53 protein-coding genes (1 of these 53 running past the window's edge) are annotated in these 57,671 nt (G+C 47.5%); 13 read left to right on the top strand and 40 right to left on the bottom strand.

Annotated features, from left to right (window positions below):
• The 6 genes from clpB to DXB70_RS10700 form a co-directional block, all read right to left on the bottom strand.
• On the bottom strand, positions 1 to 950 hold the start of the coding sequence (clpB, locus tag DXB70_RS10725; protein ID WP_107001854.1) for an ATP-dependent chaperone ClpB. Its footprint begins 1,642 nt before the window's first position; only the first 950 of its 2,592 coding nucleotides appear in the window; it begins with the start codon at positions 948 to 950; its stop codon lies off the left edge, out of view.
• A gap of 201 nt (positions 951 to 1,151) precedes the next feature.
• On the bottom strand, positions 1,152 to 2,021 hold the full coding sequence (gene aroE / locus DXB70_RS10720) for a shikimate dehydrogenase (protein WP_118673299.1): 870 nt from the start codon (positions 2,019 to 2,021) through the stop codon (positions 1,152 to 1,154).
• A 47-nt stretch (positions 2,022 to 2,068) separates the two neighbouring features.
• A complete protein-coding gene (locus tag DXB70_RS10715; protein WP_107001851.1) occupies positions 2,069 to 2,848 on the bottom strand; it encodes a shikimate kinase in 780 nt (259 codons plus the stop codon).
• Positions 2,849 to 2,993: 145 nt separating this feature from the next.
• Positions 2,994 to 3,881: a shikimate dehydrogenase gene (locus DXB70_RS10710; protein ID WP_022358823.1), complete on the bottom strand. Its 888-nt coding sequence runs from the start codon at positions 3,879 to 3,881 to the stop codon at positions 2,994 to 2,996.
• A gap of 98 nt (positions 3,882 to 3,979) precedes the next feature.
• Positions 3,980 to 6,001 (bottom strand): FAD-dependent oxidoreductase, encoded by a 2,022-nt coding sequence (locus tag DXB70_RS10705; RefSeq protein ID WP_118673298.1) that lies wholly within the window; start codon positions 5,999 to 6,001, stop codon positions 3,980 to 3,982.
• Positions 6,002 to 6,073: 72 nt separating this feature from the next.
• A complete protein-coding gene (locus tag DXB70_RS10700) occupies positions 6,074 to 7,030 on the bottom strand; it encodes a LysR family transcriptional regulator (RefSeq protein ID WP_118673297.1) in 957 nt (318 codons plus the stop codon).
• A 458-nt stretch (positions 7,031 to 7,488) separates the two neighbouring features.
• On the opposite strand from DXB70_RS10700, the gene DXB70_RS10695 reads away from it, so the two are divergent.
• The 5 genes from DXB70_RS10695 to DXB70_RS10670 all read left to right on the top strand — a co-directional run bounded on the left by DXB70_RS10695 (position 7,489) and on the right by DXB70_RS10670 (position 12,922).
• Complete coding sequence (locus DXB70_RS10695; RefSeq protein WP_118673296.1) at positions 7,489 to 8,703, top strand: MFS transporter; 1,215 nt, start codon at positions 7,489 to 7,491, stop codon at positions 8,701 to 8,703.
• Between the two features lie 31 nt (positions 8,704 to 8,734).
• Positions 8,735 to 9,499 (top strand): type I 3-dehydroquinate dehydratase, encoded by a 765-nt coding sequence (gene aroD / locus DXB70_RS10690; RefSeq protein ID WP_347559616.1) that lies wholly within the window; start codon positions 8,735 to 8,737, stop codon positions 9,497 to 9,499.
• A 335-nt stretch (positions 9,500 to 9,834) separates the two neighbouring features.
• Entirely contained in the window at positions 9,835 to 10,455 is a 621-nt protein-coding gene (locus DXB70_RS10680; RefSeq protein ID WP_118673294.1) for a TRAP transporter small permease, read from the top strand.
• Positions 10,455 to 11,744, top strand: a complete 1,290-nt coding sequence (locus tag DXB70_RS10675) for a TRAP transporter large permease (protein ID WP_118673293.1) — start codon at positions 10,455 to 10,457, stop codon at positions 11,742 to 11,744. Before DXB70_RS10680 ends, DXB70_RS10675 begins: the two co-directional genes overlap by 1 nt.
• Positions 11,745 to 11,875: 131 nt before the next feature.
• Positions 11,876 to 12,922, top strand: coding sequence for a TRAP transporter substrate-binding protein (locus tag DXB70_RS10670; protein WP_107001903.1), 1,047 nt, complete (start codon positions 11,876 to 11,878; stop codon positions 12,920 to 12,922).
• A gap of 172 nt (positions 12,923 to 13,094) precedes the next feature.
• Here the strand turns inward: DXB70_RS10670 and DXB70_RS10665 are convergent, their stop codons facing one another.
• From DXB70_RS10665 to DXB70_RS10615, 11 genes are all read right to left on the bottom strand, one after another.
• Entirely contained in the window at positions 13,095 to 13,685 is a 591-nt protein-coding gene (locus tag DXB70_RS10665; RefSeq protein ID WP_118673292.1) for a 50S ribosomal protein L25, read from the bottom strand.
• 235 nt (positions 13,686 to 13,920) lie between these two features.
• Entirely contained in the window at positions 13,921 to 14,736 is an 816-nt protein-coding gene (locus DXB70_RS10660; RefSeq protein ID WP_118673291.1) for a histidinol-phosphatase, read from the bottom strand.
• 119 nt (positions 14,737 to 14,855) lie between these two features.
• Positions 14,856 to 15,599: a YkgJ family cysteine cluster protein gene (locus tag DXB70_RS10655; protein WP_118673290.1), complete on the bottom strand. Its 744-nt coding sequence runs from the start codon at positions 15,597 to 15,599 to the stop codon at positions 14,856 to 14,858.
• Between the two features lie 2 nt (positions 15,600 to 15,601).
• Positions 15,602 to 16,657, bottom strand: a complete 1,056-nt coding sequence (locus DXB70_RS10650) for an aminotransferase class I/II-fold pyridoxal phosphate-dependent enzyme (protein WP_117796721.1) — start codon at positions 16,655 to 16,657, stop codon at positions 15,602 to 15,604.
• Positions 16,658 to 16,732: 75 nt separating this feature from the next.
• On the bottom strand, positions 16,733 to 17,578 hold the full coding sequence (locus DXB70_RS10645; RefSeq protein ID WP_182448451.1) for a CPBP family intramembrane glutamic endopeptidase: 846 nt from the start codon (positions 17,576 to 17,578) through the stop codon (positions 16,733 to 16,735).
• A 61-nt stretch (positions 17,579 to 17,639) separates the two neighbouring features.
• Positions 17,640 to 18,278 (bottom strand): endonuclease III, encoded by a 639-nt coding sequence (gene nth, locus DXB70_RS10640; RefSeq protein WP_107001840.1) that lies wholly within the window; start codon positions 18,276 to 18,278, stop codon positions 17,640 to 17,642.
• 159 nt (positions 18,279 to 18,437) lie between these two features.
• Entirely contained in the window at positions 18,438 to 19,304 is an 867-nt protein-coding gene (locus DXB70_RS10635) for an NYN domain-containing protein (protein ID WP_022358838.1), read from the bottom strand.
• A gap of 288 nt (positions 19,305 to 19,592) precedes the next feature.
• Complete coding sequence (locus DXB70_RS14635; protein WP_182448450.1) at positions 19,593 to 19,847, bottom strand: hypothetical protein; 255 nt, start codon at positions 19,845 to 19,847, stop codon at positions 19,593 to 19,595.
• A 67-nt stretch (positions 19,848 to 19,914) separates the two neighbouring features.
• Positions 19,915 to 20,433 carry a ClbS/DfsB family four-helix bundle protein gene (locus DXB70_RS10625; RefSeq protein WP_118673288.1) on the bottom strand — a complete coding sequence of 173 codons (519 nt, stop codon included), beginning with the start codon at positions 20,431 to 20,433 and terminating at the stop codon, positions 19,915 to 19,917.
• A 302-nt stretch (positions 20,434 to 20,735) separates the two neighbouring features.
• Positions 20,736 to 21,134 carry a hypothetical protein gene (locus tag DXB70_RS10620; RefSeq protein ID WP_118673287.1) on the bottom strand — a complete coding sequence of 133 codons (399 nt, stop codon included), beginning with the start codon at positions 21,132 to 21,134 and terminating at the stop codon, positions 20,736 to 20,738.
• A 4-nt stretch (positions 21,135 to 21,138) separates the two neighbouring features.
• The gene (locus tag DXB70_RS10615; protein WP_118673286.1) at positions 21,139 to 21,621 is read right to left on the bottom strand and encodes a hypothetical protein; all 483 of its coding nucleotides are present in this window, start codon (positions 21,619 to 21,621) and stop codon (positions 21,139 to 21,141) included.
• Positions 21,622 to 22,002: 381 nt separating this feature from the next.
• Between DXB70_RS10615 and DXB70_RS10610 the strand changes: the two genes are divergently transcribed.
• On the top strand, positions 22,003 to 22,509 hold the full coding sequence (locus DXB70_RS10610; protein ID WP_118673285.1) for a helix-turn-helix transcriptional regulator: 507 nt from the start codon (positions 22,003 to 22,005) through the stop codon (positions 22,507 to 22,509).
• On the top strand, positions 22,506 to 23,756 hold the full coding sequence (locus tag DXB70_RS10605; RefSeq protein ID WP_118673284.1) for an MvaI/BcnI family restriction endonuclease: 1,251 nt from the start codon (positions 22,506 to 22,508) through the stop codon (positions 23,754 to 23,756). The genes DXB70_RS10610 and DXB70_RS10605 overlap by 4 nt, the downstream gene beginning before the upstream one ends.
• Before the next feature lie 70 nt (positions 23,757 to 23,826).
• Here DXB70_RS10605 and DXB70_RS10600 read toward each other — a convergent pair whose 3' ends face one another.
• The 7 genes from DXB70_RS10600 to DXB70_RS10570 form a co-directional block, all read right to left on the bottom strand.
• Entirely contained in the window at positions 23,827 to 25,185 is a 1,359-nt protein-coding gene (locus DXB70_RS10600) for a DNA cytosine methyltransferase (RefSeq protein ID WP_118673283.1), read from the bottom strand.
• Positions 25,186 to 25,304: 119 nt separating this feature from the next.
• Positions 25,305 to 25,553 carry a helix-turn-helix transcriptional regulator gene (locus DXB70_RS10595; RefSeq protein ID WP_118673282.1) on the bottom strand — a complete coding sequence of 83 codons (249 nt, stop codon included), beginning with the start codon at positions 25,551 to 25,553 and terminating at the stop codon, positions 25,305 to 25,307.
• Positions 25,554 to 25,668: 115 nt separating this feature from the next.
• Entirely contained in the window at positions 25,669 to 26,709 is a 1,041-nt protein-coding gene (locus tag DXB70_RS10590) for an SAP domain-containing protein (RefSeq protein ID WP_118673281.1), read from the bottom strand.
• A gap of 76 nt (positions 26,710 to 26,785) precedes the next feature.
• Positions 26,786 to 28,603 (bottom strand): 23S rRNA (uracil(1939)-C(5))-methyltransferase RlmD, encoded by a 1,818-nt coding sequence (gene rlmD, locus DXB70_RS10585; protein ID WP_243099949.1) that lies wholly within the window; start codon positions 28,601 to 28,603, stop codon positions 26,786 to 26,788.
• A 5-nt stretch (positions 28,604 to 28,608) separates the two neighbouring features.
• Positions 28,609 to 29,199: a TIGR01440 family protein gene (locus tag DXB70_RS10580; protein ID WP_022358840.1), complete on the bottom strand. Its 591-nt coding sequence runs from the start codon at positions 29,197 to 29,199 to the stop codon at positions 28,609 to 28,611.
• A gap of 91 nt (positions 29,200 to 29,290) precedes the next feature.
• Positions 29,291 to 30,394: a chorismate synthase gene (aroC, locus tag DXB70_RS10575; protein ID WP_118673280.1), complete on the bottom strand. Its 1,104-nt coding sequence runs from the start codon at positions 30,392 to 30,394 to the stop codon at positions 29,291 to 29,293.
• A 25-nt stretch (positions 30,395 to 30,419) separates the two neighbouring features.
• A complete protein-coding gene (locus DXB70_RS10570) occupies positions 30,420 to 31,496 on the bottom strand; it encodes a lactonase family protein (protein ID WP_118673279.1) in 1,077 nt (358 codons plus the stop codon).
• A 396-nt stretch (positions 31,497 to 31,892) separates the two neighbouring features.
• Here DXB70_RS10570 and DXB70_RS10565 point away from each other — a divergent pair, with 396 nt between their 5' ends.
• The 5 genes from DXB70_RS10565 (at position 31,893) to DXB70_RS10545 (ending at position 37,011) form a co-directional block, all read left to right on the top strand.
• Entirely contained in the window at positions 31,893 to 32,426 is a 534-nt protein-coding gene (locus DXB70_RS10565) for a helix-turn-helix domain-containing protein (protein ID WP_118673278.1), read from the top strand.
• A gap of 36 nt (positions 32,427 to 32,462) precedes the next feature.
• Entirely contained in the window at positions 32,463 to 33,539 is a 1,077-nt protein-coding gene (gene potA, locus DXB70_RS10560) for a spermidine/putrescine ABC transporter ATP-binding protein (RefSeq protein WP_118673277.1), read from the top strand.
• Positions 33,540 to 33,557: 18 nt separating this feature from the next.
• Positions 33,558 to 34,379 (top strand): ABC transporter permease, encoded by an 822-nt coding sequence (locus DXB70_RS10555; RefSeq protein ID WP_022358845.1) that lies wholly within the window; start codon positions 33,558 to 33,560, stop codon positions 34,377 to 34,379.
• On the top strand, positions 34,379 to 36,307 hold the full coding sequence (locus DXB70_RS10550; RefSeq protein ID WP_118673276.1) for an extracellular solute-binding protein: 1,929 nt from the start codon (positions 34,379 to 34,381) through the stop codon (positions 36,305 to 36,307). The genes DXB70_RS10555 and DXB70_RS10550 overlap by 1 nt, the downstream gene beginning before the upstream one ends.
• 272 nt (positions 36,308 to 36,579) lie before the next feature.
• Complete coding sequence (locus DXB70_RS10545) at positions 36,580 to 37,011, top strand: NifB/NifX family molybdenum-iron cluster-binding protein (RefSeq protein ID WP_118469322.1); 432 nt, start codon at positions 36,580 to 36,582, stop codon at positions 37,009 to 37,011.
• Positions 37,012 to 37,062: 51 nt separating this feature from the next.
• Here the strand turns inward: DXB70_RS10545 and trmL are convergent, their stop codons facing one another.
• The 16 genes from trmL to DXB70_RS10465 all read right to left on the bottom strand — a co-directional run bounded on the left by trmL (position 37,063) and on the right by DXB70_RS10465 (position 55,566).
• Positions 37,063 to 37,557 (bottom strand): tRNA (uridine(34)/cytosine(34)/5-carboxymethylaminomethyluridine(34)-2'-O)-methyltransferase TrmL, encoded by a 495-nt coding sequence (gene trmL / locus DXB70_RS10540; RefSeq protein WP_022358848.1) that lies wholly within the window; start codon positions 37,555 to 37,557, stop codon positions 37,063 to 37,065.
• 111 nt (positions 37,558 to 37,668) lie between these two features.
• Positions 37,669 to 38,844 (bottom strand): aminotransferase class I/II-fold pyridoxal phosphate-dependent enzyme, encoded by a 1,176-nt coding sequence (locus DXB70_RS10535; protein WP_118673275.1) that lies wholly within the window; start codon positions 38,842 to 38,844, stop codon positions 37,669 to 37,671.
• Positions 38,841 to 39,323 carry an Lrp/AsnC family transcriptional regulator gene (locus DXB70_RS10530; protein ID WP_022358850.1) on the bottom strand — a complete coding sequence of 161 codons (483 nt, stop codon included), beginning with the start codon at positions 39,321 to 39,323 and terminating at the stop codon, positions 38,841 to 38,843. The genes DXB70_RS10535 and DXB70_RS10530 overlap by 4 nt, the downstream gene beginning before the upstream one ends.
• A gap of 14 nt (positions 39,324 to 39,337) precedes the next feature.
• Positions 39,338 to 39,955 carry an AIR synthase-related protein gene (locus tag DXB70_RS10525; RefSeq protein ID WP_243015256.1) on the bottom strand — a complete coding sequence of 206 codons (618 nt, stop codon included), beginning with the start codon at positions 39,953 to 39,955 and terminating at the stop codon, positions 39,338 to 39,340.
• A 115-nt stretch (positions 39,956 to 40,070) separates the two neighbouring features.
• Positions 40,071 to 41,588 (bottom strand): VanW family protein, encoded by a 1,518-nt coding sequence (locus DXB70_RS10520; protein WP_243099948.1) that lies wholly within the window; start codon positions 41,586 to 41,588, stop codon positions 40,071 to 40,073.
• A 127-nt stretch (positions 41,589 to 41,715) separates the two neighbouring features.
• Positions 41,716 to 42,441, bottom strand: coding sequence for a 3'-5' exonuclease (locus DXB70_RS10515; RefSeq protein ID WP_118673274.1), 726 nt, complete (start codon positions 42,439 to 42,441; stop codon positions 41,716 to 41,718).
• A 263-nt stretch (positions 42,442 to 42,704) separates the two neighbouring features.
• A complete protein-coding gene (locus tag DXB70_RS10510; protein ID WP_118673273.1) occupies positions 42,705 to 44,507 on the bottom strand; it encodes a B12-binding domain-containing radical SAM protein in 1,803 nt (600 codons plus the stop codon).
• A 4-nt stretch (positions 44,508 to 44,511) separates the two neighbouring features.
• Complete coding sequence (locus DXB70_RS10505; RefSeq protein ID WP_181357271.1) at positions 44,512 to 45,564, bottom strand: L-threonylcarbamoyladenylate synthase; 1,053 nt, start codon at positions 45,562 to 45,564, stop codon at positions 44,512 to 44,514.
• Between the two features lie 204 nt (positions 45,565 to 45,768).
• Entirely contained in the window at positions 45,769 to 46,506 is a 738-nt protein-coding gene (locus DXB70_RS10500) for an N-acetylmuramoyl-L-alanine amidase (RefSeq protein WP_333489847.1), read from the bottom strand.
• 87 nt (positions 46,507 to 46,593) lie between these two features.
• Complete coding sequence (locus DXB70_RS10495; RefSeq protein ID WP_107001826.1) at positions 46,594 to 47,466, bottom strand: YitT family protein; 873 nt, start codon at positions 47,464 to 47,466, stop codon at positions 46,594 to 46,596.
• A 110-nt stretch (positions 47,467 to 47,576) separates the two neighbouring features.
• Positions 47,577 to 49,031 carry a sigma 54-interacting transcriptional regulator gene (locus DXB70_RS10490; RefSeq protein ID WP_118293786.1) on the bottom strand — a complete coding sequence of 485 codons (1,455 nt, stop codon included), beginning with the start codon at positions 49,029 to 49,031 and terminating at the stop codon, positions 47,577 to 47,579.
• Positions 49,032 to 49,180: 149 nt separating this feature from the next.
• Entirely contained in the window at positions 49,181 to 50,548 is a 1,368-nt protein-coding gene (locus tag DXB70_RS10485; RefSeq protein ID WP_022358860.1) for a sodium/glutamate symporter, read from the bottom strand.
• 152 nt (positions 50,549 to 50,700) lie between these two features.
• Positions 50,701 to 51,870 (bottom strand): alanine dehydrogenase, encoded by a 1,170-nt coding sequence (locus tag DXB70_RS10480; RefSeq protein WP_118673272.1) that lies wholly within the window; start codon positions 51,868 to 51,870, stop codon positions 50,701 to 50,703.
• 413 nt (positions 51,871 to 52,283) lie between these two features.
• A complete protein-coding gene (locus DXB70_RS10475) occupies positions 52,284 to 52,502 on the bottom strand; it encodes a hypothetical protein (protein ID WP_118673271.1) in 219 nt (72 codons plus the stop codon).
• A gap of 427 nt (positions 52,503 to 52,929) precedes the next feature.
• Positions 52,930 to 54,339, bottom strand: coding sequence for a sodium:solute symporter family protein (locus DXB70_RS10470; RefSeq protein ID WP_182448449.1), 1,410 nt, complete (start codon positions 54,337 to 54,339; stop codon positions 52,930 to 52,932).
• A 39-nt stretch (positions 54,340 to 54,378) separates the two neighbouring features.
• Positions 54,379 to 55,566, bottom strand: a complete 1,188-nt coding sequence (locus DXB70_RS10465; RefSeq protein WP_107001821.1) for an amidohydrolase family protein — start codon at positions 55,564 to 55,566, stop codon at positions 54,379 to 54,381.
• 204 nt (positions 55,567 to 55,770) lie between these two features.
• Here DXB70_RS10465 and DXB70_RS10460 point away from each other — a divergent pair, with 204 nt between their 5' ends.
• The gene (locus DXB70_RS10460; protein ID WP_118673269.1) at positions 55,771 to 57,324 is read left to right on the top strand and encodes a helix-turn-helix domain-containing protein; all 1,554 of its coding nucleotides are present in this window, start codon (positions 55,771 to 55,773) and stop codon (positions 57,322 to 57,324) included.
• Positions 57,325 to 57,671: the final 347 nt, after the last annotated feature.

Below are 57,671 nucleotides of genomic sequence, written 5' to 3'. Positions count from 1 at the left end.
TCATCCAGGGTCGTCGCACCGATACAGTGCAGTTCACCTCTCGCCAGCATAGGCTTCAGCATATTCCCGGCGTCCATCGCGCCCTCGGATTTGCCCGCGCCGACGATCGTATGCAGCTCATCGATAAACAGAATAATCTGTCCCTCGCTCTTCTTGACCTCGTCAAGCACCGCTTTCAGTCTCTCTTCGAACTCGCCGCGGTACTTCGCGCCCGCCATCAGAGCTCCCATATCCAGAGCAAACAATTTCTTGTCCTTCAAGCCCTCCGGGACATCGCCGCGCACGATACGCTGTGCCAGTCCTTCGACAACGGCTGTCTTACCGACGCCAGGTTCACCAATCAGAACCGGGTTGTTTTTCGTCTTTCTGGAGAGAATCATAACCACATTACGGATCTCACCGTCACGGCCGATGACCGGATCGAGCTTCTGATCTCTCGCACGTTCCACCAGATCGTAACCGTATTTATTTAAAGTGTCATACGTTGCCTCCGGATTATCGCTGACAACACGCTGGTTGCCGCGCACTGTCGAAAGCGCCTGCAAAAAGCTCTCTTTCGTAATGCCGTAGAGACGGAACAGTTCCTTGACCGCCTTATTCGGCTGTTTTAACATCGCCAGAAATAAGTGCTCGACGGAAACATACTCGTCCCCCATCGCCTTGGCTTCGTCCTCCGCGTTCACCAGCACCTTGTTGGCATCGTTGGAGAAATACACCTGACCGCCGGATACCTTCGGCAGCTTTCCAATCGCCTGCTGCACCTCATCACGGAACTGGTCGCCCGAGATTCCCATCTTTGTTATTAATTTAAAAATCAAGCTGTCTTCCACAGTCAAAAGACTGTACAGCAAATGTTCCTGATCAATCTGCTGGTTTCCATATTCATACGCCAGCTTTTCCGTATTTTGAACGGCTTCCAGAGACTTCTGGGTAAATTTACTGATATTCATAAACCTGCCTCCTTTCGAACAATCTGTGAAAACCTTTTGGTCTCCTTTTGTTCTAGCAGTAATATAACACTTGTTATTAGCACTGTCAAGAGTTGAGTGCTAATAATTTTGTGAATAATTTGTGAAAACATTTTTTTGAAAAACGGCACACCGCATTCTCATCACTAAGTAGCGAGAATGCGGTGTGCCGCTTTTCAAATCCTATTTTGTAAAATATTTCTCTTTAATGATCTCCACCGGCATCTGCTGTCCTGTCCAGAGTTCAAAGGATGCAGCTCCCTGATAGAGAAGCATGTACATACCGTTGCTGGTCTTGCAGCCTGCCGCTCTTGCTTCGCGCAGTAAACGGGTCTCCTGAGGATTGTAGATGACATCGAATACGAACAGGTCTTTGTGGAACATCGTTGTATCAGTAATGATCGTATTGTCCGTCTTCGGAGCCATGCCGACGGAAGTACCATTTACCAGAATCGCGCTGTCTGCGATGGACTGGCGCAGGATCTCCGGATCGGAGTAATCATGCAGGGTTACCTTGCATCCTGTGCGCTCGTTCAGTTTCTTTACAATCTCCTCGGCTCTCGGATAGAACGCGTCCTTGACGTTAAATACGTTAATTTCTGCCACGCCGTCTAAAGCTGCCTGTACAAGAATCGCGGTTGCGGCGCCGCCAGCGCCTAAAAGCGTCATTTTCTTGCCAATGATGTCTACACCATTTTCTGCAACTGCACGCATAAATCCGACGCCATCGGTCGTATAAGCAGTCAGAATACCGTCGTCGTTGACAACCGTATTGCAGGCGCCGGAAATCTCGGAAGCCGGTGAAACCTTGTCTGCCAGCTTGCACATGATATTTTTGCCCGGCATCGTGATATTCCAGCCGCGCGCGCCCATCGTCCGCAGTCCCTCAACCGCCTGCGGCATCTTCTCTTCCGGCACATCAAACGCCAGATATGTATAATCCAGACCCAACTGGCTGCACGCCTCGTTGTGCATCTCCGGCGAAACACTGTGTGCGACCGGGCTTCCCAGTAAACAAAGTAAACCTGTGTGTCCTGTGATATGATTCGACATCTTTTTCCCCTTTCGTTTTCTCTGTCAGAACTTTCTGAGCAGTCACATTATTTAAACTTCTTCACCTGTGCAATGATCTCCTCGCAGATCTCATTCGCTGATTTTCCATCGGTCGCGATCACAATATCCGCTGCCGCTTCATACGCCGGTCTGCGCTTCTCCATCAGCTCGGAAACATATTCCACTGTCTTATTATTTTCCAGAAGAGGACGGTCATGGTTCTCTTTGACACGCTCCAGAATCGTCTCCGGCTTCGCGGTCAGAAGTATAATCTTGCCGCTCTTTCGCATCTCCTGTACATTGATCTCGCGCATCGCTACGCCGCCGCCGCAGGATACAATCTTGTTCTTCTCGTTTCCTACCTCCTTGAGCAGGTTTGTCTCCTCGTTGCGGAAATATGCCTCGCCGTGCAGATCGAAGATCTCGGAAATGCTCATGTTGTTCTTTTTCGCGATCATTTCATCCATTTCCAATACATCCATCGCAAAGGTATTCTGCAGTGCATTCGAAACGGTGCTCTTTCCGACTCCCATAAATCCGATCAGGAAAATATTGAATCCAAACAACTCATGGGACTGGATCCGTTTGCTCCGGTAGAGGACGCTGTCGTAAACTGCCATGATTGACTTTTTGTATTCATAATCATCCAGCTTCGCAAGCATCTTGCTCTTCTTGCGCTCTTCCTCTTCTGCCTGATAAATCGGAAGTCCGTTTTTCTGTTTATAATTTGTGATCTCCTGGATAATCTGGCAGCGCATCCGCAGGGCATCGATCAGAATCTCGTCGCACATGTCCAGATCATTTCGCAGCTTCTTTAATTCATCCATCTGTCTCATCCTTCTTCACTTGTATTCATTCAAATCACTTTTGCACTTTACATTGAAAGTGTGTTTTATTATTATACCCGAATCAGGATATGAACGCAAGTGCTAATGCGGAATAGCAGGTATAACTGCAGGGGATATAGTTTAATTAGATTCCCAGCTTCTCCTTCATGTAATCCACCGGTGTTGATTTTCCTGTATACAGTTCAATCGCGATCAGCGCCTGGAACAGCATCATGCTCATGCCGTTGTATACGCGGGTGCAGCCAGCTTCTTTGGCCTGCTTCATCATCACGGTCTCACGCGGTGCATATACTGTATCAGTTACGATCAGATCCTTGCGGAAATAGGACGGATCCGGGATATTGGACAGATCCTCCAGCGGGTGCATACCAACGCCGGTTGCATCACAGAAAATGTCTGCTTCGTGCATTTTCTCTTTTAAGAGTGCCAGATCGCCCAGGTCATGCATCTCGGCCTTGCAGTTAGAGTTCTTGTTGATGATGTCAACGATCTCCTCTCCGCGTGCATAGAACTTATCTTTAATATTGAAGATATGCAGCTCTGCAATGCCGTCCAGTGCGCCGCGTACTGCAATGGCGGTTGCTGCGCCGCCGGTACCGATGAGAACCATCTTCATTCCCTTGAAATCAATACCTTCTTCCTTGATTCCCTGCCAGTAGCCCATACCGTCGGTGTTGTAACCCTTCAGGTATCCGGTTACATTGCCGTCTTTGTCACGGGTGTTGACTACAGTGTTGATCGCGCCGCACAGCTTTGCAGCCTCGTCTACCTCATCCAGATATTTGTGAACGACGGTCTTGTTCGGCATGGAGATGTTGGAGCCCAGCATCTTCAGCGCACGGATACTCTCAACCGCTGCTTCCAGGGTATCGTTGTCTACCTCGAACGCAAGCTGGATAACATCGTCTCCATTTTTGTCATAGGCAAGGTTGTGGGTGGTCGGAGACTGTGTATGACGGATCGGGTAAGCCATTAATCCTACTAATTCGGTATGTCCTGTAATGTTTGGCATGATAATTTCCTCTTTTCTTCTCTATTTTTATAATCAAATAAAACGATATCATTCGTTCAGCGAACAGTCAGAATCTTTCAAATGCAATATTCAATTTCTTACTCCAACGGTGCCAGCTCTAAAAATCCTCTCGCTTCCAGCACGTTCAGAATCGCACGTCCTTCCATCGTTCCCTCCATGATACGACGAGCGCGGACGGAATCTCCGATCGGGTAAATGAAAGTATCTGTGTTGTCAAATGCCTCTTCGAGCTGTGCCAGAATCGGATTGTTGGCGCGCATTCCCAGACAGTTGAAACCGAGGTCAAAGTTCAGATCCTCGATCGTGCCATCCGACAGCTTCACGGTAAATGCATTTTCTTTGACTTCCTGCAGCGCAGTATTCACATACTCTTTCACACCATATTTGTCGTGTGTCTCACGCATGGAACATTTCGTGATCGGATCTGCCAGCATACCAATCTGCGGGAGCATATCCACGATGGTACACTCCGCGCCGCGCGGTGCGAAATACTCCACAACATCCAGACCAACGGAGCCGCCGCCGACTACAACCACTTTTTTGCCCTTGCAGAAATCATCCGGGTATTCTCCGGCTTTTACTTTCTGAATCATCTCGAAAATGGTATCGACATGACCGGCTGCGATGTTTTCCTTGAGTCCCTTGATCGGCGGAACGACTGGAACGGAACCGGTTGCGTTGACAATGATATCCGGCTTGAACTGTTTGATCTTGTCCACGGTTGCCTCGCAGTTCAGGAAAACATACAGGTTTTTCAGTCTCTTCGCACGTGCTTCCAGATATTTCGGGAAGTCTTTCATACGGTTCTTGCTTGGCAGGTCGGAGATAAAGGTGGAAAGTCCGCCTAATTTACCACTCTTTTCTAATAAGAATACGTTGCATCCAACCTCGGCTGCCGTGCAGGCTGCTTCCAGACCGGCTGTACCGCCACCGACTACAACTACGTTGCAGTTTTTATTGACTTTCAGCTTCTTATAGATATCACCCTCCGGAACAGCCGGGTTGACGGTACAGCGGATCGGACGGTTGACGCCGATTCGGTTGCCCGCACAGCCAACGTTACAGGAGATACATTTACGGAGAATCTCCTCCTCGCCGTTCTGCACCTTGCTGACCCAGTTCGGCTCTGCAATGAGTCCGCGTCCCATGCCGACAATATCGACATCGCCGCTCTCCAATACTTTCTCAACGACCTCCGGATCGCGGTAGTTGCCCGCATTGATAACCGGTTTACCAAATTTATCCTTCACGGCTCTTGCCATGTAGGAACGCCAGCCATCCGGCAGGAAGTTCGAGTCAATCTGATACTGTAAGGACGGGTTCAGACCGCAGGATACATCGTACATATCTACGTACTCATCCAGATATTCGAGGTATTCCAGTGTGTCTTCCAGCGTGTTGCCGCCCGGCACGCGCTCTTCCGCAGAGATACGGACGATGATCGGGAACCACGGACCTACATTTTTCCGCACCTCTTCCAGAACCATCTTCGGGAAACGGAGACGATTCTCGACGGAGCCGCCGAATTCATCGGTTCTTTTGTTGTAATACGGGGAAATAAACTGACTCATCAGATAAGAATGACCACAGTGGATCTCAATCGCATCAAATCCGATCGCCTGTACACGTTTCGCCGCCTCGCCGTATTTTTTTACGGTCGTCAGGATCTCTTCCCTTGTCATCGGACGCGGAATCTCGCCGCCTGCCTTGGTCGGGATATTGGAGGAAGACACCGTCTCCATACCTGTTCTGGCAGAGGATGCAGAAGCGCCCGCATGGTTGACTTGAATCGCTACCATCGCGCCATTCTTGTGAAGATTCTCGACTAACTGATAGTAACGCGGCATAAAGCTGTCGTGATCGATGCGGATCTGGCTTGTGCCATTGGAACCAACCGGATATTCGATATTGGCATTCTCCAGAATAATCAGACCAGTTCCTCCCTTGGCACGCAGGGAATAATAATTCATATGGCGGTTGCTCATCTCACCGCTCGTCTCGCCATAGTTAGTACCCATCGGCGTCATGGCAACACGGTTTTTGATCGTCATGCGCTTAATGGTAATCGGTTCAAAAATTTTGGGGTATTTGCTCTTCATGATGAAATTCTCCTTCTCCATTGCATGAGAGGCATCCCTGTGTTTGTGACACTTTTATCATAACCGTTTTGCTTAAAAATTAACAATATCTTTCAGGTAAATTTTCAATACGTTTTTGCTATCGGTTTCCCGTTCCGCCTGCAGACCGTCCTGACGCGCCTGCTGTTTCATATATTCAATAAAGCGTTCCACCGCCGGAAGCCGGTAGCGTTCTTTCATCCAGAACATAAAAATCTGGTGATAAATGTCCAGATTTTCAATCGGATGAATGCAGACTCCCGGAGCAAGCTCCAGAATGTCCGTGCGCGGCATCAGTGCGATGCCAAAACTCTCCCGCACCAGCGCGACGATCGAATATTCGTCCGGACACTCCACAATGATGTCCGGCTGGATGTTGTATTTCGCATAGAGTGCGCGGGTGCGCGTCCCCATCCAGGAGTCCTTATCGTATCCAATTACCGGATACCGGTTCAGCTCCGCAAATGGAATTCTCTCCCGCTCTGCCAGCGGATGATCCTTCGGTGTGATGATGACAAGCTTCTGGTTCGCCACCGGGAAAAATTCCATCTCATCCTTTTCCAGACAGCCGCCAAAGCCTACATCTAATTCACCCGTTTTTACCTTTTTTGCAATTGCCGGTGTGTGATTCTGCCAGAAATTAAACACAACCTTTTGATTTTCCGGCTGTTCTAAAAAGAGCTTGACCCGGTGCGGGATATAGTGACCGGCCAGTGGAAAGACGTAACCGATGTCGATCTTTCCCCCATCCATCGAAATCTCCCGCATTTTCCCGACCGCGATGTGGCAGTCTGTGAGAATCCGGTCCGCGTACTCCAAAAACATCCTCCCCGCCTTCGTCAGGGTCACCCCGCGTCCTTCTTTTTCAAAGAGCGTCACGCCCAGCTCATTTTCCAGTGATGCCATCGACCGGCTCAGGGATGGCTGTGATATATATAATTCCTCCGCCGCCTGATGATAATTTTCCAGATTCGCTATCTTCTGAAAATATAAAATCTGATTCAATGTCATTCCTAACGTCCCCCATCTTTATGTATCCTAGTATTAACTCTTCGCAATATCAACCGTAAATGCATCGCACCAAACGTTCATAATCGTTACTGTTCACGCATACGTGCCCAGTAACGGAATTTGCCGTGGCTTCGCATTTAAATACGGCAAATTCCTGCTGCCACCACGTTTTCTTACGGCACTTTCGGTTCCAAAAGTGCCTACCCGTGAACAGTAACCCATAATCATATTTATAACACATTAATGCTTAAAATGCATTGTTTTTTTGCTATAAAAGTATTAGACTTCGGCTATAATAATTATTAGAATAAAGGCATCAAACGTGTTATTTTTCTAACACTAAAACAGAACTTTTTATATCGGCATCTCCTTTGTGTTTGTGACAGAACACCAGCCATCATCCGCCCGGTTTCCGAAACGGTAGCACGACAGGCGGATCTTGAATTAAGGAGAAAATCATGAACAAGAAATATCTGCCAAGTGCACTTATCATGTACTTAAACTACTTTATCCATGGCGTCGGCTGTTCGATTCTCGGACAGGCAGTCATCAAGGAAGCGCTTGCCGCAGCCTGGGGCGTTGAGGCAATGGCGATCACCGCGATTTCCGCTGCTTTAGGACTCGGACGTCTGATTGCACTTCCATTTGCCGGACCACTTTCCGACAAACTGGGACGCCGCATCTCAACCGCGATCGGCAGCGTCTCCTACGCGGTTTACCTGATTGGACTTGCTTTCGCTTTCAGCGCCGGACAAAACGGCGGCTATCAAATCGCTTATGTATGTGCAATCATCGGAGGTATCTCCAATTCGTTCCTTGATACCGGTATCTATCCGGCGGTTGCCGAGATTATCAGCAGCGCTCCGGGTGTCGCTACCATGGGAATCAAATTTTTCATTGCGATCGCGCAGATGCTTCTGCCGTTCGTACTCGGTGTTGCTGTGACAACCACCGCCACCGGCATGGTATCTTACAATCCGTTATTTATCGGATGCGGTATTATTTACGCTGTTTTATTTGTACTTATTTTCCTGTTCCCGCTGCCAGATTCTGAGCAGAAGGCAGAGGGCAAATCCGAGGGACTCATCGCCAGCTTAAAACACACAAATTTTTCGTTTGAGTCCATCGCCATGATCGTGATTGGTTTCACCTGCACCGGTACCTTCCAGTTATGGTTAAACTGCGCGCAGAACTTCGCAAAAGAAAATGCAGGCTGGGCGAACCCGTCCATCATGCAGACCTACTATTCCGCAGGTACCCTGATGGCGCTCGTTGTCACCTCCCTGCTGACCCGTAAAATCAAGGATGTACGTTTCATCCTCGTTTACCCGGTTATCTGCCTCGTTACTTTGGTTGCCGTACTCATCGGTCACAGCCAGACCCTTATGATTGCAGGCGCTTTCATCATCGGCTGGGCAGGCGCGGGCGGTCTGTTACAGATTGTAACCTCCGTCTGCAACATGCTGTTCCCGAAGATCAAGGGAACCGTAACTGCACTGGTTATGATTGCTTCTTCCTTATGTAATTACACAATTTTGACTGCCGCTTCCAAAATGGCACCATCCCATGTTATGATAATGAATATCGTACTGACTGCCATCGGCGTTCTCTTGGGACTCTTTGTCAATGCCCGCTACGCGAAAATGGTGTCTCTGGCAGAAAGCGACGAATAAATATTTATTGATAAAATGAAAGGATTCTCTGATTATGAATACTATCAAAGTTAGAAATATCGAAATCGGCTCCGGCACACCGAAGATCATCGTTCCGATCGTAGGCGTTACCAAACAGGAAATCATCGACGAGGCCAAAACGTTTGATTCTATTCCGGTTGATATGGTAGAATGGCGTGTAGACTGGTTCGAAGGTGTCTTTGATTTTGAGAAGGTAGAAGACGTCTTAAAGGAACTGCGTGCCGTTCTCGGCGAGACTCCGATTCTGATGACCTTCCGTACCTCCAAAGAGGGCGGCGAGAAATCCATCGAGCCAGAAGATTACGCAAAGCTGAACATCAAGGCAGCTCAGACCGGCTATGTTGATTTCATTGACGTAGAGATCTTTACCGGCGACGCGATTGTAACCAAGATCATCGACGGCGCACATGCGGCTGGCGTGAAAGTCATCGCTTCCAACCATGACTTCCACAAGACGCCGGAGAAATCCGACATCATCTACCGCCTGCGTAAGATGCAGGATATGAATGCAGATATCCCGAAGATCGCAGTTATGCCGCAGAACAAGAAAGATGTTTTAACACTTCTCTCTGCCACTGAGGAAATGACTTCCCTCTATGCGGACCGTCCAATCATTACCATGTCGATGGCTGGCACCGGCGTTATCAGCCGTCTCTGCGGCGAGGTATTTGGTTCTTCCATGACCTTCGGCGCTGCCAAGAAAGCATCCGCACCGGGTCAGATGGGCGTAAAGGATCTGGAGACTGTACTGGGACTGCTTCACAGTGCGATGTAATATCTGGCTTATCCAGTTATTCGGTTACTGTTCACGCTAACGTGCCCAGTAACTGAATTTGCCGTGGCTTCGCATTTAAATACGGCAAATTCCAGCTGCCACCACGCTATCTTACGGCACTTTCGGTTCCAAAAGTGCCTATATTATACTTTTAGCCACCTATTTTTTTACTCCCGGAAATCCCTGTACCTGCGGGTACGGAGGGATTCTCCGCGAGACACTCAAGACCTGCTACCTCCATCGCAGGTCTATTATTGTTATCAAGCGGCACATCCGTTTTCAAACGTGCCTGCATAAACAGCAACCTATTATCCGTATTTACAAGGGGATTATTCATGAAAAAAACACTTCACTGGCTGGATGAAAACCTGGAAGAATTTCTGCTGGTTGTCATGCTGGCTGCGATGACACTCATTATGGGAATCCAGATATTTTCCCGCTACGCGCTTGGGCAGTCTCTGTCCTGGTCCGAGGAGGTTACCCGTTTTCTCTTTATCTGGAGCGGTTTTTTAAGCGTCAGCTATTGCAGCAAAAAGTGCCTGTCTATCAAGATCGAACAGTTCGTCGCTGCCTTTCCACGCAGAGGTAAGGCTCTTTTTAAGGTTGTCAACCACACCTTTGAGCTGATTTTTTTCCTCTATATGATCCCATTTGCATACTCTTACATGATGTCCGCCATTCACAGCGGACAGTTATCCCCCGCCTGCGGGATTCCGATGTACTATATTCAGGCAGCGCCGTTTGTTTCCTTTCTTCTGGTAACATTCCGCATTCTGCAGCGCTGGATCATCGAATTTAAGGTTGCCCGCGGCGAAGATGTCTACGATCCGGCCCACCCGGAGCGCAATACACCGGAATCCTTTATCCATGCAAATGCAGATATGCCGGAAAAGGAATCCAATGAAATCGAATCTCTCATCGAGGCAAATACACCATCTGGAAAGGAGGAATACTGATGCCTGCTGCTCTCTTATTTGTTATCTTTGTCGTGCTGCTTGTCATCGCGATCCCGGTATCGATCACGCTCGGTATCGCCTCGGTTCTCCCTTCCGTTTTTGACCCGTCCTTCACGGTCGGCGCTAAGTATCTGATCCGCGCCATGTTCGGCGGACTGGATTCTTTTCCCCTGCTCGCCGTGCCGATGTTCGTCTTATCCGGCATCATCATGGCAAAGGGCGGTATTTCCAAGAAACTGTTTGACGTATTCGCCTTCTTTCTTGGCAATTTTACCGCCGGTATGCCATGCGCGGTCATCGTGACCTGCCTCTTCTACGGCGCTATCTCCGGCTCTGCCCCGGCAACCGTCGCAGCCGTCGGAAGCATGACGATCCCGATTTTAAGCGCCCTCGGCTATGACCGGACTTTCTCTACCGCGATCGTGGCAGTCGCAGGCGGTCTGGGCGTTATCATTCCGCCGAGTATCCCGTTTATCATGTACGGCATGGCGTCCGGTGCCTCTGTCAGCAGCCTGTTCTTAGCCGGCGTCATTCCGGGTCTGATGATTGGTCTGCTCCTGATGCTGTATGCCATCTATCACTGCCGACGTTACGGTGAAGATAGAGAAAAAATCCACGCTGAAATCCATCTGCTGCACGAAAAAGGACTGTTCCGGGTGCTGCGCGAAAGCTTTTTCGCTCTCTTAAGCCCGGTCATCATCCTTGGCTGTATCTACAGCGGCATCGCCTCCCCCACGGAAGCAGCAGTTATCTCCGTTTTCTATGCCTTGTTTGTCAGCCTGTTCCTCTACCGGACCATGAAATTTCGGGATATCCCGCCGATTTTTGTGGAAGCGATCCGCACATTCACACCGATCCTCTTTATTCTGGCAGCTTCCACGGCATTTTCCAGAGTCCTGACCCTGATGCAGGTGCCGCAGGCGGTCAGCAGCTTTATCCTGAAGCATTTCAACAGCCCGGTCATGATCCTGCTTGTCATCAACCTGTTCCTGCTTATCGTGGGAATGGTCATGGATACAACCCCGGCGATCCTGATTCTGACCCCGATCCTGCTCCCGATCGTGACAGCAATCAACATGGATCCGGTCCAGTTCGGTGTGATCATGGTTGTCAATCTGGCAATCGGCTTCGTAACCCCGCCGATCGGCGTCAACCTCTTTGTCGCCAGCTCCCTGACCGACGTCCCGATCATGGCGATCGCCAAAAAAGCGATGCCGATGATTGGATTGTTCCTGTTGGCGCTGCTGCTGATTACGTTTATACCGGCTTTGTCGCTGGGATTGTTATAATGCTGAATGGACGCTTGGAAATGTTGAAGTTCTGAAAGATTTCATATAACGACTTGCTTCACGCTTTCATATGTGAATGGAATATTTCACATATGAAATGGATGTTTTTAAATTTGAAAGGATCTCCCATTATGATTTATATTTCAAACTTAGTGTCCCGCCGATGCCGGACTTCTTCCCGATTCGCTGCGGCGCTCATTTCTTCCTCGGTTCTTTTATTCGGTGCCTCGCTCGCGCTGAGCGGCTGCGCCTCCAGCAAGGAAGAACAGCGCTATTCCTGGCCACTGGCGACCGCCAGCCCGGAGGACACGGTAACGCAGCTGTTTGCCGAAAAATTTGCGGAGGAAGTACATGACTTAAGCAACGGCGCAATGCGGATTCAGGTTTACGCCAACTCCACACTCGGCGGTGACCGCGACCTGCTCGAAACATGCGCGGACGGCGATATCCCGTTTGTCGTGCAGAACACCGCCCCTCAGGTTTCTTTCATGAAGGATCTCGCCGTTTTTGACCTTCCATGCGTCTTTGATTCGCTGGATGACTGCCGCAAAAAGCTGGATGATCCGGATTTTTACAATCTCATCAGCCAGGTGTACACCGACGGCGGTTACCACCTGCTCGGCATGGCAGATCAAGGATTCCGCATCATGAGCACAAATAAACCAGTTTACTCCCTGGCAGATTTCAAAGGGCAGAAAATCCGTACCATGGAAAACAGCTATCATCTCGCATTCTGGAAAGCAATCGGCGCCAATCCGACGCCAATGACCTTCAGCGAGGTGTATATCGGTCTCCAGCAGCACACGATCGACGCGCAGGAGAACCCGTATGAGGTCATCGTCTCCAACCGTCTCTACGAACAGCAGGATTATGTGGTCGAGACGAACCACCTGCCGCATCTGATCTCCTTGATTGTCAATGACGATTTCTTCCAGAACCTGACTCCGGAAGAACAGGAAATCATGACGCAGGCAGCCAAAACCGCGACCGAGTATGCCAGAGAACAGTCCGACGCGCGCATCTTTGACCGTATCGCTACGATCGAAGCGAGCGGCACCGCGATTTTAACTCTCTCGGATGAAACGCGCGATGCCATCCGGGAGGCGGCTGGAAGCGTATATGAGAATATCCGCGAGAATATTGATCCGGAAATTTATGACGCATATATGGAGCCATAACCTCATCCTCTTTTACCGTCTGCAAAAAAAGTTCATACAAAATTCAAAAGCGGATATACTGACCATCTGGTCAGTACATCCGCCTTTTCTCATGTTTCAATCATTCCGCGAAACTTTTTATCTGCCTTGCGGACAGCATCCCGTTTCGCTTCATCCTGGCACTGCGCTTCAATTATTTAGCTTCTTCTGCGTCAGCCTCTTCATCGGTCTCCGGTACATTGTTGTGAACCGCTGTGACGGTAGCAACTACTGCCTCCAGATCGGTCAGAATATCAATGTCTTTATCTTTTGCGATCGAAAGGTCTTTGACACGAATCGTATCACCAATCTCCATCTCACCAACATCAACTTTGACTTTCTCAACCAGTGCAGCCGGTAATGCACGGTACGATACTTCTTTCAGTACCTCCTGCAGAACGCCAGCTTCTACCTTGTCGTGGTTCTCGAAGATAATCTCAGCAACGGAATGAACCTTCTCATTGCTTACCAGCGCCTGGAAATCTATTTCTACAACCTGATTTGCCATTGCATCATAGTCAACTTCCTTGATCAGGACATCGTAGACTTCGCCTTCTACATCCAGCATAATCTGTCCGCCCTTGGTCTCGTTCTTCAGCAGACGATCCACGTCTTTCTTTTCCATCTTAACAGGAATGGAGCCCTGAATCTTCTTGCCAAATACGTTGCCTGTTACATAGCCTTCTCTTCTGAGTCTCTTTGCCTTAACATCCATGCTTCTTTTTTCAGCTTTTAAAGTAGTCATTTGTCTTTTCCTCCAAAAATCTGATCTGCGCCTTCCGCACGCCCTGTGTGGAAAACACATTGTGCTTAGCAGCCCTCAGCCATGGGGTTTTGTTAAGTATCTATCTCCTTGTTACGGCTCATATTATAGCAGGGTTCTCTGAAAACGATTCACTAAAAATAAAAATATTTCGGCTTTATTTTCAGCATTTTTAAGGTTGAAATTTAGAATTTGTATATTTTTCTTTCTGTCTTTTTTATACAAGAAGTATCTCCCTAAATCCGCCACCCGGTTTCAGGGCACACACACTTTTAAATCCACACGCCACCGCCAGCTCCTGCGCCTGCTTAAACCCATATCCGATCGTGTCGGCACTGTGGCTGTCGGAGTTGATGAGGATACGTCCGCCGCAGGCACACAGCTCATTTAACAGAGCTGCGGACGGGTACGGCGCACTCCGGTAGCCGCGGGACATGGCGCCTGTGTTGATCTCAAACGGAATCCCCAGAGCCGCCAGTTTGTGCATCGCCGTGATCGCCGGTTCCAGATAGGCGTCTTTCGTCTCGTCGAAATGTTTATATCCCTCGTTAAATTTTGTCAACAGGTCAAAATGTCCGATAAAATCGCATTTTGTCCGGTCATAAATCTGCGCCTCTGTCTCGAAATACTCCCGTGCAAATGCGTACCAGTCACCATGCCACAGCGTCTCAACCGCTTTTACCAGTTTCTCTTCCGTATCATCCACACAAACATACTCGCCATCCTTGATGAGCGCATGGGTCGAGCCGATCGCGTATTCTGCTTTCTGCACCGGTCCCAGTCCATCCAGCTCGATCCCGATATAGAGATTCATCTTTCCCCGGTATTCCTCCCGGAGTTCTTGAAGTTCTTCGGTATACTGGCGAAGCTTCTCGTCGTCCATCCCGAATCCCGGCTCAAACATCGAAAAATCAGCATGTCCTGAAACACCAAAATCGGTCATTCCCATCCGGTATGCCGCCTCCACCATCTCCCGCGGTGTACTCTTTCCGTCGCAGAACGTGGTGTGAGTGTGAAAATCTGTATGAAGCATCGGTAATCTCCTTTCTTATTTCACTCTGTCAAAACGGTTCTGCCTCTTCACAGCTGCGGGCAAATATCCTTGCAGATTCGTCTCCAGCAGAGGATTTTTCTGGCGTATTTTCCATTCTCTTATCTGAGACTTCTCTCCGCCATCTGCATCCGCTTTTCAAACTGCTCGTAAAAGTCCTTCTCTCCATCATACGGAAGCAGATAAAACAGTTTCATAATCAACAGATTGCGCCGTTTTTCGCGCTCGGCTGCCGCAGCGGCACGGTTTTTCTTCTGTATCTCCTGTTCCTCCGGCGTTCCGATGCACGGTTCTGCCAAAAGGTTCTGCGCCGCCTCCGTTTCCGCCCTTCTTATATCTTTTAAGAAATAATGCCACCGGCTGATATACGCCTCATACCGCTTTAAATCTGGCGTATCGATCCATTTTTTCACTTTGACTTTCGTCCGGTTTTCCTTTTTACACTCATGAATCTGGAGAAAATACTGGAAACTTCCATTTTCATAAAAGCGACCCAGTGGAAACAGGCGGCAGATGCCCGGCCGGTACGCATGAATCTGGCAGCGCCCCGCCTCATCAAGAAATCCGCAGGCTTCCTCCGCCCCACTCCGGAGCGCCAGATTTGGCAGAATCTGTCCGTCCACGACGTTCCACTCTACCTTTTTTTCCTCCAGCAGATGTTCCAGTGTGTCCCCGCGCAAGGCGGTCAGACGGTACACATCATATGGATCCAGCACGATCGAATTACCCATTCCGCGGCAGCACGCCGAACAGCCCCAGCAATCATCGCATCCAGCTTTCACCATATCATCCCGGCTGTACAGCTTTCCGTCTGAAATCTCCGCCATCGTTACATTACGTTCCATCTCTACTTCTCTCTTTCTGCCTCAATCCGATCCAGAATCTCCCACAAATGTTCCAGATCCGCCTCTCTGGTCGCCCAGCTCGTCGCAAAGCGGACAACGGTGTGATCCTCGTCATACCGCTCCCAGAAGCTCACGGAAACCTCTTTTTCAATCTGCTCCATCCGGTCATTTTCCAGAATCACAAACTGCTGGTTGGTCGGAGACTCACGGAAAAACGTATAACCACGCTGTTTTAATCCCTTCTTTAAAGCCACCGCCATCTCTACCGCATGGCGTCCCAGGCGCTCATACAGCCCGTCAGTAAACAGCACATCAAACTGGATTCCCAGCAGGCGTCCCTTTGCCATCAGCGCGCCCTGCTGCTTGATCCGGGTAATAAAATGCGCCGGGACATTCTTCTTCTCACCAAATACAACTGCCTCTCCGCAGAATGCGCCCACCTTCGTGCCGCCGATATAAAATACATCACACAGATGCGCGATCTCCGAAAGACTCAGGTCATTTCCTTCTCCCGCCAGACCATATCCAAGACGCGCCCCGTCCAGATAGAGCGGGATTTCATACGAACGGCAGATCTCCGAAAGCGCCTGCAGCTCCTTCCGGCTGTATAAGGTTCCGTATTCCGTCGGCTGGGAAATATACACCATTCCCGGAAACACCATGTGATTGTGGTTTCCATCCGCCTCGAAATTTTGCAGATATTCCTGCAGATCCGCCGGATCAATCTTCCCATCCTTTTCCGGAAGCTGTAACACCTTATGCCCGGTGTACTCGATCGCCCCGGCTTCATGAATACTCACGTGCCCTGTCTGCGCTGCCACTACTCCCTCATACGGTGCAAGAATACTGCTGATCACAACCGCATTCGTCTGGGTACCGCCCACCAGAAAATAAACCTCCGCCTCCGGGCATCCGGTCGCCTCCTGTATTTTTCTGGCAGCACTCTGGCTGTACCGGTCCATGCCATATCCCGGCAGACTCTCCCGGTTCGTCTCCGCCAGCTTCTGGAGTATCTCCTCGCAGGCGCCCTCTGTATAATCGCTTGCAAATGAAAGCATCTTAATATCTCCTCCTGTCCTTTCTTCGAGCAAACACAATCCTGCGTTCTCAAAATTGTTTATATTTTTATGTCCTCACCAGTGCCAGAGAAGCCCCCGCATCAGCATCGCCGTCAAATTTGCTGCACTGTGAAATAACACAGGTTCCCACAGACGGTTCTTTTTTTCATACAGCCACGCCAGTATAAGTCCCATGAGCGCCGCATAAATCCCCTGCGCCCAGTTTCCATGCACCAACCCGAAAAATGCCGCCGACCCAAGTGCCGCCCAGAAAAATGGGAGCGCCATACGCAGGCGCTCAAATATAATGCCGCGAAACAGCAGTTCTTCGGAAAGTGGGGCGGCAATGCCCATGAGAAAGAACTGCTGCCACAGGGCGCCGGAAAATAAAGCGGCGGTGCCCTCCGACGCACCTTTTCCCAGAGCTGCCGCAAGCATATCCCCCTGAGGCATTTTCAAACACAGAGACACCGCTTCAGCTGCCTGCCCAGTCATCCGAACCTTTTGCACTGCAATATGCAGCACTCCCAGGAAAATCTCCTTTTTTTCTAATGCCCAGAAAATCATGTTAAACACAGCACTGAACGCAGCTGCCCCCAGCAGGATTTTCCACACATCCGGCACTTTTCCCCAGAAATATCCACATTTTTCTTCCTTTGTCGTCTTTATCTGTGGAGAGACCTGCTCTTTCATCCCGTCTGCCTCTGCTATGCACCTGTTCTCTTTCTTTTTCTGGATCCTCCGCCAGTAAAATGGATAAATCACAGCAAATGTAAGAAACGACGACACGGTTCTTCCCACATTTCCCTCCAGATGTCCCAGCGCCTCCACACATCCGCCGATTAAATCGCTGATGACGCACGGAAAAAACATCTGCCAGACGATACGCCAATCCGCTGTCTCCTGCCGTTCTTCGTCCATTTTTCTGCCTCCTGTCATCCTTTTCCTATCTGCATCTGTTTCCATGACTTTTTCAGACTTTCTACTCCACGCCTGCCTTCGCGCAGATATCCTGCAGACAGCACTTGTCACAGTACGGCTTCGTCCGCGCCGTACAGACTTCACGCCCGTGATACACCAGGCGGTGGCAGAAATCGCTGCCCTCCTCCGGTGGAATCAGCTTCCAGAGTGCCATTTCCACGCGCTTCGGGTCCTTGATTCCTTCCACCAGCCCTATCCGGTTTACCAGGCGGATGCAGTGCGTATCCGTGACGATCGCCGGTTTTCCAAACACATCCCCCATAATGAGGTTGGCACTCTTTCTGCCGACTCCCGGAAGCTTTAACAGAGCGTTAAAATCATCCGGCACATGCCCGCCGTACTCGTCGCGCAGCATCTTCATACAGGCGCTGATGTCCCGCGCCTTGCTGTGTCCCAGACCGCACGGCTTCACAATCGCCTCGATGTCTTCTACCGGGGCATCCGCCAATGCCGCCACATTTGGATATTTCTCAAACAATCCCTTGACTACCACATTGACACGCGCATCGGTACACTGCGCCGCCAGACGGACACTGACCAGCAGCTTCCACGCCTGATTGTAGTCCAGCGTACAACCCGCATCCGGATATTCTTTTTTCAGGCGGTCAATTACCTCTAATGCAAGCTCTTCCTTTGTCATGTTCTTGTCTCTCCTATCTGCTATCCTTCACTTTTCAATTTACAGTCTGTCTTTGTAACAGCTGACACAACACTACAACCACTGCTGCATTCTTCCAGCCTCATACGAATCACAGCCGCTTCTGCAACTTTTTATTCTCATACGAACCGCATATGCTTACTATTCTTCCGCGTCCGCATCCTTCTTCCGTTTTCCGCCGCGCCGTACCTTGGAAAGTACCGGCTTTTCTTCTTTCTGTTTGACACGCACATAGATGATCGACAGAATCTTATTGTGCGGATTGCGCGCTGACCGAACCTCAACGGAATCAAACAGCTCGATAAACTGCTTCAACTTCGTGCATTTATAATTTCGCGGGTCAAATCCCGGCACACGCTTTGGAAGGTTGTCTCCCAGCTCCGATAAATCCACCCATCCGTCATCGTCCGCATGTGTGTTGATGATCGAGATAATCTCTTTCTCCATCTCCTCCATGTTCGGAATATTGCTGACTGCATTCGGATCGCTTTCTTTCTCTGCCTCTTTTCTGGAACCATCCGCCTCACTCTCCTTGCGCGTCTGCGGCAGGGACGGATTCTGCGACGGATTTTCATCGTTTAATAAAATATCCAGGAATTTAAATGTCTCACACGCCGAGACAAATGCATTCGGCGTCTTGCGCTCTCCCATGCCGATCACCGTCATGCCTGACTCACGCAGGCGCAGCACCAGCTTCGTAAAATCACTGTCCGAGGTGACGATACAGAAGCCATCCACATTGCCCGAATATAAAATATCCATCGCATCGATGATCAGCGCCGAATCGGAGGCATTTTTCCCCTGCGTATAATTGTACTGGAAAACCGGCGTGATCGCATAGTCGCGCAGGTTCTTCATCCACGCCCGCACGCTCGGCGTCTGAAAATCGCCGTAAAGGCGCTTGTATGTCGCACTTCCATAATTGCTGACCTCATCTAAAATCAGCTTGATATACTTGCCGGACACATTTTCCGCATCGATCAGTACGGCTATTTTTTTGTCATCCATCTCCTGTTTCCTTTCTCAAATACCGCTCAAAATAGTTATTGTTCACGCATACGTGAACAGCAACCCCAAATACTCTCTGCCACTTTCATCAGGGCGCAGCGCCTCCCGCAGACTTCTTGAATAAGCAAGTCCATATCTTTACTAAAAAGGCACCGGAACTTTCGCACGGTCCCATGATCGTGACTCTGAAAGCCTCCGGTGCCGGAATTTCTCATTTTCACACCGCCGAAACGGTCGTGAGCGACAGCCGATACAACTTATCTATAAGTGTATCACGTTCATGAGAAATCAGCAAATATTCTTTTTATTGACACAGTTTGATTCCTGTGTCGGATATGGGGAACGTTTGAAACCGTCAAGGGCAAAAAGCGCTTCTGCAGCTGCAACCACGGCTTTGCTCAGATTGTCATTTGCGGCGAATGTGGCGAAATGTTCCGCAGAATCCACTGGCACAATCATGGCTGCAAATCCATCGTCTGGGAGGGCCACTTCACTGTGGAGCTTAAATCCGGACTGAAAATTGAGATTGATGAATAATCCCATAGATGCACGAAACCCTCTCGACCATGATGGCCGGGAGGATATTTTCTATAGCCACAAAAATTGAAAGTTATAGTGCTATCTTTTTCCATTTTCTAATCTTAGTTCTAAAGGTTCCGAATGGAGCAACTGTGTTAACATGTATGAATTTGTATACTTCCCAGACAGCTGTTTTAGTTGCCTCGTCAGCCCATTTTCTCATATGTGGTTTAAATAATTCTTCCTCACTTAGCGAATCGATCATTGTATAAATAGAATTAATATTCTCATTCAACATGTCTTTCATCTCTTGCAGTGACAGGTGCGCATATGTATCTGTGAACCACTGATATAATTCACCAAGCTGATTCCACTTAAAGTTATCAGAGGGAGTTTTGACCTGAATACCCTTTCTTTCGTCTGCTTCCCATTTAAGAATGAGCGCTGTCCATCCAACCTGATAAGCAAGATTTTCTGCAGGAGTTCGATCAACCTCATCAATTCTCTCATCTTTTAAGGATTCCGGAATATCATTAAATTCTGATATATACTTTGCAAAGCTTTTATTTATCTCGTTTTTAAGTTCGTCTTTATTCTTATATGTTCTCACTATTCTATCTCCTCAAATCCCGATTCACCGAATTTTTCCTTCACATCTATTCCACTGCCTACAAACACCAAAAACGGTCGAGTTGCCGGATTGGTTGTCAGCTCTTTCCGTTTTTCAAAAATCAGCCCGAAATGCCTGACATCTAATCCACTGTCTCAAATCGTGACATCCAATCCGAGGTTACAACCTGACACATATTTTGCCGTAGATATGTTTCCATATAAGAAAACCGGGCCTTTTCAGATGTCGGGTCTTACATCCCAACTTCCGAAAAAGCCAGGAAATACGCCACTTTCTGGCACTTATTTATCTTTTCTTGACATCAAGACAACCGTCTCAACGAGGTCACCACTCGTTTGTCCGTTGACCTCTATCTTCTCAAACTGTTTTCCTCCAAGCTTGATAGGAAAACGAAATGTGACACTCTTAATCACAGAACCATTATCTCTTTCCTCATGAAAAATTTCAATCTTTTCTATAAACTGATTAGCAAGATTTTTCTTCTCAATTTCCGACAAACCTTTATAGGCTCTACCGAACTCAAGTATAAAGCGAAATAAATTGTCCTTTGTAACCTGCTGACTCTCAATGCTCTTAATAGTATCCTCTACCTCCCTAAGACTATTCTCAAGAGAAATAACCTCGTTACGTAGTTTCATATACGGATAGTCCTTTAATTCCTGCGGTAGTTTCTCATACATCGGCTTATTCCTCCTTTCTCTTGTTCTCACTATACGGAGATTTAAAAGGGCATTTTGATGGGGTATTTTCACAGATTTTCTTGAGTTTTTTCTGCGATGCCTTGATAGATTCATTTGCAGAACTGTAATCAATGCTTTCTGTTTTTGCTATCTCGCGGATGGATAACCCTTCAATAAAAAGCTTGAACCTTTGATACTGTACCACCGTAAGGTTTTCTTGCATCCAAGCATCAATCAGCTTCTCCTCCTCACTCATCTCCACGTCTGCCTCCAAGTCTTCTTGCGATGCATAATCAACTCCGTCATAGGTAAGACCTTCCAAGTGATACTTCGTGTGGTATCTTTCCTTTCGTTCCATGTTCTGTGTCAGCCCTGCATCATCATTTAAAAATGCCAATATTTCCTCCAAGCCTTCCTCATCATCGTCATTAATCTGTATGACTACAGAAAGTGGTTCATACGGATCTTTGTAACTAACTGTCTTCATATACCGTCCTTCCCGTCTGTCACGAAAAGAGCTGACATAACTAGACATAAAAATAGCCTGATTACAAAAAGGGCATAGTTATCCTAGTAACTCATATCCTTCACCTTGTGGTTACAGATATGAAATACCAGCCCTTATACGTAATCAGGCTTTATTTATTTTTAGGAGACGGTAAATCTGCGAGAGCAAAGAAACGGAGAAAACAGAAAAATCACCGCCTCCTAATATGTAGCTTTGGGAAGGGGTGAAATCTTACGGTTTTAGAAAAAATATTAAGATTGAATTTGGTGTCGCTATCATTTACCCCCTATATTGACGGTTATAAGTCAAGAATAAGAGGGCATATTCGAATATAATAAATAATGTCAGGAGGTGATCAGTTTGAATTCAGAATTTAACCCAAAGGATATCTTATTAGTATTTGGTGCCAATATTAGAAAAACTCGCGAAGCACAAGGACTCGGTATTGCTGAATTAGCCTCTTCAATAAAATACGACCGTGGTTGCCTTTCATTATTAGAATACGGCGAACAAAATATCGAATACATAACAGCACTTAACCTTGCTCGTAAATTAAATGCACCATTTCCTGCTTTGTTTTCAAGAAATTATTTCAATGATTTATTAAGTGACAATTCATTCAACTCATTAACTTTTACTGAAGATGATTATCTTCTTGTTTTCATTGAAAACATTCAAAAAGTTATGAGAAACAAACAGCTTAAACAGATTGAATTTTATGGAGCAACTGATATTCAAACCGCAATTGTAAGTAGAATTATGCATCGTAAAGCACAAAATCCAACAATTAGGACCTTATATGCAATGGCTTACACAGTTGATGCAGATATGTACAGTTTATTTTCAAGAACGGAGGAAAAAATATGATTTTTACACCTTATTCAGATGAAACAAATGTGATTAATATGATACGTAAATATCGCAATGAAGATTATGCTTTAATCCGTATGACTTATACAATGATTGACAAAAACAATTTAGATGCTAATGGTATTCTAAGAGATTTATTATTTGACAATGGACTTGTCGACTATGAGCAGTTAGAGCATGGTGGCAAATATGGTGTGACATATGATGCATTATTTGTTCAGCATGGTAAAACTGATGTTATCAAATTAAAGTTCTATCGTGTATCAAATAATCGTGGTGATAGACGTTTTTCCATCGAAACAATAAAACGCAAAATGGAATCTGGAGAAATCAATGAAGGCGATCTTCTCTATATTTCCATTTTCAAACAAACCGATGGCACTCCTGTAATATACATAATCAATCTTACTCACAATATTCCAACCGAAAATGATTTACTCAATGCCATTGGTATGGATGCCATTACCGATTTGTTCTATCGAATCAAACCTCGCTTATATGAAATTATTCATGGTGGTTTCTTTGATAATTCAAAAGGATACGGTCCAATAGCACCGAAGGATGTCGGAGACACTTTAGAAAGTCTTTTAGGAATAAATACAAATAACCGTGTTGACGCAGATTACAATGGACTAATTGAAGTAAAATCCAAAGGTGGTAGCAATACTCTAGATACTCTTTTCACTTTGCGTCCACAATTTGAAGGTACTAGAGTAGCAGAATATGAACCATCAGATAGAAACAGAGTATCCGCATTTGCTAGAATATATGGATATGAATCAGATAAGCATCCTGGTGCCAATAGCCTTTACATTACCATCGGTTCAATGGACGCCCCACAAAACAATCAAGGCTTTTATCTTCATGTTAATGATGAAGAACGTACAGTAAATCTTGTTTGGCGTAATTCAAATACTGGAAAACCTGAAGTTGCTGCATATTGGCATTTTGATGACTTACGTCAACAATTATATGCAAAACATCCATCAACTCTATGGGTCAAAGCTGAAAGCAGAGAAATTGATGGGATGGTTCAGTTCAAATACAATGAAATTGAGTTTTCTAGAGCCCCACAGTTTACAACCTTTCTTTCATTAATCAAGTCTGGTATTATCACTTATGATTGGCGTGGCTACACAACAAAAGAAGGTCGTTACATAGGAAAAAATCACGGTAATGCATGGCGTATAAAACCGTATGCAAAATCAGATTTATTTGGTGAAATCGAAGTTGTTGAACTGTAATCATATTGATATATAATTCACATTCACTGAACAAACAAAGGGTAGTCCAATTAATGGGCTACCCTTTATCTTATAAAACTCTCATAATTTCGTCTGCAACTGCTTTCGCTAATAAAGGCGGAACTGCATTTCCAACCTGTGTGCACTGTGGCACCTCAACACGTCTTTTCAGCCCCCCAGTAGTTCTCTTCCCAAGAAATTCAAAAGAATCATCAAATGATTGGCACCTAGCCATTTCTCTAACACTAATTGTTCTTGCCTCCCACGGATTTATATAGTCATCTGGAAGTGTAACTACGGTTGGTGATGGCTCTGTAGAATCTAATCTCTGTCGAATATTTTTCTTTGTTAGAAGTATATCGATAGCATCATCTGGAGCATTCACATTTCTAAACAAATTAACAACCTCATCCGCTTGCATATTTAGTTTTTCACAACAAAGTTGAATCAGTGCATTTTTGCCTGTAGTATCTATTCCCTGCTCTTTTATTCTTTTTCTCAACATAGAACCCGATTCACCTTGATTAAACAAGTCAAATCTTTCCAAAACAACATCTGTTGCATTAGGAAGTTCAAGATTTTGAAGATGCCTTCTATCACAAGGAATTGGCTGTCCTGTAACAAATGATGGTGTTCTACCTGCTCTACTATCTCTTTGATAATCAGATAGTCTCTGATTAACTCTATTTCTTATATTGGCATCATTTACTAAATCACCAATAGCATCCCTTAAGGATAGATGATGTCCGGCTTCAACTGTAGGCTCTGGATATGAAGGGGCAGGCAGATTATTTCGATATCCAATAAAAATAACTCTGTTTCTTCTCTGTGGAACACCATAATCTGCTGCATTCAAAATACTTGGTTCCAAAGTGCTATAACCAATTCTATTTAACTCAGCTGTTAATATATTCGGTGTAACAGAACCATCTGGATACACTGGTCCTTCCTCAACAAGATTTCCCTCCTCATCATATAAATTTAATCCTTTATAGCCCAAAAACTGCATATCCATAAAGCCCTCCACATTTTCAAGAACAATGTATTTAGGCTTTACTTCGCTTATTACTCTAACATATTCTCCAAATAATAAATTTCTCGGATCTTCTTTATCACGCCTTCCTGCGCGAGAGAAACCTTGACAACTAGGTCCTCCTATCATCAAGTCAATTTCTGGAACATCTTGATTACGAAAAATCTCTAATTCACTGATTTTTTGATTGATAAAATCTCCATGAAGATTTCTGATGTCCGCTCTTTCAAACCAAGTATTTTGACCTTGTATAAGTCCTAACTGTGCATGACGATATTTATACGTCACCTCTACCATATCACTTATATCCGAACTGAAAAGGATATGAAATCCTGATTGTATCAGTCCTTCAGAGCATCCTCCTGCTCCACAAAATAAATCTATAGCATATGGCATATAGCCACCTCCTTGTTATTTCATTTTAATCGTACCATAGCCAACAATAAAAGTCCAGGAATATTTATATTTTTCCCAAAACTCATTATGTCGTAGACAAAAGTATTTGTAAGCATACTTTATTTGTTTTTCTCATTCTTTTCGTCTTCCAAAGAGCGATCTAACCATGCTTTTTCAACATTTCCAAATTCTATATTTAAGGCATCACAATATGCTTTTAATCGCTTCATTGCAGAAACATTAGGATTCATCTTTCCATTTTCCCATCGGTTAACAGTTGAATAAGATACTCCAATGCGTTCAGCGAACTCAACCTGCGTGTAAAACCCTTTTTTTCTTATGTATATTATCTCATCCGACAATGCCATTTTTCTCACCTTCCTTTAGTAGCATTAGTATAGCTTTTTTATAGCGTTTTAGCAAGAGATATTTTCAATATTTGTAAATAAAAACACCCCTCCGAAGAGGGCTGCTCAAATAATACTACTTTTTCTTATATTGCTGCTTAAATCTAACCTCTGCTTGGTGATAAATTACATTAAGTTTATCCTTATCACCAACAATTTCTGCCATTATAATATCCGCACACTCTTCATTGGTAAACAGCCTAAAAGGAAGCTTGATTTTAGAAATTCCTGTTACTAACTGTTGACGGAGTTCATCTGAAGACCATCCAAATTTTTCTCCATATTCTTGTATTCGCTTTGTTATTTCTGGAGCCATCGTGTGATTTGAATTTTCATAAGAGAAAAAGAACTTTGAATACATGTCCAAAAAATCCATTCTAAATCCATTAGACAATCCACTCAAGTCATAGGCTACAACTTCACATAAAAGACCAAAAGCAATATCCTTCTTACCTTCACTTGCTACAAACTCCGACATAGTAAATCTGCTATTTCGATATAATCCGAAGTTTCCTTCTTTCATATGAACACCGCCCCGTTGATTAAGATAGCCCCATATTTTGTCACGATACTTGGTATAAGGTGGTTGCTGAACAAGAGCTGTCAAATTCCATATATCTAAATCCTCAATATTGTTTGAATGAATAAATGGTATCCATTCGTACTTCTTTAATAGTTCACTTCCTGTATCTGTAAGTTGAAATGGTCTTTTAGGAAACACTGTATTTAACTCTTCTTCTGTGGCATTTTCTAAAAGCCTTGTTACTAATTCTTCCTTCTTTCCAGATACTTTAAGACCGCGCTTCTTCAGTTCCTCTTTTATAGCAGGAAGCTTTTCCATATTAACGGCATCTTTTACTGAGCCAATTTGTATAAGCCCTTTTCCTTTTAAGGATTCAACTATTTTCATTACATCCTTAATTCCATATTTATACCACCAAAATCCTGCAAAAGAGTTTTCTCCATTTACAACAAAATGCGGTGAATAGCTACGGACAAGTATTTCATGCGGATACAAACCATCACAAGTTGGCGGCTGACCTTTTATTCTCTTTTCAATTGGAATAACCTCATCCGTTTCAAATGAAACCTTTGGAGTACTGATTTCCACTTTCATTCCTATATTCTGTTGTTGATTACTTTGTTTCTTAAAAAAATCAAATAACCCCCTATACCAATGCCTCCTTTCATTTTTATATCAATCTAAAGTATTTAAATGCCTCCATAATAGCCTCTTCCTTCTCCTGTGGACAAGTAGACACCCTACCTTCTCCAGAGCCGATATTGTAGTTCTTACGCTTCTCCATACCTAGCTTATCCTTAATCTGACCGATATAAAGGTTTGTTACATTGAAGCCGTATCTCTCCTTAATCCACTTCTTGATGTTTCCATATGTCGGCTTTTCTTCCGGCTTATATTCACCTTGATTCAACTGTATCCCTTCTAAATCAACCTTTATGGATACCATCTCATCATCGTTTGCGCATTCCCTAACGAGTAGACAACACGTCTCCACATGTCCGCTCATTCCAAACATATCGCAGCACCTCACTCGATCCACCTCATATCCTCTCTCTCCCAGATATTTCACATCGCGCGCCAGTGTAGCGGAATCGCAGCTGACATAAACCACTCTCTTTGGCTGCATCCGGACGATCGTGTCGAGGCAGACGCTGTCACAGCCTTTGCGCGGCGGATCGACGACGATGACATCGGCATAGACCTGATTTTTTTCATACTCCCTTGGAAGTACCTCTTCAGCTTTTCCGACGAAAAACTCGACATTTTCCATGCCATTTAATGCCGCGTTCCGGCGGGCATCCTCGATCGCCGGAGGGACGATCTCTACACCGTACACTTTCTTCGCTTTCTGCGCCAGAAACAGGGAAATGGTTCCGATTCCGCAGTACAGATCCCATACAGTCTCCCCACCGGTCAGCCCCGCGTATTCCAGCGCCGTTCCATAGAGTTTTTCCGTCTGCACCGGATTGACCTGATAAAAAGAAAGCGGCGAAATCTGGTACGATACATTTCCGATTTTATCTGTGATATAGCCCGGTCCGTATAAGTTTACAAGCTCCGCACCAAGAATCACGTTTGTTTTTTCCTGATTGATGTTGTAGGAAATACTGGTCATGCCAGGGACTTCTTTTAAGCGTTCCACAAAAATATCCGCGTGCGGCAGCTTCTTTCCATTGATGACGAGACAGACCATCAGCTCGCCGTTTGAAAATCCCTTCCGAATCAATGCATGGCGAATTAGACCCTTATGCGTCTCCTCGTCATATGGCGCAATCTGGTATTCTTCCATGATTTTCTTGATAATATCCAGAATTACCGCATTTTCTTCGACACCCAGCAGGCAATCCTCCGCTTCCACAATATGGTGGGTGCGTCCCGCGTAAAATCCGGCAATGATTCTTCCATCCTTATCGCGTCCAAACGGAAACTGTGCCTTGTTGCGGTAGCGCCACGGGTGCTCCATCCCCAGGATCGGCTCCATGGTGATAGTTTTATCCACACCTTCCCCGGCACTTTTCCCCGACACGTTCTCTGCTTTCACCCCCGCATCGGTTGTCTCCATCCTTTCGGATGTATTTCTTTCAGATACATTCTCAGGCACACTCACTTCATCCGCCCGCTCCGGCAGCCGCAGATTCTCCATCCCGCCGATCCGGCGCAGGTTATTGTAGACCTTGCGCTCCTTAAAATGAAGCTGTGCCTCATAACTCATCATCTGAAGCTGGCAGCCGCCGCACTGTCTTGCGACCGGGCATTCCGGCATCACGCGGTCTTTGGATGCTTCCAGCACCTCCATCAGACGGGCAAAGCCGTAATTTTTCTTCATTTTCATCGCCCGCGCCCGGATCCGATCCCCGATCACGGCATCTTTTACAAACCAGATATAGCCGTCCTGCTTTCCGATCCCGGCTCCATCTTCGCTCATATCTTCGATTGTCAGTTCAAATTCATCATTTTTCCTGATTTCCACGTTTTTTTTACTCCTCATTTTCTTTATTTCGCATCCAGATAATGCGCCCGCTCTCCGCCAATATATTTCAGCCTCGTTCTCGCACACGTCACATGGGCGCCGCCGATCGCACGGATCGAGGTCCGCACCGGAACTGCAACCGGGCGCAGGTGCATACCGATGAAAGTGTCTCCGATATCGATGCCCGCGTGTGCCTGAATCCGCTCTACGGCTGTCGGATGTTCAAATCCCGCATAGGCTGCCGTTGCAAAGGAACCGCCTGCTTTTAGCTGCGGCACGACGTTTACCATCTCCAGACCATATTTTTCCGCCGCTTCTTCTTCCACAATCAGCGCCCGGTTCAGATGTTCACAGCACTGTGCCGCCAGATAAAGCCCCTGCGACTTGGTGACTGCATACAGCTCCTCAAACACCGCTTTTCCGATCTCGGCGCTGGAATAGGAACCGATCTTATGCGATGCAATCTCGCTGGACGAGCATCCGACCACCAAAATCTGTCCCGGCTTCATGTTTGCCGCACTGAGAAGTTCCTCTGCGGCAATCCGTACCTCCTGGCGCAGCTCCTCTAACTGTCCTGCTGTCTCTATTTCTTTTGAAATTCCTGTTGCACTCATCCTGCTGCCTCCTGATTTAATGCCAGAAAAAGCCGCGGACCAAACAGGCTGAGCCCGCCGCAGCTTTTCCAAAATTTTTATTTGCATTCCCTTACTTCCGGTAAAACTCCTGAATCCGATCCAGCCGCGCCGTCATGCCGCCCAGCAGCATATCCGCCGCCGCAAATGCCGCCATCGTCTCAACCACGACAACCGCTCTCGGCACAATGATCGGATCATGGCGTCCCTTGATGCTGATGCCGATCTCCTCGCCGCTCTTATTGACGGTTCTCTGCTCTGCGGCAATCGACGGGGTCGGTTTAAATGCCGCACGGAACACAACTTCGCTTCCATCCGTCATACCACCTAAAATGCCGCCTGCATGGTTCGTCGCCTTGCCAACGCTCCCATCCGGATCCATGACAAACGCGTCGTTGTTCTCGCTTCCTGCCATCTGCGCCGCATGGAAACCCTCTCCGATCTCGAAGCCTTTAACGGCACCGATCGAGCAGATTGCCTTTGCCAGGTTCGCATTAAATTTATCAAAAACCGGTTCGCCAAGCCCTGCTGGAAGACCGGCAATCACACATTCCACGATACCGCCAGCAGAATCTTTCTCCGCCATCTTCCTTTCCAGATACTGCTCTGCCTCTGCGGCTGCGGCAGCATCCGGCATATACAGCTTATTCTTTTCACATTCCGCCAGATCAAACCGATCCGGCGCCACTTCCACCGGTCCGATCGCTTTCGTGTATGCTTTTACCTGAATGTTCAAGGATTCCAGCAGCTTTGCCGCGATAGCGCCTGCTGCCACGCGTCCGATCGTCTCGCGTCCCGAAGAACGTCCGCCGCCCCGGTAATCCCGGAAACCGTATTTTTCATCGAAGGTATAATCCGCATGTCCGGGACGGTAATAACTGGCGATCTCACTGTAATCCTTCGAATGCTGATCCTGGTTCCACACCAGCATCGAGATCGGCGTGCCCGTCGTCCGCCCTTCAAAAACGCCTGACAGGATCTCCACCGTATCGCTCTCGCTGCGCTTCGTCGTAAAACGGCTCTGCCCCGGTTTGCGGCGGTCCAGATAACGCTGAACGTCTTCCTCACAAAGCGCAAGCCCCGCCGGACAGCCATCTACGACCACGCCCACGCCTGCGCCGTGGGATTCGCCCCACGTTGTCATTGTCAGTATTTTTCCGTATGTTGATCCTGCCATTCTCGCTATTAACTCCTTCTGCCATTTAGTCTGCTTTCTTTCCTCTCGTAGGTACCTTTGTAATCACACAGCAGTTTGGCTCATTCACCGAAACACTGCGTCCGCTCATCACCAGCAGCTTCTCCTTATATTCCACCTGGAAGAAAGAAATGCTGTTACTGCCGTGATTGATCGACGCCAGATGGTTCCCATCCGGGAAAATCGCGATATCCTTCGGGTAATCGCCGCTGATCGGCAGACAGCAGAGCAGCTTCAAAAGCCCCGTCTGTGCATCGCGCTCGTAGACACTGACTGAATTATCGCCCGCATTGCTGCAGAACAGATGTGTCTCGTCCTCGGACATCCGGATCGTGCACGCTGCAGTCAGCTGGCTGGTGCGCTCCGGTGCGGTCGATGGGATCGTCTGGATCTTCTCGATCTTCGGCACACGATCGCCCGTTTCATACGTGTATACATCAATCACATTTTTGATTTCATACATCAAATACAAGAATTTTCCATCCTTGCTGAACATGAAATGTCTCGGACCAGATTCCAAATCACAGCGGATCGCGTCCACCAATGAAAGGGTTCCCTTCTCGCCATCAAACCTGTAAATCTTGACCTGGTCAATTCCCAGATCGGCTACCAGCAGGAATCTGCCATCCGGCGTGCGCTCCGCACAGCTCACATGCGGGCGGAACGTACGCTCTGCCACGCTTCCAAGTCCCTTGTGGTAAACTCCGTCGGTCACTTCCCCGATAGAACCGTCCGGTTTCAGGCGGACCACCGTCTCCTTGCCGTCATGATAGCCGGATACGAAGATAAACTTGTCCTCCGCATCGGTCGCAATATGGCAGCCGCGCATCGCCTTGATATTTGCGCTGTTCACACGGCTGAGTGCGCCGTTTTCCAGAATCCGGAACGCCACAACGCCCTCGTCCGCGATGGAATAGAGCATCCGCCCGTCATGTGAAACAGTTAAATAGGAAGAGTTGTCCACTTCCACCTCGCACCGGTAGATAAATTTTCCCTTTTTTACATCCACATCATACACGGTAATTCCCTTTGCCTGACCGTTGTATGAGTAAGAACCCACATATGCCATATACTTATCCTGCATGAAATGTTCCTCCTTTGATCCCCCAGAACCGTTATAACGGTTTCTATCAAATTATCTGCCCCTATTTTATCATCATACCGCCATTTTTGCACCCTTTTTTCACACAATTTGAGAACCCCCGGATTTTCCCGTTTTTTTCCTTGACACCTTCCCCACATTCTGTATAATAGATACTCGGAAGCAAGTTTATTATTTCTAAACAAAAAGATTAATTTTACATTCATTTTAGAATTTCTAAACTTTCATCTTACTTTTGTATGTTTCTAAAAACGCCGGACGGATGGTTTTCCCACCCGGTTTTTATAAAAAAGAATGTGCCCTAGCGCATCCTCGCGGAGCGTTTTTTGTTTCATAGGACGCAATTTCCTATGAAACCAGGAAAGGAGGTTCCCTCTGTTGAGTATAGGAGGAAAATTAAAGGAACTGCGAATTTTAAAGGGTCTGACTCAGGAAGAGCTGGCTGACCGCGCAGAGCTTTCGAAGGGATTTATCTCCCAGGTAGAGCGCGATCTGACCTCCCCGTCCATCGCTACTTTGATGGATATTCTCCAGTGTCTCGGCACAACCATAGGGGAGTTTTTCAACGAGGCTCCGGAAGAGCAGATTGTATTTGAAAAAAACGACTATTTTATCAAGGAAGATCCGGAACTGAAAAATGAGATTCAGTGGATCATCCCGAACGCCCAGAAGAACACGATGGAACCGATCCGCCTTACACTCGGTGCCGGCGGCTCCACCTATCCGGACAGCCCGCATGAGGGTGAGGAATTTGGCTACGTTCTTTCCGGCAGCATCCTGATTCATCTGGGGAACCAGACGTACAAAGCCAAAAAGGGCGAATCTTTTTACTATACGAGCGACAAGACGCATTACCTTGAAAGCCGCTCCGGCGCGACGATCCTCTGGGTCAGCTCGCCGCCAAGTTTCTAATACTACACATTATTTTACTATTTACGGAGGAAACGCATGAGCCAGCCATTAATCGATTTACAGCATATCTCGAAACGCTTTGACGACACCCTGGTCCTGGATGACTTGAGCCTTTCAGTAAAGGAAAATTCCTTTGTAACGCTCTTAGGTCCCAGCGGCTGCGGCAAGACGACCACGCTCCGCATCATCGGCGGATTTGAATCCCCAAATACAGGAAAAGTAATTTTCGGCGGCGAAGACATCACCAAACTTCCGCCAAACAAGCGCCAGCTAAACACCGTATTCCAGAAATACGCACTGTTTCCGCATATGAGCATCGCAGATAATATCGCATTTGGGCTAAAAATTAAGAATAAATCAAAAGCATATATTGATGACAAAATTAAGTACGCTTTAAAGCTTGTAAACCTAGACGGCTTTGAGCATCGCAGCATTGACTCTTTGAGCGGCGGTCAGCAGCAGCGTATCGCCATTGCGCGTGCGATTGTCAACGAGCCAAAGGTCCTGCTTCTTGATGAGCCGCTCGGTGCCCTAGATTTAAAACTGCGCCAGGACATGCAGTACGAGCTGATCCGTCTGAAAAATGAGTTAGGCATCACTTTTATCTATGTTACCCACGATCAGGAAGAGGCGTTGACGATGTCCGATACCATCGTTGTCATGAACCAGGGTTATATCCAGCAGATGGGTTCCCCGGAACAGATCTACAACGAGCCGGAAAACGCATTCGTTGCCGACTTCATCGGCGAGAGCAACATCGTGGACGGTCTGATGCTCCACGACGAGCTGGTTGAAATCTTCGGTGCGAAATTTGCCTGCGTCGATAAGGGATTCGGAACAAACCAACCGATAGACGTTGTCATCCGCCCGGAGGACATTGACCTCGTAAAACCGGAGGAAGGCACGCTGCAGGGCGTTGTCACCCACCTGATTTTCAAGGGCGTCCACTATGAGATGGAGGTCACCACCCCGGACGGCTATGAGTGGCTGGTTCACAGCACGGATATGTTCCCGGTCGGCGAGAAGGTTGGCATCCATGTAGACCCGTTTGACATCCAGATCATGAATAAGCCGGCGTCGGAGGACGAGGAAGCTGTGGGCGTCAATGAATAGAAAGGAGTCGGACTTAGCATGAAATCAAACGTGAAACGGCTCTTCGCCGGTCCTTATATTCTCTGGATGATCGGTTTCACCATCATCCCGCTCCTGCTGATCGTATACTACGGTCTGACAACCAAAAGCGGGGCATTTACACTGGCAAATGTCTGTTCCATCACGACACCGGAGCATATGAAGGCGCTGCTCTTATCCCTGGGTCTGTCTCTGGCTGCGACCGCCATCTGCCTGCTTTTGTCCTATCCGCTGGCTTTGGTGCTGCGCCGCCGCGGCATTGGGGCAGGCAGCTTTATGGTATTCGTCTTCATCCTTCCGATGTGGATGAATTTCCTGCTCCGCACCCTCGCGTGGCAGACGCTCCTGGAGAAAAATGGCGTTATCAACGGCATTCTTTCCTTTCTCCATCTGCCAAACATTGCCATCATCAATACCCCGTGGGCGATCATTCTGGGTATGGTATACAACTTCCTGCCTTTCATGATTCTACCGATTTATAATGTGCTGGCAAAAATCGACGATAATACCATCAACGCCGCCAAAGACCTGGGTGCAAACAATTTCCAGACACTCATTCATATCTGGATTCCACTCAGCATCCCAGGCATCATCAGCGGCATTACCATGGTATTTGTCCCGGCGCTGACAACCTTCGTTATTTCCAGTCTCTTAGGCGGCAGCAAGATCCTGCTCATCGGAAATGTCATCGAGCAGGAGTTCACCAAGGGAAGCAACTGGCACTTAGGTTCCGGTCTCTCGCTGGTTCTGATGATTTTCATTTTACTGAGTATGGCGCTCATCGCCAAATACGATAAAGAAGGGGAGGGCAATGCGTTCTGATGAAACATAGCCGCTTAAAACAGTTTTTCCAGGACTTTTACCTGGCGCTCATCCTGCTCTTTTTATACATCCCGATCGTGACCATGATCGTTTTATCCTTTAACAACACAAAATCGAGAACCGTCTGGGGCGGTTTTACCACCCGCTGGTATACGCAGATGTTCCAGAATTCCGCCATCATGAATGCCTTAAACAATACGCTGCTCATCGCGTTTGCGTCGGCTCTGATCGCGACCGTCATCGGCACGATCGCCGCCATCGGCATCAACAGCATGAAACGGATTCCGCGCACCATCGTCATGGGAATCAACAACATCCCGATGCTGAACTCCGATATCGTAACCGGTATCTCCCTGATGCTGGCATTTATCGCGTTCGGTATCTCTCTCGGATTTAAAACCGTGCTGATCGCGCATATCACATTTAATATTCCATATGTGATATTAAGTGTCATGCCGAAACTCAAGCAGACGAACCGGTACACCTACGAAGCCGCTCTGGATCTCGGCGCCAGCCCGCTGTATGCTTTCTTCAAGGTCGTATTTCCGGACATCGTCCCGGGTATCCTCTCCGGCTTTTTGATGGCATTTACGATGTCCCTGGATGATTTTATCATCACGCACTTTACGAGAGGTGCCGGTATCGACACACTCTCCACCCTGATCTACAGCCAGGTGCGCCGAGGCATCCAGCCAACGATGTATGCCCTGTCCACGCTGATTTTCGTGGCAGTCCTGGTGCTCCTGCTGATCACCAACTTTGCCCCGGAGAAAAAATCCGCCGGCAATGCGACTGTGATTGACACAGAGACCATCAAGCGCCGCAAACGCAACAACCAGATCAAGAACGGCGTTCTGGGACTTGCCTGCACGCTGATTCTGCTTGTCGTTGGTGTCAGCACCTACAGCCGCTACACCACGACTCATTCAAACGAACTGTACGTCTACAATGCAGGCGAATATATTGATCCGGACCTGATTGAGGAATTTGAACAGGAAACCGGAATCAAGGTTACCTACGACGTATTTGAGACACTGGAAGAAATGTATCCGGTCATCGAAGCCGGCGGCGTCAACTACGATGTAGTCTGCCCATCCGACTACATGATTCAGAAAATGAAGGAAAATGACCTGCTTGCCGAACTCAACTTTGACAACATTCCAAATGTCAAAAACATTGACCCGCAGTACATGGAAATGTCCAAGCAGTTCGACCCGGAAAACAAATATTCCGTGCCATACACCTGGGGAACCGTCGGTATTCTTTATAATACGAAGCTCATCGAAGAAAAAGGACTTCCGGTTCCGACCAAATGGTCCGATCTCTGGAATCCGGCTTATAAAGGCGAGATCCTGATGCAGGACAGCGTCCGCGATGCCTTCATGGTAGCGCTCAAAAAAGACGGCTTCTCTGCCAACTCGACCGACGAAACCGAACTCCAGCAGGCAAAGCAGGATCTGATTGACCAAAAACCGCTCATACAGGCTTACGTCATCGATCAGGTACGTGACAAGATGATCGGCGGCGAGGCAGCCATCGGCGTCATCTACTCCGGCGAGATCATGTACATCCAGGATGAGGTAGCCGCACAGAACCTCCCATTCTCCCTGGAATATGTAATCCCGGAAGAGGGAACCAACGTCTGGCTCGATTCCTGGGTAGTTCCGAAAAATGCGAAAAATAAGGAAAACGCAGAAAAATGGATCAATTTTCTCTGCCGCCCGGATGTCGCAGTCAAAAACTTTGAGTACATTACCTACGCGACGCCAAACAAGGCAGCCAAGGAAATGCTGGACGAAGAAATCCAGAACAACAAAGCCGTCTTCCCAGATGCGAAGCAGCTGAAAAACTGCGAGGTTTACCGGTATCTTGGGGATGAGGCGGACGAGCTTTATAATAGTTTGTGGAAAGAAGTTAAGTCGGATTAAGGGACTTACTGCGTTATTCAAACATTCTGTTAAAGATAGAAAAAGGCGATACCTGGCTATGAAAACCAAGTATCGCCAATTTTTCTTGTCGCACTCCTGTACGGCAGCTACCCTATGTCAGTAATGTTCTCGTACTGTCTTATTGGGAACTTCCCTTCTGCTGGTTCTTTTCTTGATAGAAATTTCTTCTATCTATCCATAAAATTAAATATACATTTATATTGATTTTTCAATTCTAAGCGCTATACTATCTCTAAAAAAGGAGGTCACTCATGAAAATTGCAGTCCCTTATGAAAACGGAGAAATCTGCTCCCACCTGGCTCAGGTGAAAGAATTTTTAATTTTTGATGTAGTTGACGATGAGATTATTTCCACCAAAACCGTGAAACAGACCTATGCAAACGATCCCGGCGCGCTGGTCGAGTTTCTGAAAAAAGAAAATACTGCCGTCCTCCTCTGCGACGCCCTTCCGATCCCGATGATGATCGCCCTGCGCGAAACCAGCATCCAGGTTCTCGGCGGCGCCAAAGGCGCTCCTAAAGACCGCGTCGAAGACTTCTTAAACGGAATGCTTCACTTTGACCGGAGCGGAAATAACGGACCATCCTGCGGCGTCCACCTGCCGGACAACAATAAAAATGGCACTGACTCCGACGCCGAATGCGACGGAAATATCAGTGCCTGTGGGACTTGGTGCCACTAATTCCTGTTTCATCTGAGACGTTGATGACGCACGTGTGGGAGAGAATCCACCTTATTTCCACTGGAGGTGATGCAGATGCCCCTCCGTATTCATCTTCTCAAACCCATTCTGCCGCAGCGCCTCATACAGAATGATCGCCACCGAGTTTGACAGATTCAGAGAGCGCGTCTCACCCCACATCGGGATGCGGACGCAGCGCTCCGGGTCTTCGATCAGGAGTTCTTCCGGGATGCCGCGGCTTTCCGGTCCGAACATGATATAGCAGTCCGGATCGTAGTGAACGTCCGTATACACCTGCGTCGTCTTCGTGGTCGCCATATACGGGCGCGCGCCCGGATTCTTCTCCAGAAAATCTTTAAAATCGCTGTAAACTGTCACATCCAGATGCGGCCAGTAATCAAGACCCGCTCTTTTTACCATTTTATCATTCAATTTAAAACCGAGAGGCTCGATCAGATGAAGCCGCGTGTTCGTTGCCACGCAGCTTCGTCCTATATTTCCTGTATTCATCGGCATCTCCGGTTCATAGAGTACAATATTTAACATCTTTCTTCTCCATTTCCGGTCTTCCTATTTCATTGCAGCAGCGCTGCATCTCTATCTCTTCATCACCGCCGGCAAAACTTCCTGCAAGTCTGCCCTATTCCAAAGCGATTTCTACGCTTCTGTCTTTCCATCCAGCCGTGCCACAAACCGCTTGATGCGCTCGATCGCCTTCTGCAGATCCTCCAGCGAATACGCATAGGAAACACGCAGATAGCCCTCGCCGCAGTCTCCAAACGCGGTGCCCGGCACAAGCGCCAGCTTCTCTTCCTGTAACAGGCGGTTTGCGAATTCATCCGAGGTCATGCCAAACCGTTTGATGCACGGGAACATATAAAATGCTCCATACGGCTCGAAACAGTCCATGCCGAGCCCCCGGAACTCTCTCAAAAGATAGCGGCGGCGCTCATCGTAGGCTTTCTTCATGCGGGCAATGTCCTCATCGCCATTCCGCAGGGCGTCAACCGCTGCATACTGGCTGGTGGTCGGCGCACACATAATCGCAAACTGATGGATTTTCAGCATCTGTTTTAAGATAAGCGCTGGAGCCGCCGCATAGCCGAGACGCCACCCGGTCATCGCATATGCCTTGGAAAATCCGTTGATCAACACCGTGCGATCACGCATCCCGGAAATCTCCGCGATGGAAACGTGCTTGCCACTGTAGGTCAGCTCGGAATAAATTTCATCACTCAGCACAAACAGATCCTTCTCCTCAATCACCTTCGCGATCGCCTCCAGATCGGTGCGGTTCATGATCGCGCCCGTTGGATTGTTCGGGAATGGAAGAATCAGCACCTTTGTTTTCGGTGTGATTTTCTCCAGCAGCTTCTCCGGCGTCAGACGGAACTCATCCTTCTCCTCCAGCTCGATAATGACCGGCGTACCGCCCGCCAGCACCGTACACGGCACATAGGAAACGTAACTCGGCTGCGGAATCAGAACCTCATCGCCCGGATTGAGCATCGCGCGCAGGGCGATATCAATCGCCTCGCTGCCGCCGACTGTTACCATCACTTCTGTATTCGGATCATACTCAAGACGCTGACGACGTTTCAGATAATGGCAGATCTCCTGGCGCAGTTCCTTTAAACCAGAGTTCGACGTATAGAAGGTACGTCCTTTTTCCAGCGAATAAATGCCCTCCTCGCGGATATGCCACGGTGTATCAAAATCCGGTTCGCCCACGCCCAGGGAGATCGCGCCCTTCATCTCGCTGACAACGTCAAAAAACTTCCGGATTCCGGACGGCGGAATATTTACAATCGTATCTGATAATGGGTTTCTCACGGAACAATCAACATCCTTTCATCCTGAGGACCGTCGCAGAGAACGGTACCATGGTCTTTGTATTTTTTAAGAATAAAATGGGTCGCGGTACTCAGCACAGAATCGATCGTGGAAAGCTTTTCTGCCACAAACTGTGCAACTGCACGCATGGTTTTCGCCTCGATCATAACGGTAAAATCATAGCCGCCGGACATCAGGTATACCGAGGTCACCTCGCTGTACTGATAGATTCTCTCGGCAATCTTGTCAAAGCCCATCTCGCGCTGCGGCGTTACCTTTACTTCGATCAGTGCAATGACCTTCTCCTCATCTGTATTATCCCAGTTAATCAGGGTATGGTAACCGCAGATGATATGTTCATTTTCCATTTCGGCGATCTCCGCCGCGACCGCAGCTTCATTTTCCCCGAGTAAATCCGCCAGCTCTTTGACGCTGATGCGGCTGTTTTTTTCAATGACCGCTAAAATTCTCTCTCTCACTTTACTACCTCCTGTTAATGGGATTTTGGTAAGTCTTTCATTTTATCTATCTCATCCGGTTTTGGCCGGTCAAGAAAGCTATGTACTTCGCCGCTGTAAATCTCGCGTCCGATCGCGGTGCGCGTCCGACCGATGAGCGCCGCCGGAATGCCCTCTCTCTCCAGATTCTTTAGCAGTTTCGGACCGCTAGACGCCGTCAGCAGAATGCAGCCCTGGGACTGTAAACGGTATGGATTGAGGTCAAATACCTCGCAGACCTCCACCGTCTCCTGGCGGATCGGAAGTTTCCTAAGATCCATCTCAAATCCGAGTCCGAATCCATCAAAAAAATGCCACAGCGCTGCCATGACACCGCCCCCGCCCGCCGGATACCACGCAGATGCGCCGAGACGGGTCAGCACTTTCCGCTCTTTATGTGCAGCAAATGCCTCCAGAAGCGGAGACGGATTCCATTTCTCATAGAGATTCTGGCATTCTCTCACATACCGTGCAGAAAATCGGTTCAAAAGCGCCGCCTCGCCGCTTTTTGCCGCCATCGAGGTACCAAGAAGCGCGGTGTAACCGACCGCCAGAAGATCCTGCTCGGCTTTCATCTCCCCGTATGCCTCGAAAATTTCATCTTTTATGTTCATTCTGATTCCTTTCCCAGCTTCACATTCAAGTACAGTAATTTTCTGCGTTTACCACGCCATGTTACCACAAATCTCTGCTCTCATACCATCACTATATATGATCCGATATAAGCTATCACTCCATCGGCGGCGCTGCTTCCTGCGCCGGACCGGCTGGTCCCTGCGGCTGTGCCGGGGTCGGCTCCTGTGCTGCCGGTGCTTCCGTCGGTGCCGGAACCGGATTTTCCGGCTGTGGCGTCTCAGGATGCGGTGTCTCAGGCTGCGGTCCAGCCGGAACCGCCGGTGCCGCAGCTGCAACGGCCGGACCTACACGGTAGATCGCCTTCGATGCCATATAGGTATCCGTCTGCAGCAAGGTTTTCTCCGTCTCCACGCCGTCCACGTAGACGTATTTCCAGAGCCGTGACTGCAGCCCATAGTGCGCCGACTGTTCCTTCACCCTCGCACCCGGCTTCAAAGATGCGTCCACCTTTGTGATCGGCTCGCCCGGATCCTTCTTCGACAGTGTCTCCGAAACGTATTTGATCGTCCGGTTTGCCGGCCGTGTCTCTTTTCCATATATCGTAAATGAAATAGTCCCGCCGTTCACTGCCCCTTCCATATAGATCGGGGTATCGTATGGATTTTTAAATTTCAGATCCTTATAAGTACCCGCGATCGCCGAATCCTGCGATGCCGGAACGTAAGTAACAATCATCGAATGATTCTGGCGCTGGGTGATATCCATCTCCGCCAGAAGCGCTGCATTGTAGAGCGTCGTGCAGATCTGGCAGGCGCCACCGCCGACCGTATCGACTACCTGACCGTTCGCATAAGAACCTGCCGATGCATAGCCATTTTCCACCGTAAATGGGGTCAGCCATGTATAAGCCGAAAATTCTTCTCCCGGCATCAGAACCGTGCCGTTGATCTTCGCCGCACCGTTCCGCAGATTCTTGGAACGCGACACATTTCCCGGGTTGAATCCGGTACTGAATGTTCCAAGTGCATCCTGAATCGTAGATAATGCCTCTGTCGTGCGGGTCGGCTCTGCATTTTTGACTGTTGCATCCACCGAAACCGGTTCCGAAAGACCGCCCGCGAGCGCCTCATTCAGTGCTTTTGTCGTCGCATCTATGTCCACTTCCTGTCCCGCCGAAGACTGGCTGACCTGAAAGACTCCATTTTCATGCGTGATCACAGCGTCCTGCGGCGCTGTCGTAAATTCCGCGCACCGGGTCTGCACAAACTCGGCAACCTTCGCTTCATCGACCGCTGTCTCAATCTGCAGATCCACGCCGGACTGCTCTAATTCCTTCTGATTCAGATACCGGCGCAGAAGATTTCCGCCGGAAAGTTTCTCCACTTCCTCATCAATCTCGTTCTGGTTGACCCAGGAAAATCCCAGCTCCGCCGCCGTCGTCTGAACCTCATGACCTTCTACCCGGATCGAAATGGTCTGATTTTCCATCTCCCCGATCGATTTCTCAATCGTCTGATCCGCCTCTTCCCGTGTCATCCCGGAAAGATCAAACCCACCGACCTGAAAGCCCGTGGGAATCGTCCCCGCTGACGCGGTGCCCGTACCGGCTATAAGCAGTCCCATCACTGCCGCACCGCATACGCCTGCCATCCAATTTCTTTTTTTCATCATCTACCGAACCTTTACATCATAAGACCTGCCAAAATGGTTCCCGCTACCATCGCTACTACTACGATTATAATAACAACCGCTGATACGATCTGGCGTGTTTTCTGATTTGAAAATTTAAACATATCTCTCACCTCTTCTGCATTCTGCCATGCTGCGCGATAATCTGATCCGTAAGTCTCGAAATCTCATTTTTCGAAAGCGAATCAATCTGCGCAGATAAATTTATTCTATGATATTTTAGTAATTCCCGCAAGACTTCTTTTTGCTTTTTTGACGCGGGCTGTTCGCGTTTTACCTTGTAAATCAAAGGCTGCGGTGCAAACACCTCCGGCACTTCCAGAAAATACCTGTTTTTAAGCTCCTGATACAGATGGTGCGCCGCCAGCGCATCCGAAAGCGCCCGATGGCTCTCGCCCGGATCCACCGTAAAATACCGGCACGCGGCTGCCAGATTCTTTTTTTCCTCCTCTGGCATAAAATGGCGGCAGATTTTCAAGGTATCAAGCCCCGCATGCTCAAATGTATACTTCCGGTTGACCGCCGCCCGCTTGAGAAAGCTGAAATCAAAGATAACATGATGCCCCAGAAGCGGCAGCTCCCCGCAGAATGCCAGAAGTTCCGGCAAAACTGTATCCAGCACCGGCGCATCCTTCAAATCATCGTCACAGATTCCCGTCAGCTCCCGGATGCGCGCATCCAGCTCCCGCTCCGGGTTGACAAACGTCGAATACGTCTGCACCACGGTTCCATCTTCCACCCGCGCCGCGCCAATCTCGATGATCCGCTCGGTCTTGGGATTTAACCCTGTTGTCTCCAGGTCAATCGCTATATAAGAATTGTCTGTTTTTTCCATTTTATTTATCCATCGTAACTGTTCAGTACCTTCACAGTCACGCGCAAAAATCCATTAAAAATTGCCTACGGCAATGGGATTTTTGCCTGCTGGCCCCTGTTTTCGTACGGTCAGCGCAGTAAATGCACAGACCTACTGAACAGTTTACTATCCATCTAATTTAAAATATGGCTGTCTTACATTTCTTCTCGTTCGCAGATGTTCAGACTGCCGCCATCCGCAATTTCTTTTTCCTGTCTTTCTCTGGAAAATCCCATTTCTCACTATATTTCATCCTGGGAAATGGAAAATGCCGCCGCATTGCCAAACAGAGCATCCCGGTTTTTGTAATCAAACAGCACAAAGCTTCCGTCTTCCATCCGCTCTAAATGCGCCATTTTCGCCATCTGCCTGGAATCGTATGCCTCGTAGCCCTTCAAATAACGGCGTTCCTTCGCCTCGCGCATGAAAAACTGCTTCGTCTCGTTCTTCCACTCCGACGGATCCGGGGCAAAAGATGGACGGCTCTTGACGTTTTCACGGAGGTAGAGGTCATAAATGAGAAGATCCTGATAGGAAATTTCTTTGTTTCCCCATTTCTGAATAAACAGATACAAAATCTCATACCGTGCCAGCCGGTTATGGCTCACTCCATTCAGTCCCTCTTCCTCATAAAATGCCGCCAGGCGGTCATACAAATCAAACGCATCGCCCCATTCCTGCGACAGGCATTTCATCGTGCGGCGGAACTGCCCGCTGTTGTAATAGACCTCGACCATCTCTTCCACACCCTTGAGACGGATCACCTCTTCATAGGAAAGCCAGTTGGTTCTAAGCACCTCATACGGCGGCTTGCTCTGGCTGAGCAGACCGTATTTCTGCTTCATTTCTTCCATATAGGAACCTTTCAGCACCTTCAGAAAGCCGAGCTGAAGCTGTTCCGGCTCCATTTTGTATACATCGTTGAAGGAACGATGAAAGCTCTCGATATCCTCATACGGAAGCCCCGCAATCAGGTCGAGATGCTGATGGATGTTGCCAAAGGTGTTGACCTGCGCCACACGGCGCGCCACCTTGTCTAGATCCATCGTCCTCCGGATCTCCTTCACAACCACCGGGTTCGTCGTCTGCACGCCGATTTCCAACTGAATCAGCCCCGGACGCATCTGTTTCATCAGTGCCAGCTCGTCATCATCCAGAAGATCCGATGAAATTTCAAAATGGAAGTTGGTAATTCCATTATCGTGTTCCAGCAAATACTGCCAGATCGCCATCGAATGGCTCTTTTTGCAGTTAAACGTCCGGTCTACGAACTTTACCTGCGGCACCTTCCGGTCAAGGAAAAACTGCAGCTCCCTGGTTACCAGCGAAAGGCTGCGGAACCGCACTTTTTTATCAATCGAGGACAGACAGTAACTACAGGAAAATGGACATCCACGGCTGCTCTCATAGTAGATAATGCGGTGTTCCAGCCCGCTTAAATCTCCGTAGGAAAATGGAATGTCGTCCAGATTCATGAGCGGCGCCGGACGATGGACCTCGATGATGCCATCCGAACGGCGTAGGACAATGCCTGGGAGCTCTGAAAAACAAACCTCCGTCCCGCACTCACACGCCTCCACCAACCGCGTAAAGGTCTCCTCGCCTTCGCCCTGCATGATCAGCTCGACCTCCGGCAGCTCATCCATCAGGTGAACCGCGTCATACGAAGCCTCCGGACCTCCCATCCAGATGCGGACCTGCGGAAGAACCTTTTTCAAATCGTGGATCAGTTCCTTCACGTAAACGATATTCCAGATATAACAGGAAAATCCCACCACATCCGGTTTTCTCCGGTAAATATCCTGCAGAATCTGATCCATCTGGTGGTTGATGGTGTACTCGCCGAGATCGATCTGGATTTCCGACACGGTTTTCGTTCGATTCGCGCCTTTTGCTGCCTCCGAAACCATTTCCATTCCAACAGCCGCACCCTGCTCATCCTTCTGTCCCAGCCCCAGCCGCTCCATCGCATACCGTCTTAGGCTGTAAATTCCCAGATTTGAATGTATATATTTGGCATTAATCGCCGCCAATAAGTACCGCATCGTCTCACACCTTCAAAATATGATAGCCAGCCGCCTTATTGAGCCGGTTCATAATCGCCCGTCCTAAATTGTCTTCCGAAAATCCTTCCGAAAAGATATATTCCGCGCCACGATCGTCGAAATCCCGCAGAACCGCATACAGGTTGTGTGCAACAGTCTCCTGACGCGCCCGCGCACCGATGCTTTCCAGCATCCCCGCCGGGTAACGGTCTTTCGTCTCGTCCGTGCAGATAATTCCAACCTTGCGCCCTTCTGCCAGCTTTTCGCCTGCCAGGCGGTTGATCGTCTCCACAACTGCCTCCGTCTCGCCCTCGACCAGTGTCAGATCGGCTTTCGGTGCATAATGGCGGTATTTCATTCCCGGTGCTTTCGGGCGCACGTCCGCGCTGACTGGTCCTAAAATCGCCGGATCAATGCCGACTTCCCCGACCGTTTCACGCAGCATCTCCACGGTAATCGCACCCGGTCTTAAAACCATCGGCATTTCCTCCGTAACATCCACGATCGTCGATTCCAGACCAATTCCAACCGGACCGCCGTCGATGATCGCATCGATCTTTCCGTCCATATCCTGAAGCACGTGATCCGCACGCGTCGGGCTTGGGCGTCCCGATGTATTCGCACTCGGAGCCGCGATCGGCACGCCGGACAGACGGATTAACTCTGCCGCGATCGGATCAGACGGCATCCGGATTGCCACCGTGTCAAGCCCGCCGGTCGTTCCATACGGCACGATCGCGCTCTTAGGAAATACCATCGTCATCGGTCCCGGCCAGTATGCCTTTGCAAGCTTTTTGCCATTTTCCGGCATATTCGATACCAGCGGCGCGATCTCCTCCAGACAGGACACATGCGCGATCAGCGGGTTGTCAGATGGGCGTCCCTTCGCCGCATAAATCTTCTTCGCTGCCGCCTCATCCAGCGCATTCGCGCCCAGGCCGTACACAGTTTCCGTCGGAAATGCCACCAGACCGCCCGCGCGGATGATCGCTGCCGCCTTCTCAAGCACCTCCCGGTCATGCGCCGTAAAGTCCTTTGGATTTTCTATCTTCCACATCTGGGTGTGAAGTTCTTTTTTGGTTTCGTTTTGCATATTGATTCTTCTTTCTACTATCTTACAATGAATAAATCTATCTTCCGTACTAAGCTCGAAAATACCTCGCTAAGTACTCCTAGTATGCGCGGCATGACTCGTACTAAGCTCGAAAATACCTCGCTAAGTACTCCTAGTATACACAAGATTCCTCGCCAGTTCAAGGTTTCAGCGCCCATTCAGATACTCCATAATCCCCATATGCAGCGTATACGCCACGCGGTCCTGATATTCTTCTGTTTTCAGCAGTGCCGCCTCTTTCCAGTTAGACAAAAATCCGCACTCGACGATGACAATCGGACATTTGACGTGGAGCAGGAGATAATAGCTGTCATTCGGTTTGGCTTTTCTGCGGTTCTGGTCTCCCAGCGCATAGTCGAAGCGCTTCTGCAGTATTTCCGCCAGCCGTTTCCCCTTCTCTGACTTCCGGTAATAAAATACCTGCGCACCGGATACGTCCTCCTGGTGGTAGCTGTTCTGGTGGATGCTGACGACCAAATCCGCGCCGGATTCCTCGACGCGGGCGCAGCGGTTTTTCATGTCGGACATTTTCCGGCTTCCGGCTGACGTATCGTAAAGTCCCCGGTCATCCTCCCGGCTCATCACGACCTCCACATCCGACTGCTCCAGATACCATTTCAGGCGCTTCGCGATCGCCAGATTGATGTCCTTTTCCAGGCTTCCGTCCACACTCACCTTTCCCGGATCAAAATCCCCATGTCCGGCGTCCAAGAAAACAACCGGCTTTTTCTTCCCAAGCACAGCGTCCGCCCCCGCTGACGCCAGCCCCGCATACCGTGCCGCCAGAAAGACGCCGCAAAATAAAAGAAGGCAGACTGCCAATTCCACTGACAGCCGCCTTCGCATTTGTTTTAGAAACGGGTGTGTTTCAAACCATTCGTTCAAGTGCACCGCTCCTGATGCATTCTTATAATATCTATATTCGCCTTGTTCGCGGCATATCCCGCTATTTTCTAATTCCAATCCCGGCTCCTACTGCTGTGCCTCCGCTACATCCTTAAACCCAAGTCCAAAAATGCCCGAGGTTTCCTTCACAATCACAAACGCATTCTCATCCGTCTCCGCAATAATGCGTTTTAAACGATTGAACTCCGTTTTGCGGACGGTACATAAAACCACCGTCGTGTCCTCGCCGCTGTAGCCGCCCTTGCCCGGAAGCAGCGTTACCGTACGGTCAATTTCCTTAATGACTCGTTCTGCGATTTTCTGCGGGTATTTCGTCACGATCGACGCCTCGCTTCCGGCATCATTTCCGTAGATGATCATGTCGATGACCTTCGTCTGCGCGTACAGGGAAATCAGTCCGAACAGTGCCGCATCAACATTTCCAAAGACGAAGATCGAGGTGGAGAGGATGATTCCATCGATCATCATCAGGGCGCGCCCGATCGAGACATGCGGATATTTCTTCTGGAGCAGGTAGCCGACCACATCGCTGCCGCCCGTCGTCGAACCGGACAGAAAGATGAACGCCATGCCGACGCCGACCAGAATGCCGCCGTAGAGACTTCCCATAAGCTGGTCGCCCATATAAACCGGAAAGACCGGGGCGATCACGTAGTCAAGCACCACCGAACAGATTCCGCACGCAAACGCCGTCCGCAGCGCAAAGGCACGGCTCAAATGAAACCACGCCAATATTAAAAGCGGCACATTGACCATCAGTGTCAGCCGTCCGACCGGCAGGTTCGTCACATGGTTTAACATCAGTGCCACGCCGACCGCACCGCCCGGCGCAATATTCGCCGTCTCAATAAAGCTGTGCGTGCCGATACTGTAGATAAATGCGCCCAGAATCAGATATAAAAAATCTTTTACAGAATATTTTCCAATGTATTTCTCCATTTCTGCATTTCCTCCTGTTATTCTGTCTGAGCGTTCCATCCTTTCCGGGCTGATTCTGCTGGTTCTGCTTCCCGCATCGTCCTCAATTTTCCGTATCTATCCTCCATCGCTCAGATTTCTTTTTCCTGTTTTTCCTTCGCCTTTTCGCCCCGCAGCTGGCTCGCCTTTCTCTGCAGCGTCTGCCTCGGCACATCCAGAATCCGCGCTGCCTCAGATATATTTCCGTGCGCCGCCTCCAACGCCTGCCAAATCAGTTTTTCCTCATAGGCAGCCACCGCCTCACGAAGCGACGAGCAGAGTTTTGGAACTTCTTCCAGGCTTTCCGGCGTCTTTTTCCTGTCCGCCTGCTTTTCCAGCAGAAGCTTTCCCTTGATGTCTTTATACTGGAGCAGGGCGCTCGTCTCGTCCACCATGCTCATGCCGTAAACGATCACGTGTTCCAGCTCCCGGACATTGCCCGGCCAGTCATATTCTTCCAATTTTTTTAGCAGATCCTTTGACACATACTGAACCTGCTTGTGGAACGTGCCATTGTGTTTGTTTACATAAAACTTGACAAAATGTCCAATATCCGCCTTCCGTTCCCGCAGCGGCGGAATCCGGATCGACATCATGCTCAGACGATAATAAATATCGCGCCGAAGCTGTCCTTTCTCGATCGCCTCAAGCGGTTCCACATTGGTCGCCGCAATGATCTTCACATTCGTGCGTTTCGTCTCACTGCCGCCCAGGCTGCGGAAACTGCCGTCCTGCAGAACCCGCAGAAGCTTTGACTGCAAAAACAGAGGCATCGAATTGATCTCGTCGAGGAACAGTGTTCCGCCGTCCGCCAGCTCAAAGAGTCCCTTATTTTCCATTGCCCCGGTAAACGCGCCCTTGGACGTTCCAAATAAGATACTTTCGAGCAAGGTATCCGGCAGCGCCGCACAGTTCTGCGCGATAAACGGTTTATCCCTCCGTTCACTGGCATTGTGGATCGACTGTGCAAACACCTCTTTTCCGGTTCCCGTTTCCCCATAGATCATAACCGGCAGATCGCACGCCGCCACCACCGGTATATAGTCTCTGGCATTTTTCATTTTTTCATCCACTGCGATGATATCTTCCATCGTAAAAGATGCGCCGCTGTGTTTTTTCAACTTTCCAGCGCCGCCGACCGGGATCTGTTCCGAAGTCAGTTCCACACTCTCCGGCTCTTCCTCGCCGTCTGTCATCTCCTCCATCGACAGATCGATCGCGCCCACCACGGCGCGCCCGCTCTTGATCGGAATCGAAAGAGAGCTGATATGGATGCCCTCCTGCCCCTTGGTCTGCAGCAGCTGGTTTTCCACGTAAACCGGCAGTCCGACCTCCATCGCCCGGATCATGCTGCTGTTCTTAGCGTTCAGGTTTTCAAATACATCGAAAAAATTTTGTCCCACCAGCGCCTGGTAAGCTTCTCTCTCTTTCCGGTTTGAAAATTTACTATTTAACTTTGCTGAAAACAGAATCTCGCCATCCAGGTTGATGATCGTGATTCCGTCAATATATCCTTTTCCATGAAATAACTGTCTTAAAAACTCCATGCATTTCTCCCCTGTCTGAAACACCGCTGACCGGAATCACGCGCCAAGTCTCACGGACGTTCGACTTGAATCTGCGTTCATCCGGCCGGACAACGGTGTTATGTTTACACCTGTTCCAAGTGTATCAGAGGAAACAGGCAAAGACAAGTTTATCCGATCTCCTCCACACCTGGGCGATCCAGCGGAAGTTTCAGCCACCACCATTTAAATACGATATTTGCGATGATGCATGCTGCCATGATTACCAAATAGATGCCGATAAACTTCCAATGGCTGCCATTTAAGAGCATCATCGGTCCCATCGACCACGCAAACATCTCTGCCGGAGTTGTAAACGGCGCTGCAAATGCAGTATCGTTCAGCGTCTTGGAGCGGTTTTCCGGATCAACGATTCGAAGAAGGATGAAGCCGATCGCAAAAACGCCCGTTGAATAGCCAAATACGAAGATCGCGCGCTCAAACCAGCTGCCGCGGTTCATCGCCGGACCAAAGAACATCAGAGTTGCCACTACGATTACAATACCGCAGAGCAGAAGAAGTGCCAGCGGAGCTGCATATTTAACGATAACTGCCAGTTTGATGGAAGCGATTCCGAAAAACACCAGATAATCCGTCGCAGTACCGGAGATACGTCCCACTACATTTTCATCAATATAATCACCGACGCCGACTTTTCGGAAAACGAGGAACATCACGATCGCGGTCAAAAATGCCATCAGGTAATTCGGCAGATCCAGACCGATCGCTGCATAGATTCCCTTGCTGAGTCCCACACCGATACCGGATGCGATCAGCATCACTGCCAGATGCCATGCCAGCGGATCCAGGACGTTGGATGAAATAGTTTCCTCGCCCATCGACTTGCGCTCATTTTTGGGCACCAGACCACAGCGCAGATCATCGGAGATCTGATTGAAGCCTTTCATATATTTGGTCCAGCCCTTTTTCGTTCCCAGCTTGATGAAGAACAGACCGCCAAAGATACCCGATAAAATACCAACAGTTGCACAGGTCATCGCGATATCCATTGCATCCAGATCACCCAGTCTCTCAAACGCGGTACCAACAGCCGCTGCCGTTCCGTGTCCGCCGGAGAAACCAGCTGCCAGCAGCAGACCGAAGCCATAGTTAATGTTCGGGAATAATTTCGAAATTACTAAAATACTAAACAACGGTGCCAGTGAGAACTGAATCGCCTGTGCCAGCACTTTATAGGAAAAATAAGAACCAATCCGGTCAATTTCCGCTTTAAAATCTTTCTTATTGAAAGAAAATCCATTAATTCCGACACCTGCGAAAATCAGGATAATCAGAACACTTGCATAAGAACCAATATTTTCAGAAAACGGCAGGATTCCCAGTCCCTGCGCCCCGAGTGCCAGCGCGATAAATCCGGCAATCATGCTTGGCGGAATGAAAAATTTCTGTACCAACGGCACTTTTGCACGTAAAAGCTGACCAACCGCGATAAAAAACGATGCGATCGCAAAGTCCACTAAAATGTCTGTAACACTCACAGATACCCCTCCTATTCTTCTGTATCAAATGCGCCTCCAGCTATTTCCCATCCGGAAGCGCTTCTATTCTCCCCTCAAATGGCAGAGCGCTTTTCATCCGTATCCCCATACGTTTCACGAAAAGCGTTCTGCCGGTATCCTTTATCTGAAAATCACTTTTCTAATTTGATAAAGTTATCCGAATGGCTCTTGGTTGCCGACGGAGCCAGATCCAGTTTCTGATCTGCGATCTCTAAGATGTCTTCCGGACGAACCCACGGTCTGCCCTGGATGGCACTTGTCTCCTCATGGGTTAAGTATCCCTTGTAGGTGGTTAAGCTGCGGCGCAGGAAACCATCCTTTGCACATGCCTGCGCCACGCCATTGTTGATGATGCTTCTGAAGTGCGGCAGTACGGATGCTGCGTATGCGATCGAGGTAGACTGGGAAATTGCACCCGGAATGTTGCTTACGCAATAATGTACGATGCCCTCTTCGATGTAGCGCGGATTTTCATGGGTGGTCTCATGGAACGTCTCGATTGCACCATAATCGTTGCTGATATCTACGATAACGGAACCTTTCTCCATCGAGCGGACCATCTCGCGGTCGATCATGTATTCTTTGGCATCCTTCGGCCATCTAACACAATTATACACGACATCGATCTCCGGTAAAATCTTTTTCAGATTATAACGGTTGGAAATCTGGGTATTGACTTCCTCATTGAACTGTTTTCCGATATCACGCAGGGTTCCGATATTAATATCCATAACCGTTACCCACGCGCCCAGCGCATGAAGAACAGAGATTGCTGCGCGTCCTACCACGCCGCCTCCAATGACCAGCGCCTTAACGCCCGGAGCACCGCCGAGACCGTTGACGAATTTGCCCTTGCCGCCGTTGATGGAGAGCAGGGATTCCAGACCAAAAAGTGCGCCCGCCTTACCAGCTGCCTCGCAGTTCGGTGAACCGTAACGGTGGGAATCTTCTGCGGTAAATGCAATACACTTGCTGTCGAGAAGTGCCTGTACCTCCTCCGGATGTGCTGCCGGATGGATGCAGGTAAATACGATCTGGTTTTCACGGAGCAGCTTGTACTCGCACGGTTCAAACTCTTTTACCTTTGCGACGAAATCGCAGGTTGCATAAATTTCTTCCTTTGTATCAACCAGCTTCGCGCCCTCTTTCACATATGCCTCATCCGAGAATCCAGAACCTTCGCCCGCGCCCTTCTGAACGTAAACCTCATTGCCGTCACCTACCAGCATGCTTACCTCTGCCGGGGTTGCGATGACACGGTACTCGCCTACTTTGATGTCTTTCAATACGCCAACTTTCATAATGTGTTCCCTCCATGTAATATATTTTTCTTTTTGCTTGATACTTTTGCTTGATACTCATATATACAGCAAGTTCCGTGCCAACTTTTACGTTTTTCGATTTTATTTAATATTTTTCTTTTTTATTTTCCAAAAAATTCGAGGTTTTCCTTGTAAATACAAGGTTTTTGTCGAATTAAAATTTTTATTTATTTTTTTGATAACCTTCCAGGAATGACTCGTTCTTGTCTCATTTTTTTCATAATGCAAAAAAAATGACTCATTTATGAGCTTTTATGTGCTCATAAATGAGTCATTCAAATTTTATTTTTAAGTCATATGCCGATTTTTGAGTCTTTCATTTCCAGGGTGCTCATTTTCATTTCTGCGCTTTCGCTGATAAACTTTTTATTTTTTCGCACCAAGTTTAATTCCTACTGCCCAACTTCCGCCGCTGCCAGCTTTCGCGACTCCGTCAGCGTCTTTCCCTCGCGCAGATGAACCACCACGCGCTCCAGTTCCGCCGGATCTGCATAATTCGAATGGTTCACTGCATTGTACAAACTCCGCAGACTTTCCCTCGTACTGAATATCATCCGAAATAACGTGTCCTTGTGATCCCGCCTTGCTCTTGCGTAAGTTCCTTTTTTCATAAATTCTCCTTTCTGTCAGGAGAATTTCTTCTGCTTTGTAACACTCCCGTCACCTCACAGTCAGAGCAAAACCCATCGAAAATCTCCTGCTTTTCAATTGTTACTTAATTGGATAAGCATAAGATTTTCTCAGATTCATAATTAGATTGGAATGTAAGATATACTTGAAATGTTTACAAAGAAAAATATATGCTTGATATGATAAATGTAACATATCCGAACCCATGATGCAAGGTATATAGTTCTAAATTGTCCATCCGTTCAAAAGATGGATTTGCCGGATTCGGTCATTGCATCCGCAAAAAAGGAAGCAGGTGAGCAAACCATTTAAGACCCCCTCACCTGCTTTTCTTATACCTTGATGTTGTCTTTGAAGTATTTCTCCCAAGAAATCTTGAACGCTTAATGGGGTCTGACCCCATTAACTTCATTCACTTTTTGGCTGTGTAGCTAAGGATACCACAATTAATATAATCAATGCTATCGGGAATGCTACAAAAATTGTCTGTAATCCAAATGGAGAACCGGTTGCCTCCCAGATAATACTTAATCCACATCCAACAATCATGGATGAAATACCTCCCGCTTTTGTAGCTTTTTTCCATATAAGCGCTCCAACAACTGCTGGTGTAATTCCCGCTCCATATATTGTATAGGACCAGTACTGAATTGCCAGAATCGATGGGAAGAAAGTCAAAATAACATAAGCGACAATACCCGCAATCAAAATAAACGCACGGCTGACTTTAAGTTCTTCTTTTTCAGTTGCATTCGGATTGATTTTGCTATATAAATCAATACAGAAATTAGCTGCTGCAGACAATAGGTATGAATCACCTGTGGTAATAGTAAATGCTGCTGCAGCAGAAAGTACAATACCACCTATAATCGTAGGAAGAAGAGTTGCTGCACCGATCAATGCCTGTCCTGCTGCAATACTGGTTCCAAAATACTGACGTGAAATGAATGCATAGCATGCAACAACCGGCATAATAACAAAACAAGCAAGCATAGTGCCCATCAGACCAACACGAGCTGTTTTTACATCCTTCGCTGCAACAATTCTCTGATAATAGTTCTGATCGGAACAAGTCAGAAGAATCAGCGGAAGATATCCGCCAACCCATTTAAGAAGCGTCTGACCGCCGAAGAACGTAAGGCTTTCCGGATCGTTGGCCTGTGCAGAAGAAATAACCCAATCCCAGCCACCTACTGTACTAATCAGAACCGGTAAGCCAATTGCAAGGCCACCTACCATCAAAAATGCGGACATTGCATCTGTCGTAGCAACTGTCTTCAATCCACCAGAAAGGGCTAGTACAATAACAAGTGCACAACAGATTATTGTACAATAAGTAGTTGGAATACCAGTTGTAGCGTTTAAAATAAATCCAAGACCTCGATACTGATAAGAAACGATAGAAACCATCGCAAGTGCTATGATAACCGCTGATATTGTTCTAGCTTTAGAACCATATTTCGTTTCAAGAAGCTGTGATACCGTGTAGCAGTTGCTTTCCCGGATTTTAGGGGTCAGATAACATAAAACACTCATACTGATAACCGGACAAATCGTAAAAAACAAACCACTCCACAATCCATAATTAAAAGCTAGGCTATTTCCACCACCGGTTACTGTACCACCACCTGTATATGTAGCCAAAATCGTACCAACTGCTACAATCTTTCCAAGGCCTCTTCCTGCTAAGAAAAAATCTTCTTTTCCTTCTTTTTTTACAGCTGCTTTCTTTGCGAAATAAGCTCCCGTTCCAACCAGAGCAAGTAAATAAACAATAACAACCAGAAGCATTTTAGGCTGAGCAATTAATTCATGCATAATGTATCCTCCTTTAATGTCAATATCATTTTCCATATTCTATACTAAAAGACCTTCTTTATATACCGCCGATAAATGTTCTGTAAACGCATGTAAATCTACCAATGGATTGGCATCCAGAACTACAATGTCTGCAATTTTTCCTTCTTCTAAAACACCTCTGTCTTTCACCCCTAGTTCCTCCGCTGCAGCCAAAGTTGCACAGCGAATCACCTGAGCAGCTGACATTCCATTTTCCTGCATTGCAACTAATTCTTTAAATATGGATGGGTGCGGGCCGAAATTCGGAGAACCTGCATCACTTCCCGCAACAATCTTCGTACCGATTTTCATGGCTGCTGAAAAAGCCTTTTTTTGATTTTCCTCAACAGCTGATGCCTTCTCTACGATAACATCTGCGATCATTCCTTTTCCTCGAGCCAGTTCTTTATATACCTGCAGAGTCGGAACCCACACCTGCCCATTTTCTTTCATCTTATGAAGAAGTTCCTCATCTAATGCACCTCCGTGCTCAATTGTATCAATTCCGGCATCAATACATTTTGAAATAGCATCTCGTGAAAGCGCATGTGCTGCGACCTTCATATTTAGACGGTGTGCTTCATATGTAATCGCCTTCAACTCATCCGGTGAATACATACATGGACCTACATCTTCCAATCCAGCTGCGCCTCCACTCGCCATGATCTTAATCCAATGAAGGGGTGGAATGCTCATCTCGATATTATAACCTTTCAAACGTTTAATTTTATCAATCAACTGCTCCTTTGTATTCGCAATATAGCCAATCATCGGACAATGTCCATAGGAACCTTGAATTGCACTTCCCGCCGGAACAATATGACTTCCTTTAATCAGTCCAATATTCACAGCTCTTGCCAGAGGAATCGAGCAATCATCATTACAGCCCAAATCGCGTACAGTCGTTACCCCGTTCTTTAAGGATTTTTCCGCCGAAGAAACACCTTTGGCAAAATTTAAATAGTTTCCGTCCCGTACAGTCTCATACATGGGGTCCTTGGCTGTTCCTTCCCATACAAGATGCACATGAGCATCCATAATACCTGGAATCAGATATTTTCCACTGCAGTCCACCTTCTTTGCTTCAGTCGGCGCCTTTTCCTGAACTGATGCAATTTGCTTACCAGTAATTTTTAAATCTGCCTTGATAAATTTTCCTGTTCTTACATCCAGAATTTTACCATTAACCAAATAGAATTCTTCCATACTTCCAACTCCTTCCTGATTTTTCAATCAATGTTGAATATAAATATCCGTAGCCAAAATCAAAAGAATGTAATAAAATGAGGATTAAGAATAATTATTTTGATGAACAGATTATAAAAAAAATATAAACTGATTACTTCGTATATCTGATACAATATCAAAAAAACATCTTGTGCAGAATGCACAAGTAGAAAGGAGTCCCTTATGCTATCATTCCTATCATTCATGCAAAAGCTTTCTGCTTATCACGCTTTAAAAAAAGAAAGCATCCTCTATCCAGATTCCCCAATTTTTCACGTTCAAAACAACCTCCCTGTAAGAGAAACATTTACAGAAGCTACCGCATATATTATTCATTCTGATGATTGCCTTCAAATCCCCAAAGACAACCAAAATATACTTTGGATCATTTTGCCGAACGGCACAGATGACACAGAAATCCCTGATTGGATCGAAAACTATGTTATGCTGGCTGAACCTACCATTCAAACTGAGCTTACATTCCAGCTGCAGCATATACTAAAAGTAGAGCGACGAATCGAAGAAGCTCATTACAAACTCAGCCAATGCCTGCTAAACCGTAAAGATGTGAATACCATCCTATCTACAGGTGCAGAACTTCTCGAAAACCCCTTATTTTTATCGGATACATCCACCCGTGTTCTTCACTGGTCTGATCTGAACGAACTAAAGAAAGTTGATGACGAACTAATTCAATGCATCATCAAACACAATTTTGTAACCTCCGATCTATTCGAAAAATACGACTATAAAACACTTCTGCCCAGTATCGAACAAACCGAACATGCCTTTATTGAACATTCTAATTACCAGAAGAAGAAAGAACGTCTGATTGTAAAAATTGTTATTGAGCACCGATATTTTGGCTGGATCGTAGTGATTCCACAGAAACGTCCCTTTGAAGACGGCGATTGTCAAATACTAGATATTTTGGCAAACGTCCTATCGTTAGAATTAGAGCGAAATAAAATAGGCTTTGCACTCAGTTATCGTGAAAATCTTCTATTTGAACTTATTTCCGGACGCATCGGCAATCAGGAAGAATTTAATTTACGGGCAAAAGGATTTGGCTGGATTCCGGGAGAACACTTCTATACCATGGCTATTGGCTTCCGGGATGCGTACCAATCGGACAATCAAGAACGTTCCATCACTGCTTACAAAAATCATCTTGGTATGATTTATCCAACCTATAAAGCAGTCTGTATCGGCAATATCTTATATCTGCTTCTTGAAACCGAAGATCTGGAATCAGTTGCCAATAACTTGGATAACTTCTTTCAAACTTATCATCTGGCCGCTGGTTGCAGTCACCATTTTTCAAATATCATTGAATTTAGTGCATCTGTAGAACAATCCTTAGAGATTCTACGAATTGGAATGAAACAGAATCCAAGGCAGAATATCTATCGATTTCAGGAATACAATATGCCTTACCTGGTTTCCACTTTGAAAAAATATAGTCAGCCGAACTATTTCTGCCTTCCAGAAATACTCAGATTACAGGCCTATGATCAAGAATTCGGAACCGATTATTTAGATACATTACAAACCTACCTCTTCTTCCGCAATGTAATAACTGCAGCAAATCATCTTCACATTCACAGGAACACTATGAATTACAGAATCCAAAAAATCATTGAAATTACGGGGTTAAAGCTTACCGAAGGCGAGGATTTGTATAAAATATGGCTTAGCTGCCTCATTCTTGGTGTTAATGGGTTCTGCCCCCATTAACTTTGAATCACTTTTTCTTTACCATGCAGCGTTTCTTAAAGAATGAAATACCATGCAAAGAATCTGACCAACGCCCCCACTGTGTATCACACACAGCGAGGGCTTTTTTTGCACTCCAGGAGTTCATTTTATTTCCGTCATAAACTATACACTTCCACCATAAGCCGTATCCCAACTTTCAGACCTTCCTGCTCCTGCTTCAGCTTCTTCCGGTCTCCACCGGGCTTTCTGACTTTATATGCTCTTTTCTCTCCCATAATTATTCGTGCAGCTCCAGCGGCAATCCGTCCGGGTCAAGGCAAAATCAAAATATAAAATTGTGAACTACTCGGTAACTAAGTTACCAG

The sequence above is a fragment of the Clostridium sp. OM05-5BH genome (assembly GCF_003481505.1).
Taxonomy (GTDB): Bacteria; Bacillota; Clostridia; order Lachnospirales; family Lachnospiraceae; genus Otoolea; species Otoolea fessa.
Note: the sequence above shows the minus strand (reverse complement) of the source record. Positions and strands in the feature narration are given on the sequence as shown.

Bases quoted from the DNA above. Each gene is read 5' to 3' on its own strand.
- aroE (WP_118673299.1), bottom strand. From the start codon at position 2,021: ATGTCGAATCATATCACAGGACACACAGGTTTACTTTGTTTACTGGGA.
- DXB70_RS10715 (WP_107001851.1), bottom strand. From the start codon at position 2,848: ATGGATGAATTAAAGAAGCTGCGAAATGATCTGGACATGTGCGACGAG.
- DXB70_RS10710 (WP_022358823.1), bottom strand. From the start codon at position 3,881: ATGCCAAACATTACAGGACATACCGAATTAGTAGGATTAATGGCTTAC.
- DXB70_RS10705 (WP_118673298.1), bottom strand. From the start codon at position 6,001: ATGAAGAGCAAATACCCCAAAATTTTTGAACCGATTACCATTAAGCGC.
- DXB70_RS10700 (WP_118673297.1), bottom strand. From the start codon at position 7,030: ATGACATTGAATCAGATTTTATATTTTCAGAAGATAGCGAATCTGGAA.
- DXB70_RS10695 (WP_118673296.1), top strand. From the start codon at position 7,489: ATGAACAAGAAATATCTGCCAAGTGCACTTATCATGTACTTAAACTAC.
- DXB70_RS10680 (WP_118673294.1), top strand. From the start codon at position 9,835: ATGAAAAAAACACTTCACTGGCTGGATGAAAACCTGGAAGAATTTCTG.
- DXB70_RS10675 (WP_118673293.1), top strand. From the start codon at position 10,455: ATGCCTGCTGCTCTCTTATTTGTTATCTTTGTCGTGCTGCTTGTCATC.
- DXB70_RS10670 (WP_107001903.1), top strand. From the start codon at position 11,876: ATGATTTATATTTCAAACTTAGTGTCCCGCCGATGCCGGACTTCTTCC.
- DXB70_RS10665 (WP_118673292.1), bottom strand. From the start codon at position 13,685: ATGACTACTTTAAAAGCTGAAAAAAGAAGCATGGATGTTAAGGCAAAG.
- DXB70_RS10660 (WP_118673291.1), bottom strand. From the start codon at position 14,736: ATGCTTCATACAGATTTTCACACTCACACCACGTTCTGCGACGGAAAG.
- DXB70_RS10655 (WP_118673290.1), bottom strand. From the start codon at position 15,599: ATGGAACGTAATGTAACGATGGCGGAGATTTCAGACGGAAAGCTGTAC.
- DXB70_RS10650 (WP_117796721.1), bottom strand. From the start codon at position 16,657: ATGCTTTCATTTGCAAGCGATTATACAGAGGGCGCCTGCGAGGAGATA.
- DXB70_RS10645 (WP_182448451.1), bottom strand. From the start codon at position 17,578: ATGGACGAAGAACGGCAGGAGACAGCGGATTGGCGTATCGTCTGGCAG.
- nth (WP_107001840.1), bottom strand. From the start codon at position 18,278: ATGACAAAGGAAGAGCTTGCATTAGAGGTAATTGACCGCCTGAAAAAA.
- DXB70_RS10635 (WP_022358838.1), bottom strand. From the start codon at position 19,304: ATGGATGACAAAAAAATAGCCGTACTGATCGATGCGGAAAATGTGTCC.
- DXB70_RS14635 (WP_182448450.1), bottom strand. From the start codon at position 19,847: ATGGGATTATTCATCAATCTCAATTTTCAGTCCGGATTTAAGCTCCAC.
- DXB70_RS10620 (WP_118673287.1), bottom strand. From the start codon at position 21,134: ATGTATGAGAAACTACCGCAGGAATTAAAGGACTATCCGTATATGAAA.
- DXB70_RS10615 (WP_118673286.1), bottom strand. From the start codon at position 21,621: ATGAAGACAGTTAGTTACAAAGATCCGTATGAACCACTTTCTGTAGTC.
- DXB70_RS10605 (WP_118673284.1), top strand. From the start codon at position 22,506: ATGATTTTTACACCTTATTCAGATGAAACAAATGTGATTAATATGATA.
- DXB70_RS10600 (WP_118673283.1), bottom strand. From the start codon at position 25,185: ATGCCATATGCTATAGATTTATTTTGTGGAGCAGGAGGATGCTCTGAA.
- DXB70_RS10595 (WP_118673282.1), bottom strand. From the start codon at position 25,553: ATGGCATTGTCGGATGAGATAATATACATAAGAAAAAAAGGGTTTTAC.
- DXB70_RS10590 (WP_118673281.1), bottom strand. From the start codon at position 26,709: ATGAAAGTGGAAATCAGTACTCCAAAGGTTTCATTTGAAACGGATGAG.
- rlmD (WP_243099949.1), bottom strand. From the start codon at position 28,603: ATGAGGAGTAAAAAAAACGTGGAAATCAGGAAAAATGATGAATTTGAA.
- DXB70_RS10580 (WP_022358840.1), bottom strand. From the start codon at position 29,199: ATGAGTGCAACAGGAATTTCAAAAGAAATAGAGACAGCAGGACAGTTA.
- aroC (WP_118673280.1), bottom strand. From the start codon at position 30,394: ATGGCAGGATCAACATACGGAAAAATACTGACAATGACAACGTGGGGC.
- DXB70_RS10570 (WP_118673279.1), bottom strand. From the start codon at position 31,496: ATGCAGGATAAGTATATGGCATATGTGGGTTCTTACTCATACAACGGT.
- potA (WP_118673277.1), top strand. From the start codon at position 32,463: ATGAGCCAGCCATTAATCGATTTACAGCATATCTCGAAACGCTTTGAC.
- DXB70_RS10555 (WP_022358845.1), top strand. From the start codon at position 33,558: ATGAAATCAAACGTGAAACGGCTCTTCGCCGGTCCTTATATTCTCTGG.
- DXB70_RS10550 (WP_118673276.1), top strand. From the start codon at position 34,379: ATGAAACATAGCCGCTTAAAACAGTTTTTCCAGGACTTTTACCTGGCG.
- DXB70_RS10545 (WP_118469322.1), top strand. From the start codon at position 36,580: ATGAAAATTGCAGTCCCTTATGAAAACGGAGAAATCTGCTCCCACCTG.
- trmL (WP_022358848.1), bottom strand. From the start codon at position 37,557: ATGTTAAATATTGTACTCTATGAACCGGAGATGCCGATGAATACAGGA.
- DXB70_RS10525 (WP_243015256.1), bottom strand. From the start codon at position 39,955: ATGAACATAAAAGATGAAATTTTCGAGGCATACGGGGAGATGAAAGCC.
- DXB70_RS10520 (WP_243099948.1), bottom strand. From the start codon at position 41,588: ATGATGAAAAAAAGAAATTGGATGGCAGGCGTATGCGGTGCGGCAGTG.
- DXB70_RS10515 (WP_118673274.1), bottom strand. From the start codon at position 42,441: ATGGAAAAAACAGACAATTCTTATATAGCGATTGACCTGGAGACAACA.
- DXB70_RS10510 (WP_118673273.1), bottom strand. From the start codon at position 44,507: ATGCGGTACTTATTGGCGGCGATTAATGCCAAATATATACATTCAAAT.
- DXB70_RS10505 (WP_181357271.1), bottom strand. From the start codon at position 45,564: ATGTGGAAGATAGAAAATCCAAAGGACTTTACGGCGCATGACCGGGAG.
- DXB70_RS10495 (WP_107001826.1), bottom strand. From the start codon at position 47,466: ATGGAGAAATACATTGGAAAATATTCTGTAAAAGATTTTTTATATCTG.
- DXB70_RS10490 (WP_118293786.1), bottom strand. From the start codon at position 49,031: ATGGAGTTTTTAAGACAGTTATTTCATGGAAAAGGATATATTGACGGA.
- DXB70_RS10480 (WP_118673272.1), bottom strand. From the start codon at position 51,870: ATGAAAGTTGGCGTATTGAAAGACATCAAAGTAGGCGAGTACCGTGTC.
- DXB70_RS10475 (WP_118673271.1), bottom strand. From the start codon at position 52,502: ATGAAAAAAGGAACTTACGCAAGAGCAAGGCGGGATCACAAGGACACG.
- DXB70_RS10470 (WP_182448449.1), bottom strand. From the start codon at position 54,339: ATGCATGAATTAATTGCTCAGCCTAAAATGCTTCTGGTTGTTATTGTT.
- DXB70_RS10465 (WP_107001821.1), bottom strand. From the start codon at position 55,566: ATGGAAGAATTCTATTTGGTTAATGGTAAAATTCTGGATGTAAGAACA.
- DXB70_RS10460 (WP_118673269.1), top strand. From the start codon at position 55,771: ATGCTATCATTCCTATCATTCATGCAAAAGCTTTCTGCTTATCACGCT.